50 protein-coding genes and 5 pseudogenes (1 of these 55 running past the window's edge) are annotated in these 57,671 nt (G+C 68.3%); 39 read left to right on the top strand and 16 right to left on the bottom strand.

Annotation, left to right across the window (positions count from 1 at the left end; translation table 11 throughout):
• Positions 1–454, top strand: the 3' portion of a protein-coding gene (locus ABCR94_RS37865; RefSeq protein WP_347125946.1) for an HD domain-containing protein. The gene continues 119 nt to the left of window position 1, outside the view; 454 of the gene's 573 nt are visible here — the last part of the coding sequence; the start codon falls outside the window, past its left edge; its stop codon occupies positions 452–454.
• Positions 455–555: 101 nt separating this feature from the next.
• Here the strand turns inward: ABCR94_RS37865 and ABCR94_RS37860 are convergent, their stop codons facing one another.
• On the bottom strand, positions 556–1,191 hold the full coding sequence (locus tag ABCR94_RS37860; protein ID WP_347125945.1) for a hypothetical protein: 636 nt from the start codon (positions 1,189–1,191) through the stop codon (positions 556–558).
• 156 nt (positions 1,192–1,347) lie between these two features.
• Here ABCR94_RS37860 and ABCR94_RS37855 point away from each other — a divergent pair, with 156 nt between their 5' ends.
• Positions 1,348–1,572, top strand: coding sequence for a hypothetical protein (locus ABCR94_RS37855; protein WP_347125943.1), 225 nt, complete (start codon positions 1,348–1,350; stop codon positions 1,570–1,572).
• 79 nt (positions 1,573–1,651) lie between these two features.
• Here ABCR94_RS37855 and ABCR94_RS37850 read toward each other — a convergent pair whose 3' ends face one another.
• Positions 1,652–2,116: a hypothetical protein gene (locus ABCR94_RS37850; protein WP_347125942.1), complete on the bottom strand. Its 465-nt coding sequence runs from the start codon at positions 2,114–2,116 to the stop codon at positions 1,652–1,654.
• Positions 2,117–2,253: 137 nt separating this feature from the next.
• Entirely contained in the window at positions 2,254–2,487 is a 234-nt protein-coding gene (locus tag ABCR94_RS37845) for a hypothetical protein (protein WP_347125940.1), read from the bottom strand.
• A 284-nt stretch (positions 2,488–2,771) separates the two neighbouring features.
• Between ABCR94_RS37845 and ABCR94_RS37840 the strand changes: the two genes are divergently transcribed.
• From ABCR94_RS37840 to ABCR94_RS37825, 4 genes are read left to right on the top strand one after another with little or no spacing between them, the layout of a single operon-like run.
• On the top strand, positions 2,772–4,202 hold the full coding sequence (locus tag ABCR94_RS37840) for a site-specific integrase (RefSeq protein ID WP_347125939.1): 1,431 nt from the start codon (positions 2,772–2,774) through the stop codon (positions 4,200–4,202).
• Positions 4,199–5,950, top strand: a complete 1,752-nt coding sequence (locus ABCR94_RS37835; protein ID WP_347125937.1) for a hypothetical protein — start codon at positions 4,199–4,201, stop codon at positions 5,948–5,950. The genes ABCR94_RS37840 and ABCR94_RS37835 overlap by 4 nt, the downstream gene beginning before the upstream one ends.
• On the top strand, positions 5,947–8,076 hold the full coding sequence (locus tag ABCR94_RS37830) for an integrase (protein WP_347125935.1): 2,130 nt from the start codon (positions 5,947–5,949) through the stop codon (positions 8,074–8,076). Before ABCR94_RS37835 ends, ABCR94_RS37830 begins: the two co-directional genes overlap by 4 nt.
• The gene (locus ABCR94_RS37825) at positions 8,073–8,492 is read left to right on the top strand and encodes a hypothetical protein (protein ID WP_347125934.1); all 420 of its coding nucleotides are present in this window, start codon (positions 8,073–8,075) and stop codon (positions 8,490–8,492) included. Before ABCR94_RS37830 ends, ABCR94_RS37825 begins: the two co-directional genes overlap by 4 nt.
• On the opposite strand, the gene ABCR94_RS37820 is transcribed toward ABCR94_RS37825, so the two are convergent.
• Together ABCR94_RS37820 and ABCR94_RS37815 are read right to left on the bottom strand one after the other, a co-directional pair.
• Positions 8,398–9,933, bottom strand: a complete 1,536-nt coding sequence (locus ABCR94_RS37820) for a replication-relaxation family protein (RefSeq protein ID WP_347125932.1) — start codon at positions 9,931–9,933, stop codon at positions 8,398–8,400. The genes ABCR94_RS37825 and ABCR94_RS37820 overlap by 95 nt on opposite strands.
• A gap of 51 nt (positions 9,934–9,984) precedes the next feature.
• Positions 9,985–10,680: a hypothetical protein gene (locus ABCR94_RS37815; RefSeq protein ID WP_347125930.1), complete on the bottom strand. Its 696-nt coding sequence runs from the start codon at positions 10,678–10,680 to the stop codon at positions 9,985–9,987.
• 933 nt (positions 10,681–11,613) lie between these two features.
• On the opposite strand from ABCR94_RS37815, the gene ABCR94_RS37810 reads away from it, so the two are divergent.
• Together ABCR94_RS37810 and ABCR94_RS37805 are read left to right on the top strand one after the other, a co-directional pair.
• On the top strand, positions 11,614–12,504 hold the full coding sequence (locus ABCR94_RS37810; RefSeq protein ID WP_347125928.1) for a pentapeptide repeat-containing protein: 891 nt from the start codon (positions 11,614–11,616) through the stop codon (positions 12,502–12,504).
• 368 nt (positions 12,505–12,872) lie between these two features.
• Positions 12,873–13,355: a hypothetical protein gene (locus ABCR94_RS37805; protein WP_347125927.1), complete on the top strand. Its 483-nt coding sequence runs from the start codon at positions 12,873–12,875 to the stop codon at positions 13,353–13,355.
• Positions 13,356–13,846: 491 nt separating this feature from the next.
• Here the strand turns inward: ABCR94_RS37805 and ABCR94_RS37800 are convergent, their stop codons facing one another.
• Entirely contained in the window at positions 13,847–14,362 is a 516-nt protein-coding gene (locus ABCR94_RS37800; RefSeq protein WP_347125925.1) for a GNAT family N-acetyltransferase, read from the bottom strand.
• Positions 14,363–14,776: 414 nt separating this feature from the next.
• A pseudogene (locus ABCR94_RS37795) lies at positions 14,777–15,817 on the bottom strand (relaxase domain-containing protein); the annotation flags it as partial.
• A 711-nt stretch (positions 15,818–16,528) separates the two neighbouring features.
• On the opposite strand from ABCR94_RS37795, the gene ABCR94_RS37790 reads away from it, so the two are divergent.
• The 10 genes from ABCR94_RS37790 to ABCR94_RS37745 all read left to right on the top strand — a co-directional run bounded on the left by ABCR94_RS37790 (position 16,529) and on the right by ABCR94_RS37745 (position 26,948).
• Positions 16,529–17,641: a tyrosine-type recombinase/integrase gene (locus ABCR94_RS37790; protein ID WP_347125923.1), complete on the top strand. Its 1,113-nt coding sequence runs from the start codon at positions 16,529–16,531 to the stop codon at positions 17,639–17,641.
• A gap of 65 nt (positions 17,642–17,706) precedes the next feature.
• Positions 17,707–18,858: a tyrosine-type recombinase/integrase gene (locus ABCR94_RS37785; RefSeq protein WP_347125922.1), complete on the top strand. Its 1,152-nt coding sequence runs from the start codon at positions 17,707–17,709 to the stop codon at positions 18,856–18,858.
• Positions 18,818–19,927 carry a tyrosine-type recombinase/integrase gene (locus ABCR94_RS37780; RefSeq protein WP_347125921.1) on the top strand — a complete coding sequence of 370 codons (1,110 nt, stop codon included), beginning with the start codon at positions 18,818–18,820 and terminating at the stop codon, positions 19,925–19,927. Before ABCR94_RS37785 ends, ABCR94_RS37780 begins: the two co-directional genes overlap by 41 nt.
• Positions 19,924–22,176, top strand: coding sequence for a tyrosine-type recombinase/integrase (locus ABCR94_RS37775; RefSeq protein WP_347125919.1), 2,253 nt, complete (start codon positions 19,924–19,926; stop codon positions 22,174–22,176). Before ABCR94_RS37780 ends, ABCR94_RS37775 begins: the two co-directional genes overlap by 4 nt.
• The gene (locus tag ABCR94_RS37770; RefSeq protein ID WP_347125918.1) at positions 22,166–22,609 is read left to right on the top strand and encodes a DUF6262 family protein; all 444 of its coding nucleotides are present in this window, start codon (positions 22,166–22,168) and stop codon (positions 22,607–22,609) included. The genes ABCR94_RS37775 and ABCR94_RS37770 overlap by 11 nt, the downstream gene beginning before the upstream one ends.
• Positions 22,603–22,839 carry a hypothetical protein gene (locus ABCR94_RS37765; RefSeq protein WP_347125916.1) on the top strand — a complete coding sequence of 79 codons (237 nt, stop codon included), beginning with the start codon at positions 22,603–22,605 and terminating at the stop codon, positions 22,837–22,839. Before ABCR94_RS37770 ends, ABCR94_RS37765 begins: the two co-directional genes overlap by 7 nt.
• Complete coding sequence (locus ABCR94_RS37760; RefSeq protein ID WP_347125914.1) at positions 22,836–23,171, top strand: helix-turn-helix domain-containing protein; 336 nt, start codon at positions 22,836–22,838, stop codon at positions 23,169–23,171. Before ABCR94_RS37765 ends, ABCR94_RS37760 begins: the two co-directional genes overlap by 4 nt.
• The gene (locus ABCR94_RS37755) at positions 23,168–25,507 is read left to right on the top strand and encodes an XRE family transcriptional regulator (RefSeq protein WP_347125913.1); all 2,340 of its coding nucleotides are present in this window, start codon (positions 23,168–23,170) and stop codon (positions 25,505–25,507) included. The genes ABCR94_RS37760 and ABCR94_RS37755 overlap by 4 nt, the downstream gene beginning before the upstream one ends.
• 32 nt (positions 25,508–25,539) lie before the next feature.
• The gene (locus ABCR94_RS37750) at positions 25,540–25,923 is read left to right on the top strand and encodes a hypothetical protein (protein WP_347118891.1); all 384 of its coding nucleotides are present in this window, start codon (positions 25,540–25,542) and stop codon (positions 25,921–25,923) included.
• Complete coding sequence (locus ABCR94_RS37745) at positions 25,920–26,948, top strand: IS3 family transposase (RefSeq protein WP_347119138.1); 1,029 nt, start codon at positions 25,920–25,922, stop codon at positions 26,946–26,948. The genes ABCR94_RS37750 and ABCR94_RS37745 overlap by 4 nt, the downstream gene beginning before the upstream one ends.
• 202 nt (positions 26,949–27,150) lie before the next feature.
• Here the strand turns inward: ABCR94_RS37745 and ABCR94_RS37740 are convergent, their stop codons facing one another.
• Entirely contained in the window at positions 27,151–27,501 is a 351-nt protein-coding gene (locus ABCR94_RS37740; protein WP_347125911.1) for a pentapeptide repeat-containing protein, read from the bottom strand.
• On the opposite strand from ABCR94_RS37740, the gene ABCR94_RS37735 reads away from it, so the two are divergent.
• From ABCR94_RS37735 to ABCR94_RS37725, 3 genes are read left to right on the top strand one after another with little or no spacing between them, the layout of a single operon-like run.
• Positions 27,487–29,085, top strand: coding sequence for a site-specific integrase (locus ABCR94_RS37735; protein WP_347125909.1), 1,599 nt, complete (start codon positions 27,487–27,489; stop codon positions 29,083–29,085). The genes ABCR94_RS37740 and ABCR94_RS37735 overlap by 15 nt on opposite strands.
• Positions 29,082–31,280 carry a site-specific integrase gene (locus ABCR94_RS37730; RefSeq protein ID WP_347125907.1) on the top strand — a complete coding sequence of 733 codons (2,199 nt, stop codon included), beginning with the start codon at positions 29,082–29,084 and terminating at the stop codon, positions 31,278–31,280. The genes ABCR94_RS37735 and ABCR94_RS37730 overlap by 4 nt, the downstream gene beginning before the upstream one ends.
• Positions 31,267–31,746, top strand: a complete 480-nt coding sequence (locus ABCR94_RS37725; protein WP_347125906.1) for a hypothetical protein — start codon at positions 31,267–31,269, stop codon at positions 31,744–31,746. Before ABCR94_RS37730 ends, ABCR94_RS37725 begins: the two co-directional genes overlap by 14 nt.
• 647 nt (positions 31,747–32,393) lie before the next feature.
• Here the strand turns inward: ABCR94_RS37725 and ABCR94_RS37720 are convergent.
• Entirely contained in the window at positions 32,394–32,954 is a 561-nt protein-coding gene (locus ABCR94_RS37720) for a hypothetical protein (protein ID WP_347125904.1), read from the bottom strand.
• A 657-nt stretch (positions 32,955–33,611) separates the two neighbouring features.
• Here ABCR94_RS37720 and ABCR94_RS37715 point away from each other — a divergent pair.
• The 13 genes and pseudogenes from ABCR94_RS37715 (at position 33,612) to ABCR94_RS37655 (ending at position 44,581) form a co-directional block, all read left to right on the top strand.
• Complete coding sequence (locus ABCR94_RS37715; RefSeq protein ID WP_347125903.1) at positions 33,612–34,430, top strand: pentapeptide repeat-containing protein; 819 nt, start codon at positions 33,612–33,614, stop codon at positions 34,428–34,430.
• A 186-nt stretch (positions 34,431–34,616) separates the two neighbouring features.
• Positions 34,617–34,871, top strand: a complete 255-nt coding sequence (locus tag ABCR94_RS37710; RefSeq protein ID WP_347125968.1) for an ATP-dependent DNA ligase — start codon at positions 34,617–34,619, stop codon at positions 34,869–34,871.
• Positions 34,872–35,159: 288 nt separating this feature from the next.
• Complete coding sequence (locus ABCR94_RS37705; RefSeq protein WP_347125901.1) at positions 35,160–35,399, top strand: hypothetical protein; 240 nt, start codon at positions 35,160–35,162, stop codon at positions 35,397–35,399.
• A gap of 38 nt (positions 35,400–35,437) precedes the next feature.
• Positions 35,438–35,617, top strand: coding sequence for a hypothetical protein (locus ABCR94_RS37700; RefSeq protein ID WP_347125900.1), 180 nt, complete (start codon positions 35,438–35,440; stop codon positions 35,615–35,617).
• A gap of 180 nt (positions 35,618–35,797) precedes the next feature.
• Positions 35,798–36,028, top strand: coding sequence for a hypothetical protein (locus ABCR94_RS37695; RefSeq protein WP_347125899.1), 231 nt, complete (start codon positions 35,798–35,800; stop codon positions 36,026–36,028).
• Positions 36,029–36,480: 452 nt separating this feature from the next.
• A pseudogene (locus ABCR94_RS37690) lies at positions 36,481–36,996 on the top strand (ISAzo13 family transposase); the annotation flags it as partial.
• A gap of 63 nt (positions 36,997–37,059) precedes the next feature.
• Positions 37,060–37,365, top strand: coding sequence for a transposase (locus tag ABCR94_RS37685; protein WP_347125897.1), 306 nt, complete (start codon positions 37,060–37,062; stop codon positions 37,363–37,365).
• A gap of 23 nt (positions 37,366–37,388) precedes the next feature.
• Complete coding sequence (locus tag ABCR94_RS37680) at positions 37,389–38,279, top strand: IS3 family transposase (RefSeq protein WP_347125967.1); 891 nt, start codon at positions 37,389–37,391, stop codon at positions 38,277–38,279.
• 1,268 nt (positions 38,280–39,547) lie between these two features.
• Complete coding sequence (gene nhaA, locus ABCR94_RS37675; protein ID WP_347125896.1) at positions 39,548–40,876, top strand: Na+/H+ antiporter NhaA; 1,329 nt, start codon at positions 39,548–39,550, stop codon at positions 40,874–40,876.
• Positions 40,876–41,337, top strand: coding sequence for a PGPGW domain-containing protein (locus tag ABCR94_RS37670; RefSeq protein WP_347125894.1), 462 nt, complete (start codon positions 40,876–40,878; stop codon positions 41,335–41,337). The genes nhaA (ABCR94_RS37675) and ABCR94_RS37670 overlap by 1 nt, the downstream gene beginning before the upstream one ends.
• A 56-nt stretch (positions 41,338–41,393) precedes the next feature.
• Complete coding sequence (locus ABCR94_RS37665; RefSeq protein WP_347125892.1) at positions 41,394–41,693, top strand: hypothetical protein; 300 nt, start codon at positions 41,394–41,396, stop codon at positions 41,691–41,693.
• 372 nt (positions 41,694–42,065) lie between these two features.
• A complete protein-coding gene (locus ABCR94_RS37660) occupies positions 42,066–42,956 on the top strand; it encodes an ABC transporter ATP-binding protein (RefSeq protein ID WP_347125890.1) in 891 nt (296 codons plus the stop codon).
• Between the two features lie 56 nt (positions 42,957–43,012).
• Complete coding sequence (locus ABCR94_RS37655) at positions 43,013–44,581, top strand: ABC transporter permease (RefSeq protein WP_347125889.1); 1,569 nt, start codon at positions 43,013–43,015, stop codon at positions 44,579–44,581.
• A 101-nt stretch (positions 44,582–44,682) separates the two neighbouring features.
• Here ABCR94_RS37655 and ABCR94_RS37650 read toward each other — a convergent pair.
• Positions 44,683–44,912, bottom strand: a pseudogene (locus tag ABCR94_RS37650) (ACR3 family arsenite efflux transporter); the annotation flags it as partial.
• Positions 44,913–44,919: 7 nt separating this feature from the next.
• Between ABCR94_RS37650 and ABCR94_RS37645 the strand changes: the two are divergent.
• The 3 genes from ABCR94_RS37645 to ABCR94_RS37635 all read left to right on the top strand — a co-directional run bounded on the left by ABCR94_RS37645 (position 44,920) and on the right by ABCR94_RS37635 (position 46,991).
• Positions 44,920–45,213, top strand: coding sequence for a peptidylprolyl isomerase (locus ABCR94_RS37645; RefSeq protein WP_347125887.1), 294 nt, complete (start codon positions 44,920–44,922; stop codon positions 45,211–45,213).
• 284 nt (positions 45,214–45,497) lie between these two features.
• Positions 45,498–45,929 carry an NfeD family protein gene (locus ABCR94_RS37640; protein ID WP_347125886.1) on the top strand — a complete coding sequence of 144 codons (432 nt, stop codon included), beginning with the start codon at positions 45,498–45,500 and terminating at the stop codon, positions 45,927–45,929.
• A 3-nt stretch (positions 45,930–45,932) separates the two neighbouring features.
• A complete protein-coding gene (locus ABCR94_RS37635) occupies positions 45,933–46,991 on the top strand; it encodes an SPFH domain-containing protein (RefSeq protein ID WP_347125884.1) in 1,059 nt (352 codons plus the stop codon).
• 470 nt (positions 46,992–47,461) lie between these two features.
• Here ABCR94_RS37635 and nhaA (ABCR94_RS37630) read toward each other — a convergent pair whose 3' ends face one another.
• The 4 genes from nhaA (ABCR94_RS37630) to ABCR94_RS37615 form a co-directional block, all read right to left on the bottom strand.
• Entirely contained in the window at positions 47,462–48,784 is a 1,323-nt protein-coding gene (nhaA, locus tag ABCR94_RS37630) for a Na+/H+ antiporter NhaA (RefSeq protein ID WP_347125882.1), read from the bottom strand.
• Positions 48,785–49,029: 245 nt separating this feature from the next.
• Positions 49,030–50,565 (bottom strand): alanine/glycine:cation symporter family protein, encoded by a 1,536-nt coding sequence (locus ABCR94_RS37625; protein ID WP_347125881.1) that lies wholly within the window; start codon positions 50,563–50,565, stop codon positions 49,030–49,032.
• Between the two features lie 379 nt (positions 50,566–50,944).
• Positions 50,945–52,006: a PucR family transcriptional regulator gene (locus ABCR94_RS37620; protein WP_347125879.1), complete on the bottom strand. Its 1,062-nt coding sequence runs from the start codon at positions 52,004–52,006 to the stop codon at positions 50,945–50,947.
• 281 nt (positions 52,007–52,287) lie between these two features.
• On the bottom strand, positions 52,288–52,440 hold the full coding sequence (locus ABCR94_RS37615; protein ID WP_347125878.1) for a hypothetical protein: 153 nt from the start codon (positions 52,438–52,440) through the stop codon (positions 52,288–52,290).
• A 161-nt stretch (positions 52,441–52,601) separates the two neighbouring features.
• On the opposite strand from ABCR94_RS37615, the pseudogene ABCR94_RS37610 reads away from it, so the two are divergent.
• A pseudogene (locus tag ABCR94_RS37610) lies at positions 52,602–53,592 on the top strand (DNA repair ATPase); the annotation flags it as partial.
• A gap of 116 nt (positions 53,593–53,708) precedes the next feature.
• Complete coding sequence (locus tag ABCR94_RS37605) at positions 53,709–53,996, top strand: STAS domain-containing protein (RefSeq protein WP_521978713.1); 288 nt, start codon at positions 53,709–53,711, stop codon at positions 53,994–53,996.
• 135 nt (positions 53,997–54,131) lie between these two features.
• Here ABCR94_RS37605 and ABCR94_RS37600 read toward each other — a convergent pair.
• Together ABCR94_RS37600 and ABCR94_RS37595 are read right to left on the bottom strand one after the other, a co-directional pair.
• A pseudogene (locus tag ABCR94_RS37600) lies at positions 54,132–54,638 on the bottom strand (transposase); the annotation flags it as partial.
• A 365-nt stretch (positions 54,639–55,003) separates the two neighbouring features.
• Positions 55,004–57,671, bottom strand: a 2,668-nt coding sequence (locus ABCR94_RS37595; RefSeq protein WP_347125875.1) for an RHS repeat-associated core domain-containing protein, incomplete at its 5' end; no start/stop codon positions are given.

Here is a 57,671-nt window from a genome sequence, read left to right as displayed (position 1 = left end):
GCATTCCTTCCGCGTCGGGGTGATCGGCTCGGTCCTCGCCATGATGGAGGGCGTCGACGCCTCCCGGGTCGCCCTGATGTGCCTGTTCCACGACAGCCAGGAGACCCGGATCGGGGACATCCCGCACATCGGCCGCAAGTACCTGCGCGCGGCGCCGAACGGCGAGGTGACCGCCGACCAGGTCGCCAACGCCCACCCGGCCGTCCGCACCGGGGTGCAGGGCGCGGTCGACGAGTACGAGGCCGGTGAATCCCCGGAGGCGATCGTCGCCCGCGACGCCGACAAGCTGGAATGCCTGGTCCAGGCGGTCGAGTACCGGGAGCAGGGCTACAGCCTCACCCAGAACTGGATCGACACCAGCCTCACCTCGCTCAAGACCCCGTCCGCGAAGGCCCTCGCGGACGCCGCGCTGAGCATGGACTCGCTCCAGTGGCAGAAGAACTTCCTGCCCTGACCGATTCCAGGCGAGCGCGCTGGTATTGAGCAGCGTGACTGTACAGAGCCGGGCCCCGGAGACGTCATGGCTGATCCCCCGGGGCCCGTGGCGTGTCCGGTTTACCAGTAGCAGCGGGTGGGACCCGGTTCCTGGGGGCGGGCAGCAGCACGTTTCTCGTCCGCGATCCGCTGCTGGTCTCGCCGCAGAGCGTCCGCTCGGGCGTCGGGAATGACGGCTGGACCGAGGGTGATCGCCTCGGTGCCGGTCACCGGGGCCAGCGAGTACCGCAAGGGCGCTTTGCTGGACCGCGTGGGCAGATGGAGGCGGGCCACACCGGCCGGGAGCTCGGCACGCAGCGCTCCGTGCCAACGGATCCACAGCGCGGGGCACCCGCGGAGTGCTTCGTCTCGGAGCTTGTCCACGGCGGTGCTCTCGTCCGCACGGTCGATCTCCACGGCAATTGGTGGGCCGTCTTTGCAGATCACGCGCAGGTCCAGGTAGGCAGACCAGGACGGTGACCAGTAAGCGATGCAGCCTCCGTTCTTCAGGCGGGGCGGGTCGATGTAGCGCATCTGCGCCTCTGTCCTGCACCTCCACCCCGACGCTCCCACCCACCTCACCACCGCCCGGGTGATGGACTGGGTCGCCTCTTTACCGGTCAGGCCGGTGAAGGAGAAGCCGCTCTCGGACAGGTAGGTGCGTAAGGAGACGGCGAGGCTCTCGGACTCGCCGGCCTCCGTCGGTTCATGGGCCATCCGGTGATTCTCCGCTCGCCCACTGACAACGGGCCGGGAGCGACGGTGATCACTGCCATGGGAGATCACCGGCTGACCAAAGCTTCGCCTTCCGGCTCCCAGGTTGGTGACCTCGCGGTATGGCCATCGGCGGGAGTGATCGTCCAAGGTGAGGCCATGAGCGGATTCCGACCCGGTGACGTCACTGACGAAATGATCCAGGCCATGGACACGGCCCGGCGGCAGGGACTGCAGAAGGACTTGCGCGCCCTCGCCGCCAACATCCGTGCCGACGCGGAGGGCCGGTACGACGGTGCGGAGCCCGGGTGGCGGGCCGGAGTCGAGTGGACGCTGCTGTGGATCGAGAACACCGCCAGTCAGCTGACCGAGGGCCGGCCGTAACACTCGAGGTGGCCTTCCACCGGCTGTGCCCCACGACCGTCCAGAAGCGGCGTGGAACACAGCGTTCTCATGGAGCCGCTCAAGCGCGCCCCGCCGGCTCCCACAGGGAGCGGGCGCGCCCGCTCCCGTCGCAGTGGAAGCACCAGCCGCCTTCGGGCGTACTGCGGGCACCGATGGTGTCTGCGGCGTCCCGGAAGAGCTGGGTGAGGCCGGTGGTGTGCGCCGTGTGGATCGGGAGTTCCTGGCGTCTGCTGAGCGTGAGTTCCAGGGCGACGCCGGGGCCGGTGAAGTGGGCGTGGGGGAGGTCACCGGTCATCGCACGGAGCGTCTCGTTCACCTGGTGCATCGTCTCCGCGCCGGTCAGCTGCACGCGGGCCGCGAGGATGGTGTCGGCGGCCGCGGTGAAGGACAGCAGCCCGGCCGGGCGGGCGAGCGGCCCGACGCGGCCCACCGGTTCGGGGTGGGTGTGCTGGAGCTGGGCAAGGGCGTGCCACAGGTCGCCCGGCAGATCCTGGGGCGCGGTCTCTTCTCTGCTGCGTCTCATGAGACCTGTTTATGGCCTGGCACCGGCGTACAGCCGGGCTCGGGTTGTTCCCTCCCGCACGGCGGCGCCGCGACTTCCCGGGCCGTCCCGCCGGGCGGGGCAGTCATGCCCGGCCCGGCGGGGGCGGCTTGCCCAGGTCAGGTCCGCCGGCGGAACCAGCCGCGGCCCGTGTCCGGCTCAGGGTCGTCCTCCGGCTCCGGCGGCAGGGCGGCCTGGAGGCGGGCGGCTTCGGCAGCGGCTTCCTTACGGGCGACGTCGCCGGCGTGGCAGGTACCGCACACGGACGCGTCCCCGGCCGTCCAGGCGCCGCCGCGCGCGGTGGTCTCCTCCCAGCGCTGGTCGGTGAACTTCGCCCCGCACCGCTTGCACACGGGGCGCTGTGCCTCCCGCTCAGCGGCACGCTGCTGCTCCTCCGCCGCGTCGGCGCGGGCCTCCTGGACGCGGAAGAGGACGTCGCCATTGGGGTTGTCCAGTTCCCTGTTGAATCAGTGTGTCGAAGCTGGCCAAGAGGGGTGTCTACCGAGTGAGTTGGCGTGTGTTCTGGGTGCCGCGAGACGCGGTGCGAGGTGGCGTACGGAAGGCCGTGCTGGAGGGGTGGGCAGACCTGCCAGCCCGCGAAGACGCGGTGGGAGTACGGGCTGGCGATCCGATTTTCATGTCCCCGGACTACCGGGTGGACTTGGTTCTTGGGCTGTACGGGCAGTCGGCAAAGTTCCGCCGGTACACAGCGGAGACGAAGCGGAATTACGCGACGGATAACGCGCTGCTGTTGACCGCGTTGTGGGCCCGTCGGAAGACGTGGCTGGAGGCGACCTCGAAGGACCTTGAGGATTACGAGGACTGGCGCCGCTTCGCTCTGACGAATCCGAACCGCATCGGCGGTTCGAAGTGGGATCGGGAACTGTCCGCAATCATGAGTTTGTACTCGTGGGCGAAGAAGGAGGGGTATCTACCCCGGAACCCGGTCCTGATGAAGCAGGTGGTCGGCAGGAACGGGGAGACCTTGATGGTCCCCGAACAGAGAGCGGACGACGCCCGGCCGAGCAACGCGCACTGGCTGACGCCGAGGACGTGGCGCCGGTGGATCGACGTCGGGCTGCGGGGCCACACCCGTGAAGGGGTGCCGGAACCGGGCTGGGTGGGCCGGCTGGAGGACCGCAACGTCGCCTTCGTGCGGACGCTCGTCTCGTCGGGTCTTCGGCTGGGCGAGGGCGGATCGCTGCTGACGTTCGAGGTCCCGAAGCGACGGCTGGGTGGTGGGCGCTACTACCGCGGCAAGGTCGCCGCCCAGGTGACGCGGTCGAAGAAGCAGCGCACGTACTACGTCTCCGCCGAGGCGATCGGGGACATCGAGTCATACGTCGCCTCGTCGCGGGCCTGGGCCGTGCGCAAGGCCCAGCAGGCGGGCCGCTACGACCGGCTGCTCGAGATGCGGCTGCTGATCGAGGTGACCCGGGGGCCGAAGCCGAAGGTCCGCTGGTGCGACCAGGCCAGCGTGATCGGGGAACGCGAGCTGAACCTGCTGACCTGGCAGGAGAGGATGCTGCTGTTCGAGGAAGGGCCGCACGGTCTTGAGCCGTTGTGGCTCTGGCTGAACGAGCGAGGACTACCGTTCCTGCCGTCTTCGTGGGAGAGCGTCTTCCGCACGGCGAATGAACGCTGCGAGCGAATACTCACCCCGCCCGAGCACCTGCGGAAGGACCCGCATCAGGTCTACGCGCCCTATGCCACTCCGCACGCCGCAAGGCATTCTTTCGCCCTGTTCATGCTGGTTGTCCTGAACCATCTGATGGATCAGCGTTACGGGCTGACGCCGGAGGAACGACGGGACTTCCGGCTTCTCTACGGCGATCCGTGGTTCATGGTCCAGAACTTGTTGGGCCATGCCTCGCGGGACACGACCGTCAAGCACTACCTCGCGCCGGTCGCTGACCTGCAGCTCAGATCGATGCTGGCCACAGCGGAGGACGTCATAGAGGCGCCGATGCCCGAGCTGGACGCCGTCTTCGCCCGCGTCGCGCGAGAGTCGGACGGCATCCAGGACATCGACGACCGCATGCAACCCGCCGCAGGCGGTGACGCATGAGCCCCCGCGGACGCCGCGCGTCGCTGCCTCCGGCCGACCACGGCCGGCCCGAACCGCTGGCTGCGGACGGCCTGGTCGTGCACCACTACAACAAGGAACAGCGCGTCAGGGAGTACGACTTCGCCGCCCTGCCGGTCGCCGAGCCGATGCAGCGCTCACTCGCCGTGTTGTTCGCCGCCCACTGCACGCCTCACCGGTGGCGGTCTCATCTGTCATCCGGGCTGAACTGGCGTCACCTGATGCTCTTCGCCTCCTTCCTGTCCGAGCAGGAACGTCCCCCTCGAGATCTGGACGAACTGACGGCAGCCGTGGTGCACCGGTGGCGCCAGAGCCTGTCGAAGACCGCCGGCGGCTACAACCGGTTCACCTACCCTGCCCGGCTCCTGCGCCAGGATCCCCGACTGCAGTCCGGCCCGGTTGCTGATGCCCTGGCACAGCGCCTGCCCACGCCCCGAAGCGAGGTGCAGTCGTACTCGGAGGCGGACTTCGCCCCGATCAAGACGGCCGCCCGGCGGATGTTCCGATCGGCACTGCTGCGGATCAACGACAACGCCCGCCACCTCGAGCGGTGGCGGCAAGGGGACTTCGCCAAGGACAGCCGGGAGTGGCTGCTCGGAGAAGCTCTCCAGCACATCGCCCGCACTGGGGACCTCCCGCGCCACACCCTCAAGGACGGCAGACCAGGCGATCCCATCGGCCGTTACGCACGGGCTCTGGGCGGCCGAAGCGGCGAACATACGTGGCAGCGGCTGTTCCTGACCCGGATGGAGGCGGCCGCACTGGGGGTGCTGCTGCTGGCCGAGTACGGGTGGAACCTCTCCGTCATCGACCGCGCCAAGGTGGCCCGGGCAACCCCGGACCAGGGCGAGGACGGTCGGCCCACCTACCGGATCCCGGTGGAGAAGCGGCGGCGAGGCGTCGGCCGCTACTTCGAGACCAGGAACGTCACCGACGACGGAGCCGATTCCCGAGGCCGACTGATCACTCAGGCGCTGGAAGCCACCCGGTTCGCCCGTGCTCTCGTCGAGGAACTTGCTCCCGGCACCGACCTTCTCGTCGTCTGGCGCACACACCGGCCCGACCATTACGGCGACCGTTGGGACCGGCCTCCCCCGATCGGAGTGTTCTGTTTCGGAGTAGCCAGCGAGGGCGCGCGGGCATGGGCGCAAAGCCAGGGCTTCGCAGGCTCCCCGTTCCGGCGGGGGCGACGGACGGTCGTCGCGGTCGACCGGCGAGAGCCGGCCCAGCACAGCCAGGACACCCACGACCGCTCCTACGCCCTGGTCGACAAGCGCGTCCATGCCGACGCGGTCGAGGTCATCGCGGGCGGCGCCGAGGACGCCGCGGCCCGAGCCCGCGCGGCGGTGCTGATCGCCCAGCTGAGCGAGGAGCCGGAGCCTGAGCACACGGAGACCGCCACAGCGGACTGCTCGGACTTCGACCACGGGCCCTATCCGGCGCCGGACGGAGGCTGCGGAGCCTCCTTCCTGATGTGTCTGGGCTGCGAGAACGCCCGTGTCCATCCCGGGCATCACCCCCGCCTGGCCCACCTGCACCACGCACTCGGCAACCTCCGCTCCGCGCTCCCGCCGCCAACCTGGCACAGGGACTGGGGCGACCCGCACTCCCGGCTCGAGAACCTCAAATCCAAGCTCGGCGAGGGCACTTGGAAGCAGGCCCTTGCCAGCGTCACCGACAACGACCGCGACCTCATCGACCTGCTGCTGACCGGAAGCCTCGACACGTGACCACCGCCGCCGAACTCGATCCCTACCGACTCCCGCTGCCCACCCCCACCACCCCTGTCATCCCCGGCCACCTCGTCATCGAGCATCACGCCCATCTCAACAGCCAGTACGGGGATCCGGCATGGTCGACGGCCCCACTCACCGACAAGCCCAGCGCGGTCAAGGCCGCGATCCACTGGAGCAACTGCACCCTCGAATTCCAGGACGAGATTCGCCTGATCACCTGGACCATGATCAACGGGCAACTCCGGCCCACCTACCTCAAGGAGCGGGGCAACCGCATGCGGTCCCGCCTCGGCTCCACCCGGACCATCGACACAGTGCGCCACTGGTTTCACTTCACGACATGGCTGACCACACAGGGCATCACCACCCTCATCGGGTGCGACGCCGCGGCGCTGCACAAGTACGGGCTGCACCTGCGCGATAGTCACCCCGGCCGGAAATACGTCGAACGGATCCTGGGCGCGCTGACACGGCTTTGGGCCTTCGATCAGCTCTCCGCCCGCCCGACCGGCATCGCCCGACCACCATGGGACGAGTTGGGGGCCGATGACTATCTGCCCGCGGCGACCTCCACGGGCGGCGAGAACGCCATCGAGCCGCTAGCCGAGCAGACCATGGGGCCCCTGCTCGTCTGGGCGATCCGCATGATCGACGACTTCTCGGCGGACATCCTCGCCGCCTGGGACGAGGTCCAGCGACTGCGGAACAGGGCCCGCACCAACCGCACCACCCCTGCCTCACGGGCAGCACTGGCCGCCTACTTGGAACCGCTTCTCGCCGCTGACGCGCCCTTGCCCAGCTGGATGAACCAGGACCGCAAGGGCCCGGTCCGGCTCGCCCGCCAGTACATATGCGGGCTCACCGGCGCCTCCAAGCTTGTCATCGCGCAGTTCGCCCAGGAGCACGATGTGCTCGCCGCCGTCCAGCGCCGGCCCGGCCCCTGCCCGCTGGACACGACAGTGAGCGGGCGCATCAACGGCAAGCCCTGGAGAGGGAGGATCGACTTCACCGAAACCACCAGCCTGATGAGGCACCTCGGAACAGCAGCTTTCGTCGTCCTGTCGTATTTGACGGGAATGCGCCCCGAGGAAGTTCTCGGACTGCGGGCCGGTTGCTGCCCCGACCCCCTTCCGGACGGCGAGGGAAAGGTCGGACGACACCTGATCCGCGGCCACGAATACAAGACCGTCAAGGACGAGGACGGCAACCACGTGCCCTCCGGATCCGAGCGCGAAGTGCCCTGGGTGGCCATCGCGCCCGTCGTCAACGCCATCCGCGTCCTGGAACGCATGGTGCCCGAGAGCGGTCTGCTGTTCGACCACCAGGCCCACGACCTGCTCACACCTCGTGCCGGCACCGGCTCGCTCAAGACCGACGCCCTCTGCAACCGGATCGAAGACTTCGCCGTCTGGGCGAACGAGGAAGCCGCCACCCACAGCCTCCCTCACGAAACGGTCCCACCCGACCCGCACGGCAACATCGTCACGGAACGGTTCCGCAGGTCGTTGGCCTGGCACATCGCCCGCCGACCCAACGGACTGGTCGCCCTCGCCATTCAATACGGGCATCTGCGGACGACGATGGTCTCGGAAGGGTACGCGTCCCGTAGCCGCGACGGCATCCATGAACTCGTCGACATGGAGACCGTCCTGGCCGTCGCCGACACCGTCTCCGACCTCCACGACGCCCTCGAAGCCGGCGAAGGAGTCTCCGGCCCCGCAGCCCGGCGAGCCATCAGGACCGCCAACCAGGCACCGCGATTCGCCGGAACCGTGATCAACGCGATCACCGCCCGTCGCCTCCTCGCGAACGACAGCGAGATGATCCACGACAATCCACAGGCACTCCTGCTCTGCCATTACCGGCGCGAGCAGGCCCTCTGCCACCGCGACGGTGTCAAGGACACCCCCAGCCTGGATCACTGCGTCCCCGGCTGCGGCAACATCGTCCGCACCGACCAGCACGCCGCCCGGATCCGCGAACGCGCCGACGTCCTCGACAAACGCGCGGTCCACACTCCCCAACCGGTCGGCGACCGACTGCGAGTCAACGCCGACAAGCTCCGTGCCATCGCCGACCACCACGACCGCACCCGCATCACACTTCAGGAAGCCTCATGACCCCGGCCCTCGACGAACGCGACCGCATCCGCGACGCCATGGACCGGATCCTCTCCGGCACCCCGCAGGCATCCAACGGCGCTCTCACCATCGTTGCCCTCGCCCAGGAAGCCGGCGTCCCGAGGAATGCCCTCACCCAGCGACACCTCGACCTGAAGAACGAGTTCTACGAGCGCGTCAAAGAACGCGGAGCCACCCCGGACGCCGAAGCCCGCCTTCGCCAGAAGATCGTGAAGCTCAAAGAGACGATCACCAACAAGAACAAGGAACTCGACCGGCTGCGAGCCGACGTCCCAGCACTCGTCAGAGTCGTCAATCAACTCACCCTGGAGAATCAAGAACTCCGCGAACTTCTCGCGAACCCGCACCCGAACGTGATCCCGATCCAGCGCAGGCAGTTCCGCTCAGACGAGTGACAGCCCGCCTCACAGATCCTCGGGGTGAGGGCACCTTCGGCGCCCTCACCCCGGCCCAGCGGTCTGGCCCTGCAGGCCCTCGAAAGTCTCGACACGCTGACTTGACAGGGATGTCGAGCGCGGCCGTCAGCTTCTGCTCGCCCGTTCGTCCCAGCCGCCGCCACACCGCCGCGTCCGCGCCGTGCTCCGTCAGCTGCTCCAGGGTGGTGACGACGACGGGCACCGCCTGGCCGTAGTCCTTCGCGGTGATCCCCCGGTGGTAGGTCTCGTACCGGCGCGGCGCCCAGTAACGGCGGCCGGTCTCCTCCAGTACGGCGACCGTGTTGTCGACCTTCGCCTCGGTGGTGTCCGCGAACACGAACGCGAGGGGCACCAGGCCCTCCCGGCCGGTCGGCGGGTAGAACCGGCGCCACAGCCGCTGCTCGTGGTCGACGTGTCCGATCGCGTCCGGCCGCGAGCGGACCCGGTCCGCGATCTGCTTGTCCGCGTCCTTCGGGAGCAGCCGGCCCCACTCCCAGTACCGGCGCAGTTTCTGCACCAGGTCGTGGGCGTCTTCGGTGCGGCGGTCGATCTCCAGCAGCATCACCGGCACCTTGGCCTCTGGTGCCCGCACCACCAGGTCCGCCCGCTGCACGAAGCTGTTGCCGAGCCGGTGGCCGATCTCGGTCTGGAAGCCGAGCTGGTGGCCGATCCCGGCGCGGTGGAGTTCGGCGGCTGTCGAGGTGACCGCCGCGGCGTGGTCGTCGTAGCTGGTGCCGAGCAGCTTCCCGGTGACCGCGTCGAACTTCTCCTCGCGCAGCACCGAGATCCGTATGCCCTTCGGCTCCAGCAGCTTCTTCGCCTCGCCATGTCCTCGCTTCGTCAGCACCCACACCTGCCGCTGGTCCTCCCGGACCGTTTCGATCCTCACCAGCTGGTGCTCCTCCAGATCCAGCAGGTTGTCCCGTACGAGCCTGTCGTGCTGGTTGTCGGGGCGGGTCAGCTTCCACAGCTGGTCGGGCGTAGCCCTCTGGAAGATTCCCAGTGCTTGCAGCAGTTCCCGGCGTCGAGGCTCGGTCGAAGTCCTCCTGTGCTTGGGACTCCTTTGGACATGAGGGTTGTCGGACCTGCGGCGACCCCCCTTTCGCCGTGTCTGACCTGCGGAAACGCCCGGCCCTTGGCGTCGGGGCGCGGAGGGGGTGATGGAGGGGTCCACGGAGGGGGGCCTTCTGGCCTGGACAAGGGGCTGCTCGGGGTCGTCTGCGGTGCTCGCCACAGGGTGCTCCTGGAGGTGGGGCGGGCCTATCCCGCCGTCACCTTCTACAGGTGTCGTCCGCGGCGAGTTTGTGACGCCGATCTTGGAAAACCTCTCCGCCGTAACCGCATCGTGATCAACCGTGTCCTGTCGCACCGAACTTTGAGTGAATCTCACCGAAGACTGACGGATTGCAGTTCGTCGCATCGAAGGTTAAGTACGCAGGTCAGGACCAAGGGCAACCTCCGCCGCGGCGGTTCAGCGAAGCAGTGCCGCGCGCAGGGTGATGCCGTGCCGCGTGCGCAGCCGCCGCAGCTCCCACTTCGCCATGACGGTGACGGTCAGCGGGGCTCCCAGCATGAAGGCCATCCGCACTCCGAACGGCACACCGTCGTAGGTACCCCGGAATACGTCGAAGAGGGCGACTTCCCAGACGAGCAGCGTCGCGAGCAGCGGTGGAAGCGTCTCGTGGAGGTCTGCTGTCCGGAAGACGTGCACGAGTGACTGCGCGATGCCGTAGAGAACAAAGGGGGCGAGCCATAGCAGGAAGGCGAACAGGGCGAACAGCAGCACCACCCGCTCTGCCGACGCCGTCCAGTTCGTTTCCTCGTCCACGTAGCCCAGCCCCGTGATCAGCCGTGGCACAGCGAGCGCGACGACCAGCGCGAGCAGCGCCCCGGCGGGCTTGCCCACGCGGCGCAGGAACAGGCGCCGGTTGGGTGGGCGGGCCGCCGCGATGAAGGCGGCGACGGCGACCGGGAACGTCACCCCCAGCACAATGAGGGTGGTACGGATCTGGCCGAAGCGGTCGTCCACCACGGCGTCGACGTCCGCCGCCAGCCCGTAGGACAACAGCATCCACGTGACAGCGACCAGACCGACGACCGTCCGCAAGACCTGCACCCTCTTCACCACCGGGTCGTGCACACGGTCCGGCCGGGACGGTGTGAACACCACACGCCCCACAGCGATCGGATTGAACAGACGCCCGAAAGTCAGCCGGCGCGCCGGAACGGCTGGCGAACCCGGTCCCGGCGGTTGTCCTCCCCCGTATGGATTCCAGGGCGCCCCCGCCCCCGTTTCCGCTCATCCCCGCGTCCTTCCTGTCGTCATGTCCAGAGGTCACGAGGAGAATCGCAGATCTCAGCGCGCCAAAACACCTGATTCCCACGGCAGTTGCGCTGCAGTCGTGTGCCGACAGCCACTGGGCCACCACCGCTGGAACCTCGAACGCATGGTTCGGCTCGCCGCACTGCCGCCGCCTCCACCAACGTTATGAGCGCAAAGGCCGGTGGGGCACCAGGGATCTCAAGCCGATCGCGGGCGCGGCGGTCAGACGTCAGACGAGCGTGCATTCCGCTGCCGCAATGCCCTGACCTGCGCACTTAACCTTCGATGAGACGAACTGCAATCCGTCAGTCTCCGGTGAGATTCACTCAAGGTTCGGCGCGACAGGACAAACCGGCTGTGACTGGACACGTTGGTTGGCGGCTGAGCGTTGGCGCAATGCCTGGTCATGGGTTTTCTGGCCAACGCGGTTGGCGGGCCCTGGCCGCAGTAGTTGGCGGGCCCCAGGCCGAGACAGCCGACTTCACGGGCGAACCCGCTGCTGTGACTTTTCGAGATACTTGACACCGCTATGCGTGGCTGAGCTGGGTGCTTGGCCGAGGCTGATCGCGCTTCTTGACACCGGATTTTCAACTTTGGTGACACCTACGCCGTCCAAGCCCACATACCGCCCACCCGTGGCCCAGTCCCCCGATCGGCCCCTGACCACCTCACCCCCCGGCGCTAGCTTGTACCGCGAAGGGCTGTCATTCCGGCGCATTAGCATCAAGACATGGCCGATACCGCTGCGATCGACGTCGTCGAGGACGCACAGCCGTCATGACTGTCGACGACCAACACGCGCGCCGGATCCACCGGCTGCCGGTGGACCGAAGGGCGGCCGCTGTCCTAACGACCTGGGCGGCTGCCACGGACGAGAGCACCCTCGACGCCACGTATCTGGACCTCTCGGGTGCCGATCTCTCCGGCGCCGATCTCGGCCTTGCCCTGTTTTGTCCGTCCGTGGCGCGAGGCGTCCGGCTGCGGGAAGCGGATCTGTACCGGGCGAATCTCGGGTGGGCGGATATGGAAGGCGCGGATATGACGCGGGCGGTGCTGGTTAAGGCCGAGCTCACCGAGACCATCCTGCGCGACGCCGATCTGACCGGCGTCAACCTGGGCAGCGCGGATCTCTACGACGTCGACGCGCGTGGGGCCTGCCTCCGCGCGGCCCAGCTGGACGGTGCATCGCTGCTCGGCAACACCCGCCTGGAAGGCGCCGACTTGACAGACGTCACCGTTGCGCACACCAGCTTCCAGGCCGCCCTCGACGACGGCACCCGCGTCACAGGGATGAGCGGCACGGTCTTCGGGCCGACCTGCGTCACCGCCCCAGACGGCACCCGGCACGAGCTGGCCGGCCTGGCGCTCGAGTTGTGGCTCACCGAGCGCGGCGCAGCCGTCCAAGTCCTCAACTCCCCCGCCGACACCACGACGTACTACGCTCTCCTCCCCGACGGCTTCCCCTGCAGCCGCCCCGGCGGTGTCGTACGCCGCCGCCGGGCCGGAATCGTCGTACGGGACGAAGCCTTCACCCGCAACCTGCGCTGGGAGCCCACTGAATACCTGCACCTCTACAAACTCGGGCACAACGACACCGACCACGTCGAGATCAGCCAGGCCGAGGCCGACGCCTTCGTCCGACGCCTCCTCTCACAGCCCCGCCCCTGACCCACGCTTCGCGGTGGCAGGCGCGGTCAGATCGGTATGCAGCGCTGTACATAGCCGTCCAGGACGCCGACCGCGCTGAGCGGGGCAGCATCGAACGCGACCGCGGCGCCCTCGCCACTCCTGCTCGCTGAGATGGCAGCTAACTCGGACCAAGTGTCATCTATCCCGAAAAGTCGCAGCTGCTCACATGAGCGTCGGCTACGGGCCCGCCAACTACGTGGCCAGCCGCCAACAAGCGCGTCCAGTCACACCGGCGGGGGGAGAGTTCTCCCCCCTCAGCGGCCGGACTCTGTCCACAGGGCCGCCGCTGGAGGCTCCTCTTGAGGCCGCCGCGATCAGCGGGGCGGCCCGTACGTGAGGAGCTCCCCGTGCCCCAAAGCCCCGCCGATGCACCGTTCATCCCGCTGACCGAGGCGACAGTAGCGAGTGCTTTCAGCTACCTCCGGGCGGTCCAGGCCGGCGACGTCCGGACGGCCGCCAAGCTCGTCACCGCCGAACCGCGGATGTCCGCGTTCCTCGCAGGCATCGCCGAAGGGATCGTCGTCGCGGGCACCTCTCTGCCCGGCCCGGACGACGACGCACCGACTTGGGACTCCTTCACCCTGGAGACCCTCGGGAAAGTCTTCCTGCACGCCCTGCGCGTCTGGCAGCAGGCCGGACCGGACGCCGTGCGGGGCATCGCCCAGACGGTCATCGTCTTCATCACGGCGATCCTCTTCGAACGCGAAGAGCGCGACGACATCGCCGATGCCCTGAACACCTACGAGTCGTGCGCGAGGGGCCAGCTGATCCTGGACGCGCGGGCCGCCGTATCGGCCGCGGCCTACCCGGTGGGCAACACCGCCGCGTAGCGCGCACCAGGTGAGCCCCGCGCTCACCGCCGCGCACGTCACCCCGCCACCCCGCAAGCCGTCGCGTCCTGCGGCCGCGCGATCAGCGAGACGGCCCGTACCTGAGGAGCCACCTATGCCCAAGACCACCACCACCGCACTCACCCCGATGGACCCGGACGACATCACCGCCCGTCCGGCCACCTGCCCAGGCATCGGCGCGACAGAGGCGCGTTCCTCAGCGAGCTCATCGGTCATCCGTTCAAGGACACGTTCAGCGACGGCGAGCTCGTCCCGCTCGGCCCGCACCTCCGCCAGCTGGGTGGTCAGCTGTTCTTCGAGCTCGTCCAGTTCTGCGCGCCGCGCAGTGATCCGTTCCAACAACTCGGGATCCAGCATGCACCGGATCGTAGACGGCGGCCGGACCGCACGAGCGAGAACCGGCAAGCTGACCGCTGGGACAAGAGACAGCAGTCTTCGAGCTGATCAGGATGCACCGATTCTCACTGAACTCAGAGCACGCGCAGGTAGCGGAGCTCAGTGAGCGTGATCTCGTCGTAGACGTCGTCTTGAGTAGCACCATCGGCTTGATAGCCAGCCCGCTCGTAGAAGCGCCGAGCTCGCTGGTTGCCAGAGAGAACCCACAAGGCGGACGCTTCGAATCCCTGGCTCTTCATCTGCGTGTGAGCCTCACCCAGGAGCCTCCGGCCGATGCCTTGGCCGATCAAATCCGGCGAGACGTACAAGGCGTAGATCTCGCCTGCCCGTCCCAGAACAGGCATCTCACCTCGACACGGCCCGAAGCAGATCCACCCCGCCAGGCCACGGTCAGCGTGCGCCACAAGGTCTCGTGACTTCCGAAGGGGTTGAGAGAACAACTGCCGTCGCTGAACGGCATCACCTTCGACGGTCATTGCATCCAAGTACGTCTGGGGAACCATGCCGGCGTATGCCGCCTGCCAACCCCGGACCCGGATCGTCGAGACGGCCTCGATATCCGCGCCGTCCATCTCCCGCACATGCACCATCGCGCCACGGTAAGGCCAGAGGCGCCGCAGAGCGAAGTGCTTTATCTCGTTTCCGAGCCGTCGGGATCGAAAGCACCGCCTGACGGACGATCTTCTCCGCGGCCTCCCGCCCACGACCAGCACGAGTACCCCGATGACCGATCACACCAGCCCTTTGACCAGCGACTTCAGGTTGGCGGAGGCTCCGTGCATCGACATTGGGAGGCGCGCGCCGGGTGCGGTGCGGACATCGTGGCGCGCACGGGAGTGGAGCCCACCCGGTCGACTCCACCCGATGGGCTCCACTCTCCGCATCCGATGTTCTGCATCCGATGCCGGGCATCGTCCACTGGATGCTGAGCATCGTGGGTTCCACTCGGTGGACGATGCCGGGCATCGTCACCACAGCCAGGCACTGGAGTGCCGCACCTGTGGTCATGTGAGTCCTCCAGTGGGTGTCCGGCCGGGCGTCTGCTGCCCGCCGGGCGGCGGGGTGTGTGACGGCGCGGGCGCCGACGGGGCGGGCTGCGGCCGGGGGTCCTGGACGACGGCGCGCTCCCGGATGCCGTCCTGGAGCTTGGCGGCCATCTTCGCGACGGCCTCGATCGTGGCGCGGGTCTGCTCCAGCGCGGCAACATCGGTCCCCTGCTCCAGGGCGTGGCCGGCTTTCCCGCCGGTGCGGGACGTACGCGGGCCAGACCTCGAGGCGCCGGGCGCGGCGCCGGTGTGCGGGCGGGTGCGGGAGTCCAGGCGGTCCGCGCGGCGCATCTCGTAGACCCGGGCACTCAGCGCTCCGGCGGCCAGGCGGGCCCGCGCGTAGAGGGGAGCGGTCCGCTTGCGGATCAGCGGGCGCAGCACGGCCTGGTCGTCGGTGTCGCGCGGGTACAGGGCGTGCAGATCAGCGGTCATCTTCCGGCCTCGGCCGACAGGGCGGGTGTAGTCGACGACGGTCTGCACGATCCGTTCGTCCAGGCCCGGCTGGTGCGGTTGGCCGCGCAGGACGTAGGAGAGGTAGCGGCGCGCTTCGGCGAGCAGGTGGTGGCGTTTGAACGCCCCGCGCATCACGTACACCACGGCGACGACGTCGACGGCGGCCAGGACGACGTCGACCACCGGCCGCACCCGCGCCCACACCGCCGCGGCTGCCGCCCGCGCCCGCTCCGCCAGCCGGTCGACGACGTCGGCGCCGAACGCGGCGACCGCCGACTCCCGCCAGCTCGCGCGCAGCTCGGACAGCGACCGCAGGTCCTTGCGCTTGGGCGGGCGTGTCCGGTCGGCGGCCTTGCAGGCCAGTGCGTACCCGGCCCGCTCCCCCGGGGCATGCCCGTGGTCCTCTTTGTAGTCGGCCACCAGGACGGACAGCGCGTCCTCGATCTGCTGACGGCGCGTCGACTGCCAGCCGATGAGCCGCTGATCGATCCCAGCAATCTCCATAACGGGCCAGCGTCCCGGGGTCACCTCGCGCGGCTCCCACGCTGTAGGTTCCGCTACTTCGTGCGCACTGGTACCTGCGGAAAAACGCCGGGACCCGGGCCTGATGCGCACTCGCTCCATCGGCCGGTCGCACGCATTCCTGCCGGATGGCTGCGAGGTGGCGAGGACACGCCTTGGCAACCGCTGCGGGCCGCCGCCCAGATCGCGATCACCACCCACGGCACCAGAGACGCTACGGCGCTGCTCGTGGCCCGAGGGGCGTCCTCATCAACGCCACCACAGCCCTCACAACGGCCAGTTGGGTGACAGGCGGCGCCCGGGCTGCGCTCCAGGTCACCGCAGGCCGGCTCCCAGTCCCGGCTTGTTCTGACGGCGAAGGCCAGGGCTGCATACCTGCCGTCAAAGCCTCTACGAGGGAGCCCCTCATGGCCGACGAATCAGTGCCAGCAGCCGCGATCAGTAAGGGGCCGGAAGCAGGGCAGGCCCGGGACGGCAGGGGAAACGGTGGCGGTCAGCGGCCGAGGGTGAGGGACAGGCAGGTCAGCGGGCCGGGGGTCTTCACCGGGCCGGGGGCCTTGCTCGGCGTGGCCGTGCGGCGGCCGTGTGCGACATCCCGCGAGTTCCCCTGATGCCCGGTGGGCGCCCGGCCTGCTGGCCAGGCGGTTCTGGTGCCCTTTCAGTCCGAGTGACCCGGTGAAGAAACTTCAGCATTTATGAAGTAGTCTCAGCTTTCACGATGGTTCCACTTTCCTCGTGAAACTGAGGGGGCTCGGGTTGGCGCTGGCTGCTGTACGGGATCTGCGCGAGCTCCGGCCGCCTGCCTCGACCGAGGAGTTGGAAGCCTTCGAGACTGACGTGCTCGCGGGCTTCGTGCTGGCGCGGGCGTCGGCCGGGCTGGCCGACGGCACCATCCGAGGCGACGTTGGCCACCTGGACCAGATGCGGACGTGGTTCGGCCGTCCGCTGTGGGACATGGAGCCGACCGATGCCGACGCGTACTTCGGGCGGGTGCTGCGGGGCTCGCCCAGCGGTACCCGCCTGGCCCGCTCGCAGGCGCTGAGCACGTACTTCATGTTTCTGGAGCTGCGGCACAAGGTCGAGATCCACCAGCTGACCGGCCGCATGGCCGAGTGCCCGATCGACGAGATGAACCGCCCGCGCGGCGCGAAGGACGCCCAGCTGCGGATCCCGCCGTCCGGCGCGGAGGCGGGGCAGCTGTTCGCCGGCTGGGGCGGGGAGCTGGCGACCTGCCGCAAGTTCGCCCCGACGGCCAGGAACTACACAGCCTCGAAGCTGATGTCGCAGGTCGGCTTGCGGGTGAATGAGGCGTGCAGGCTCGACCTGGACGACATCAAGTGGGACCTGGGCCGGTTCGGCAAGCTCCATATCCGCTATGGCAAGGGCAAGCGCGGGTCGGGTCCGCGCGAGCGGATGGTCCCGCTGATCAACGGCGCCGATCGGACTCTTCGGTGGTTCATCGAGGACGTGTGGGGTCAGTTCGACGACGACCACGTGCGCCCCGGCGCCCCGCTGTTCCCCTCCGAGCGCAGAAACGCAGACGGGTCCTCCCGCCGGGTCGGCGACGACGCTCTTCGGGACGGCCTGAAGGCCGCAACGAAGACTCACCTCCCCTTCTGGGAAGGGAAACTGACGCCACACGTGTTGCGGCACTTCTGCGCATCGGAGCTCTATCACGGCGGTCTCGACCTGGTGGCCATTCAGGAAGTACTAGGACATTCCTGGATCGCCACGACCATGCGCTACATAAACCCTCGGGAATTGCATCAGGCGGGCGAGAACTCGCAGGTCGCCAGGTCACGGCGAGAGCTTGAAGGACTCCGAGGCTACTACGACCTAGCTGTCTGACCAGGCATGTTGTCAATCGTATCCCTTCTGATGCATGATTTGCCCTCCAGAAGGGATGGTCTGGAGTGGTGTATCAGCGCAAGGTGGCCCTGGCTGGGGCGGCTCATCTGGAGCTTGTCTCCGGGGTGGTCCAGCTGCGTCCCGAGGACGCGATGTTCGACGCGATGCTGCGTGGTTGGCGGGCTCAGCAGAAGTCGCGCGGGCTGAAGGACGACACGATCGAACCGCGGGAACGACTCATACGCCGGTTCCTGGAGTTCGCGAACGACTACCCGTGGCAGTGGACGCCGGCCCACATGGACGAGTGGTCGGTCTCGTTGACCGGTGAGAAGCATCTGGCACCGTCGACGATCCGCAGCTACCAGGGCACCGTGCGACTGTTCAGCGAGTTCCTCATCGACGGCCGCTACGGCTGGGGTCCTGCCTGCGAGGAAGCCTTCGGTACCTTCCCGGTGGCGGTCTGCCACGAGTGGAACACCATCGCCCACCTCAACGATTACGAGGGCGACCCGGAGGCGAAGCCGTTCACCCGGGAACAGCTGCAGCTCTTCCTCGACTACGCCGACGAGCAGGTCGAACGAGCGGTACGGGCGAAACGCAAGGGCGCCCTGGCGGCCTACCGCGACGCCACCCTCTTCAAGGTGATCTACGGGTGGGGGCTTCGCCGGACCGAGACCTCCAAGCTCGATGTCGTCGACTTCGGGCGCAACCCGCAGGCCCGGCAGTTCGGCCGGTACGGCACGCTCAACGTCCGCTACGGCAAGGCCAAGAAGGGCCAGCCTCCGCGGCGCCGGAACGTCTTGTCGGTGATGGATTGGGCCGTCGAGGCAGTCGCCGACTACGTCGAGAACGTCCGGCCGCGCTTCGGATTCCCCGACAACCCCGCTCTATGGATCACTGAACGCGGTGGACGCCTGCGGCCCGGCTCGATCAACGACCGGTTCGAGGCATACCGCGACGCCCTTGGCCTGCCGAAAGAGCTGGTCCCTCACTCCTTGAGGCATTCGTACGTCACGCATCTGACCGAGGACGGCGTCGACCGCCGCTTCATCCAGCTTCTCTTGAGTCCTCTGCGGTGTGTCCACTACGTGCAGCACGAGCCTGGGGTGGGCGGAGATCTGTGTGGTGGAGGTGGTTATCTACCGCCGTCCATCACGCAGTTTTCCAGGAGGTCTGATGCTGGTGCAGAGGGTGTTGATGCCCGCCTCGTCGCTTGAGTCGTGGACAGTCCTCGGTGACGGGGGCGGGACGGTCGAGCCGATCGAGCGCTACCTCGCCTACCTGACCGATATTGAGCGGTCGCCGAACACGGTCAAGGCTTATGGCCATGATCTGAAGGACTGGTTCGTCTTCCTCGGCCGGCGCGGTCTGGACTGGCGCGAGGTGCGGCTGGAGGACCTGGGCGAGTTCGTCGCCTGGCTCCGGCTGCCGCCTGCGGGCCGTGACGGCCGGGTCGCGTTGCTGCCGTCGGCGGAGCATCACTGCGGGGTAACCACGGTCAACCGAAAGCTGTCGGCGGTCAGCGGTCTGTACGTCTTCCACGCCCGTCACGGCGTGGACCTGGGCGATCTGGTCACCGAGCTGCAGCCGGTCCGCGCCCGGCGCACGGGCTGGAAGCCGTTTCTGTATCACCTGGCGGGCGGCGAACCCGAGCGGCGCCGCACGATCAAGCTGAAAACGCCTCGCATGCACCCGACCATCCTGACCGCCGCCCAGGTCCAGGCAATCCTGGACGCGTGCACCCGGCTGCGGGACCGGTTCTTGTTCGCGCTGCTGTGGGAGACCGGGATCCGGATCGGTGAGGCCCTCGGTCTCCGTCATGAGGATCTCGCTGCGGCGGAAGGCGAGTTGATCGTCACTCCGCGAGTCAATGACAACCGGGCTCGGGCCAAGTCTGCCTCGCCCCGCACCGTTCCCGTCGGCCCCGAGATCATCCGGCTCTATGCGGACTATCTCCACGACGAGTACGGCGACCTGGACAGCGATTACATGTTCGTCAACCTCTGGGGCGGCTCCTACGGACACCCGCTGACCTACGCGGCCGTCTACGACCTGGTTCTGCGAATCCGCCGTGCCACCGGAATCGACTTCGACCCCCACTGGTTCCGGCACACCCGGGCCACTCTGCTCCTACGCCGCAAGGTGCCCATCGAGGTGGTCAGTACCTTGCTCGGTCATTCCTCGATCGCCACCACGCTTGATATTTACGGTCACTTGTCCGTCGAGGACGCCCGTCGCGCCCTGGAGGCCGCCGGTTTCCTGACCGGGCGGGAGGTCCGCTGGTGAGCGAGTCGACTCCCGCTGCTCCCCTTCCCGGCTCAGGGCTGCTGGGCAAACTCATGGCCGCGGTCCGGCCGGAGTTCCGCGTCGATGTGTTCATCCCCGCTCCGGGAGAACTGATCTTCGGGCTGGGAGCCTGCCGGGTTCCCGGATGTCCACGGCAACCCCGCACCCGTCAGCTCTGCCGCGGCCATTACTACCGCTGGCAGCGGCGCGGAGGCCCGGACATCGAGGCGTTCATCGCCGATCCCGGCCCCGGCCCGGTCGGGCGGACCGAACTGACCGAGTGCTCCATCGCCGGCTGCCACTACGGTGCGGCCCGCCAAGGGCTATGCGTGCGCCATCACGGCTTCTGGGAACGGGCGGGCAAGCCCGAAAAGAGGAAGTGGATGGCGAGTCTGCCGACCGTCGCCGACAACGGCCACCGGATCTGCCGCTTGTCGTTCTGCACCCTGTGGACCCAGGGGAAGTCGCCGTTCTGCCACAACCACAAGTCCCGCTGGTATGCCGTCGGCAGCCCCGAGATTGAGGAGTTCGTACGCCGCTGCGAGGCCGCCGGAGACGACCGCTTCGACTTCCGGCCGCTGGACGACAAGCGTCAGCTCAAGCTGGAATTGCAGTACGCGCTGCAGCGCCGCCACGACGAGCGCCAGGTCAACACCCATAGCTCGGCCGTCTCGCCGGTGATCCGGCTGGCCGCCGCCAGCGAGGCAGGATCCTTGCTGGAGTGGCCGATGGAGCAGTGGAGTGAGCACTTCGCCGCGATGCGCGGGGCCAGTCATGACCGGAACGGACAGCTTGCGTTCCTGCGCTACGCGCATGAGCATCTGGAGGATCTCGCCTGCGGCAGCGGCTGGGAGAGCGAGTTCCCCCGCGATGTGTGGGTGCTGCGTCGGCTGGGGATCGAGGGCACCCGGGCCCGGTTGCGGTTCGACCGTATCGCCCAGCCGTGGCTGCGGGAGCCGGCCAAAAGGTTCGTGCGCTGGCGGCTCAGTATCGGCCGCAGCATCAACCAGGCCGTCGTCGACATCCTTGCGCTCAACCGGTTCTCCGGCTTCCTGGCCGACCCACGGGTTGCCGCGGACGGTTTGGTTGCGGTGGACCGGCAGGTACTCGAACGCTACTTGGCCGATCTCGCGGTCGACCCGCGGTCGACCCACTCGCGCGGCCGGGACATCGGTTCGCTGAACGCGTTTTTCCACGCCATGCGCCGCCACGGCTGGGACGAGACCCTTCCGGCGAGCGCGACCTTCTACCCCGACGACTTCCCCCGCCCCGACAAGCGGTTGCCCCGGGCGCTGGCCGAGCAGGTCATGGCCCAGGTCGAACAGCCCGCCAACCTCGACCGCTGGCACAACCCCGAGGGCCGCCTGATGACCTTGGTCCTCATGCGGTGCGGGCTGCGGGTCGGTGACGCCTGCAACCTGGCCTTCGACTGCATCGTCCGGGACGCCGACGGCGCCGCCTACCTTCGTTATCTCAACCGGAAAATGAAACGCGAAGCCCTGGTCCCCATCGACGAGGAGGTCGAGGGCGAGATCACCGCCCAGCAGCAGCGCGTCCTGGACCGGTGGCCCGGCGGCAGCCGGTGGCTGTTCCCGGCCCCGCGGATGAACCCCGACGGGACCCGACCACTGACCACGCACTCCTACCGCGGACAGCTCGATCTCTGGCTGGAGCGCTGCGACGTCCGCGACGAGCACGGCCGGGCAGTGCATTTGACGCCCCATCAATGGCGCCACACTTTTGGAACCAGGCTGATCAACCGGGACGTCCCGCAGGAAGTCGTACGCGTCCTTCTTGACCACTCCTCCGGTGAGATGACCGCCCATTACGCCCGGCTGCACGACACCACGGTCCGCCGGCACTGGGAGAAGGCCCGCAAGGTCAATATCAAGGGCGAGAGCGTCACCGTTGACCCCAACGGTCCGCTGGCCGAGGCCACCTGGGCCAAGCAGCGGCTCGGCCGCGTGACCCAGGCCCTGCCGAACGGCTACTGCGGCCTGCCGGTGCAGAAAACCTGTCCGCATGCCAACGCTTGCCTGACCTGCCCGATGTTCGTCACCACCCCCGAGTTCCTGCCACAACACCGGGAACAGCGCCAGCAGTTGCTGCAGATCGTCTCCGCCGCCGAGGCCCGCGGCCAAGCGCGGGTGGTCGAGATGAACCGCCAGGTTCTGGGCAACTTGGAGCAGATCATCACCACCTTGGAATCCGACCCGGATCAGCCGGAGGCGACCGCCGATGCGAGCTGACAACAGCCAGCACATCATCGACGCCGCCCGGCGCCGAAGCGAGTACACCCGCTCCAAAGCCGTCCAGGCACTCCGTGCTCTGGATGCCGCGGGCGAACCAGTCACCTTCGAGACAGTCGCGAAACGAGCGCGAGTTTCCCGGTCCTGGCTCTATGCCCAGCCGGACCTGCGAACGGAGATCGAGCACCTGCGGTCATCGCACCGCCGAGCCCCCGCGTCCCCCGTTCCCGCACGTCAACGCACCTCCGATGCCTCCTTGCTGCAGAGACTCGAAGCCGCGAACAGTCGTATCCGGCGGCTTGCTGAGGAGAACCGGCAACTGCGCGAGCAACTCGCTCAGGCCCTTGGCGAACAACGCGCCGCGAGCACTCGTACACGCCCGCCACGCATGAGTGCGGGCAATCCCAGCTCAGTAACGATCGGCCCGTGCTGAAAAGCCAACGCATGCCCTCGTCCGACACGTCACGGACAACAACAACGAAGCAAACGCACAGGTCAACGTCCTGTCGAGCAAAGGAACTCAAGATAATCCAGCAGCAAGTCGGACACTCCCACGCCGCGACCACCGCGATCTACATGGGAGTGTCGAACGAGTACTGCAACAAGCTGCTGGAAGCGGCAATGAAGAACCGACTCGGCAACGACTGGGACGTGATGGCGTGATCAAGAAGATGGGCTACCAGTGGCAGCTCCGGCAGCTGATGGCGGAGCGTCAGATGTTCCAGACCTCCGATCTGGTGCCGTTGCTGGCCGAACGCGGCATCACGCTGTCGCGTGAACAGGTCTACCGGCTGGTCACTCAGCCTCCGCAGCGGATGAGCATGGACACCCTGGTCGCGCTCTGCGACATCCTGGGCTGCACACCCAACGACCTGATCAAGCCCGAGGTCGTCAACCTCCAGGTCCGCAAGACCGCCGACGGCGAGCCGTCGGCGCCGACGGCCATCACGCCGCGCCGCGCCGTCATCCGCCGCCCCGGCAACGGCAAGCCATGAGCCGCCAGCAGACACGGGAGATACGTCAGCGCGAGCTCGCCGAGGCCCGTGCCCGGAACATCGCCCGCCTCCAACAGGCAGCCGGCCCAGCGCTTTCCGCCTCGGCAGCTCAGGAGATCCTGGAGCAGGCCCGCGCCTGGGCCCCGACCCCCGCACGGGCATTGGACCGGTACTTCGCCGAGGACCCCGACGCCCTGGCCAACCCCTCGCCGCACTGCTCCGGCACGTTCGTACGCCTGCTGCGGCAGATGGACGTCGCCGGCCACGGCGACGCCGTCACCCAGCTCTGCTGCGCGGTCTGCGGCCGCGCCGACGGCACACTGCCCCGTCCTACCCCGGCTGGCCGGTGCTGTCACTGGTGCGCTGACCGCCACAAGAAGCGGCTATGCGCCCGCTGCAACAAGGAAGGCCGGATCCTCGCCCGCCGCCCCGAAGGGCCGATCTGCCAAAGCTGCTACCGCCGCGATCCGCAGGTCCTCACCGAGTGCGCCGAGTGCAGCCGACGCCGACTGCCCACCGTCCGGCGCGAGGACGGCTCGGCCTTGTGCCAGAACTGTGCTCCGGCGCCCGAACGGGAGTGCGTCCGCTGCGGGGCCGTCCGCCGCACCTGGGCTTTCACAGCCGCCGGGCCGGTATGCGACCGCTGCTACAAGCCTGCTCCGCGTTTCTGCGGAATCTGCGGCGAAATCCGCCCGATCCAGGCCCGCGCCGTCGACGGACAGCCCGACATCTGCGAGGGGTGCTACCGCGGGCCGCTCGGTGAGTGCGTCGTCTGCCGCCGGCAGCGTCACGGCCGTCACGTCCGCGCACTCGACGGAGCCTTTCACTGCTACTCCTGCGGCCCCCGCCCATCCCGTCGATGCGACGACTGCGGCGAGATGAAACCGGTGAAGGCAACCTGGCCGATCGGCACCCTCTGTGGCACCTGCTACCACCGGCGGTCCCGCAACCCGGCGCCGTGCTCCCGCTGCGGGACCGACCACGTTCTGGTCGGCCGCACGCCGGACGGCGGCGAGCTCTGCGGGCCCTGCAGCGGAGCCAACCACCTCGCCTTCGCGTGCCGTCGCTGCGGTTTCCCCGGCGACATCTATGCGGACGGCACCTGCACCCGCTGCATGATCACCGTTCGTCTGACCGACCTTCTCAGCGGTGAAGACGGAGCAATCAGTCCGCAACTCCGGTCTCTGGTCGATGCCTTGGGAAGGGCGGAACGGCCGTGGTCGGTGCTGGAGTGGCTTCGGGAGAGCCCCGCCGCACAGCTGCTGGCGGCCCTTGCCACCGACCACACGGAGATCAGCCACGACGTACTCGATGCACTTCCCCAAGACCGCAACACCCGCTACATCCGCGAGGTCCTAGTGGCCACGGGCGCTTTGCCCCAGCGCCAGGAGAACCTCGCCCGTCTGGAGCTCTGGGTGAAGAAAACGGTGGAGAACCTGCCGTCCCACCAGGCCCGGATCATCCGTCCCTTCGCCGAATGGAACGTGGTGCGTGACGCACGACGCCGCGCGATCCGAGGCCGCTACACCTCCAACGCGGCCGCCGGCGACCGCCATGACGTCCGCGTCGCCATCGAGTTCCTGACCTGGCTTGACGTCCACGAACTAAAGCTCGACACCGCCGGACAGGAAGACCTCGACCTCTGGCTAACCACCCACCCCACCCGACGCCGGGGCCTCGCCTCCTTCATCCGCTGGACCACCGCCCGCCGACTGACCAGCAAACTCACCGTCCCCCCGAGGCCGAAGACGCTACCGTCGCGCTTCCTCGACGAGGACGAGTACAGCGAACAACTGCGACGCTGCCTCAACGACGACACACTCCCGCTCGAAGTACGCATCGCCGGAGCCCTGATCAGGCTCTATGCCCTCCCGGCCACTCGCATCGTCGAGCTGACCACCGACCGGTTCCACCGCGAGGACGACGGCGCTTACCTCACCCTCGACCGCAACCCTGTCCTGCTGCCACCCAGGCTGGCCCAGCTCATCGAGCAACAGGCCACGCGTCCGGGACACGCCTCGACGCTCCGGCAGCGGGGAGACGACGAAGGACGCTTCCTCCTGCCGGGACGGCCACCCAGCCGACCCCGAAGCGCCGCCTCGATCCACTCACTCATGAACCAGTACGGACTCCCCGTACTCAGCGCCCGCAACACCGCGATGATAGAGGCGGTTGCGGACCTCCCGCCCATCGTCGTCGCCGACCTATTCGGCATCCACCCCAACACCGCACACTCCTGGGCCCAATACGCCCAGGACAGCTGGGCGGACTACCTCGCTGCCTGCCAGAACCCTCTCTGCCAGCCTTGGGTAAGACATCCCGCTTTGTCGGGTTAGCCTGAGAGGGCATCGACAGGAGTTCCACCCTTATGACCAGCACGAAGCCGTCCGGATCGGATCCGGCAGCGAAGCCGAAGCGCCGCAGTTTCAGTCCCGAGTACAAGCTGCGGATCGTGGCCGAGTACGACGCCGCGGCCAAGAACGAGAAGGGCTCGGTCCTGCGCCGCGAGCGGCTGTACCACTCGCACATCAAGGAGTGGCGGGCCGCCCGGGATGCCGGGGCCCTGGAGAAGCTGGCCGACAGGCGCACCGGCCCGGCGAGGCCGAAGAGGTCGCCCGCCGAGGTGGAGAACGAGAAACTGCGCCGCCAAGTGGAACGGCTGGAGAAGGAACTGGCCCGCAACAAGGCCGCGTTGGAGGTCATGGGAAAAGCTTCCGCGCTCTTGGAAATGATCTCCGAGAGCGCGGACTGACCCAGAACGCCGCCCCGGTCCTCGACGACGCCTTCGCCGGTGTCGAGCCCGCACTGGGTATCACCACCGCGTGCCGGCTGACCGGACGCTCGCGGGCCACCCACTACCGCAGGCTGCGGCCCGCAGCCGAGCGGAAACCGAGGAAGCCGCAGGTCCAGCCCTCGGCCCTGAGCGCGCCGGAGCGATCTGCGGTACTGGAGCTGATGAACCGCGAGGAGTACGCCGAACTCCCGCCCGCCCAGATCTGGGCCCGTGAGCTGGATGCCGGGCGCTACCGCTGCTCCGTCTCCACGATGTACCGGATCCTGCGCGAAAAGGGCCAGAGCGGCGAGCGCCGCCGACAGGCCACCCACCCTGCCAAGGCGGTGCCCGAACTCCTCGCCACCGCCCCCTCGCAGGTGTTCACCTGGGACATCACCAAGGCCGCCGGACCCGAGAAGGGCATCTGGTACCACGCCTACGTGATCATCGACATCTACTCCCGCTATATCGTCGGCCACACTGTCGAGAAGGCCGAATCGGCCGAGCGGGCCGAGGAGTTGATCCGCGAGACCATCACCCGCAACGGCATCGTGCCCGAGACCGTGCACGCGGACCGCGGGACCTCGATGACCAGCAAGAAGGTCTCCCAGATGCTGATCGACCTCGGAGTGACCCGGTCGCACTCGCGGCCCAAGGTCTCCAACGACAACCCCTACAGCGAGGCCCAGTTCAAGACCACGAAGTACATGTCGGACTACCCCGACCGCTTCGATTCCCTGGCCCATGCCCGCGAGTGGTTCGACACGTTCATCGCGTACTACAACCACGAACACCGCCACTCCGGCATCGGCTGGCACACCCCGGCCTCCGTCCACTTCGGGACCGCCGAGGAGGTCCGCGACCAACGAGCCGTCACTCTCGCCCAGGCATACGCCCGCCACCCCGAACGCTTCGCCCGCCGCCCCCGACCACCCCGAATACCCGAGAAAGCCTGGATCAACGACCCGGCCAAGCGCCGCGAACCCGCACCACAAACCTCATAGCGTCCCGACCGTCTCACTGGACTTGAAATCTTCCGGAACGAGGAGGGGCGGAACACCGCCTCTTCACCAGTAAGACGGGTCTGAGCTCGACCCACGAAGAGCGGCTCTACAGGCACGATGTGCGTGCCTGTAGAGCCGCTCTCTGCGTCTGGCGGGGCTGCTTCAGGGTGACGCAGCAGGGCCTCCCGCCCGGCCGTGCGTTTCACTCTTCGGGCGTTGTGGCCAGCCGGGCTGCCACCGCCGGGTCGGCGGCTAGCTCCGCCGATAGGTTGCGGATCGACACGAAGCGTGCCCGCAACAGCTGTTCCGGCTCCAAAAAGCGCACATTGCGGAGGCTCGCTCCGGTGAGGTCGGCCTTGGTGAGGGACGCCACGAAGAGGTTCGCTCCGTTGAGGCAAGCTCCAGTGAGGTTCGCTCCGCTGAGGTTCGCTCCAGTGAGGTTCGCTCCAGTGAGGTTCGCTCCAGTGAGGTACGCCCCGGTGAGGTTCGCTCCACTGAGGCAAGCCCTGAGCTGGCGCTGGACCTGATGGTCGGCCTGGTGAACCTGATCCACCCGCACGGCACCGCTGGGTCACGGACCGTGATCAGCAACCTGCTGGTGTCGGCCCGGCGGCTTCTGCGGTTCATGCACGACCGGGGCTTTGACGGGTGCGCCGGGGACCTCAGCCGACTGGATTTGATCGAGTTCTGGATGGGGGGCCGCTACAACGCGGAGATGCACACACGGCGGATGCTGGCGGCTTGGGACGAGGACGGGGCCAGGCTTTCGGAGCCGGTCCGTCTGCTGATCCAGGGCAGGATGTTCAACCAGCGTGAGAGGCAGCAGCCTCTGGTTCCCTACAGCGAGTCGGAGTGGGACCGGCTGATCGGCATCTGTCGCAGAAACGTACGCGAAGCCTTGGCGGCCCACGCCGCGGCGGTCGCTGCCGCCAGCCGCGGCCACGACCCTCTGGGCAGCGGGCGGTGGTCCTTTGAGGACATGTGTCGTCTCCTCGCCGAGCGTGGGCCGCTGGCGGCACGCCACCTGAAAGCCCTCGGCGTCCAGGACAAGATCGTGCGAGCCGTCCGCAGGCCCCTGGCCAACGCCCGGGCTGCCCTATTTCCGCAGCCGGACACAGTGATCTCCTACCAACTGCTGTTCGGCGCCTACAGCGGCATCGTCCCGGACGGAATCGACGGGCTCAGCCTGGATGACATCGAGTGGGCCGGGGACTCTCAGATCGTGCTCGGCTATATCAAGGGCCGCACCACACGCGAGAGCCTGAATCTTCCTCGCAAGGCGGTCAGGCTGCTGGAAAGGTGGCTGGAGCACTCCGCTCTGCTGCGTTCGCACGCTCCACGGCGCGAGGACCGGGGGGTGCTCTGGCTGCGGGATCGCCCGAACTTCACCGGCAACGTCGAGACCACACGGATCACGGAAATTTCGGTCAGAGCGTGGATCCGTCGGCACGGTCTGATGGGCGACAGCGGGGCTCCCTTGCTGATGAACCGCCAACGGATCCGGACGACGTTCCACAGCTTCCGCGACCGTCGCACCTGGTCCGGAAGCCCGAGGGCAACGATCGATCCGAACCACACGCCGGCGGTTGAAGCCGACCACTACCTGACGGCAACGACCCCGGCTCAGCAGCGGGCGGTCGAGGCGATCATCGAGGACGCCCAGGGGGATCTCCTCCGCCGGGCCATGCCACCAACAGTGCTGCCCGAGGAGGCGGCCGTCGTACTGGCCCGGGAGTATCCGCAGGTCATTGACCGGCTCGGGCTGGACGGCACCGCTCTGGAAGAGCTCGTTGGCGGCCAGCGGGATGTGTTCGTCGCCGCCTGTTCGGATCAACTGGCGGGACTGCACGGTCCGAAGGGAAAGCCGTGTCCCGCCCGGCCCTGGGTCTGCCTGCTCTGCCCACTGGCCGTATTCACCCCCCGGCATGCGGTGAACCTGCTTCGGCTGAAGGCGTTCTTCGCCCGCCAGTGGCGACAGATGCCGAACGAGCACTTCATGGCCGTCTTCGGGCCCTACGCCCAGCGCATCACCGAGGTCCTGGACCGCTTCGACCCCGCGCTACTGGAAGCCTCATCCCGAGAGGTCGCCGACACCGACGACGAACTTCCCCTGAGGCCCGAGGAGCGAACCGCATGACGTCGGCAACATCGGCGACGCCGGTCCCGGATACCGTCTCGCCGTTCGCCGGGGCCGATGTGTTCAAGGAGGCCGGCTGGACTTCGCTCGCCGGCTTCATTCCGCCCCGTTTCGGCGATGACGTCTGGGATCTGACCGGAATCCGGGGCCGGCCACAGCACCTTTGGGCATCGCAGTTGATTTGGGACTTCACCGAGATCGTCCACCCTGGCTGGCGGCTGGTGGCCAAGGAGCTGATCCTCGCCCAGTGGGCACCCACCCACCCGGCCGTCGCTCAACTGCCGATGGCCTACCGCACACCCCGGGCCCTGGCCACGGCCAGCCGACTACGCCCGGTTCTCTTCGACTGGCTGAACTGGCTCACCCAGCAGGGCATCGCGAGCTTGGGAGAGGTCACGCAAGACCACTGCCAGCGTCATCTTCTCGTCCGCAGCACGATCCGGGACCGGCACGGCCGTCCGCTGCGGGAGGCTAGCGTTTCCCACAAGCGGATGGTCGTCACCGCGATCATGGACCTCGCCTTCTACTCCGACTTGTTCACCAGTGACCGTTACGCCCCCGAGCTGCGGCCCTGGGGGTTCGCGAAGCCATCCCTCGTGGCCGGGCTGCAACGCGGCACGAAAGAGAACAAGACTCCCCCTGTTCCCGACCGGATCTTGCAGCCGCTGCTGGGTGCGTGTCTCTACATCGTCGACGTCCTCGGGCCCCAAGCCATTGATCTCCGGCGCCAGCTCGCGGCCCGACCCCCGCGGGCCAGGGACAGGGAAAGGAAGCGGCCGACCGTCGCGGATCTGTCCCGGGTCCTGACAGACCACCACTCCACCGGTGAGCCCCTGGTCGAGCTGGTGGAAAACCATGTCGCCAGGCGTCTGGGAGAGGGCTGGCATCCCCATGACCCGCTGCTGCGGGTGAGCTTTCAGGCTCTGTCCGACCGGGCCGGCTGCGGCGAGTACCGGTCGCACCAACTGACGGCGGAACTCCGCAGGACCGCCGAGGAGACGGCCGCGGCGGTCGGCCTGGCCAAGCCGTGGGGGCGGAAGGCTCCGGCCGTCACCCGATCGGACTCCCCAGAAACCGTGCCATGGACCGAGCCCCTGCACATCCGCGAGTTCATGGACCTGGTGGTGATGGTCCGGCTGGCGGCGCTGACGGTCATCGCGACCCTGTCCGGGATGCGCTACAGCGAACTCGCCGAACTGGCGGTGGGCTGCCGCCGCACCATCGAAGTCGCCCCGGGCCTGATCCGCCGCAGCCTCAATAGCAAGATCATCAAGGGGCAGCCGCTCGGCGGGGTCGAGGACGAGTGGATCGTCCTCGACGAGGTCCACCGGGCGGTCGCGCTCATCGAAGCACTGCACGATCACCCCGTTCCTGGGGCACCGCTTCTCGGCCGAATGCAGTACTCCAGCAACTACACCAGCTCGCTCCATCCCTGGATCAACAGCCCCGCAGGGCTCCGCCTTGGGCTGGCGCCGGTCCCGGACGGCCCCGTCAACCTGCGCATGCTGAGACGGACTCTGGCCATGGAACTGGGCTATCGCCCGCACGGCATGCTCGCGGCGAAGATCGCTCTCAAGCACGTGTCCGCCGTCACGACCGAGGGATACACAGCGCGGCCGGGCGGATCCCAGGCCAAGCTCCTGGCCGAGGCTCACGAGCACGAACGGGAACGGAACCTGTCTCTGGTCCTGGCCGAGTTCCGAAACTACCAGCAGGGCGTCATGCCGAGCGGCCCCGGCGCCCGCGACTTGATCGACTTTTTCGCTCATGTCGACGGAGAACTGGCTCAGACGCCCGGCTCCCCGCCCCACATCCGTTCCAGCGATCAAGACCTGCGCAACCTGCTGGCCAAGCGAGCGGGCATCCTCCACCTCGGCTCCGCGAACTTCTGCTGGTTCGCCGACCCGTCCAAGGCCCTCTGCCTCAAGCTCGCCGGCACCCCGAACGCTGACAAGCCCCTGGCGGGAATGTGTGACTCCGCCCGTTGCCCGCAGGCCACCCACCACGCCTGCCACCGGCCCGTCTGGGCTGGCACCGCCGTCCAGACCAAGGTCTTCCTCGGCTCGCTCAGCCGACGGCAGAACGGCGAGCGCAGCCGCCTCCAGGCCGAACTCGACCGAGCCGAACGAGTCCTCCACGAGATCGACAACGCGGTCGGCATCGGCCCCCGAGAGGAATCCAATGCGGATCAGTGATGATCAGCGGTGCCAGGCCGAGGACCGCATCAGGACCGCCATGGACCGGCTCCTGCGCGGTGAGGTCCCGCCGGGCGGCAAATGCGATCTCAAGACGCTCGCAGCCGAAGCAGGCGTGAACCGGACCGGCTTCTACCCCAAGGGAGGACGACCAGGCCCCTTCCAGCATCTGGCCGAGGAGTTCGCACAACGGCGTGATCGACTCCAGGCGGCTGGCCAGGCCCCCGACCCACGCGAAGCCCAGATCGCCCAGCTCAAGCAGACGGTCACGGATCTGCGGAAGCGTCTCGCTGAACACGACGCCGAGCTCGACGAGCTCAGGGGCTTCAAGCAGCGAGCGGTGTCCCAGCTCGCCGCCCAGCACCAAGAGATCGATCGCCTCCGTCAACAGCTCGCCAGAACGTCGCACCCGCAGGTTGCGGAACTTCCTCGCCCTCGGAGCGTCTCCGTTCTCGGCCCGTGCTGACTCCCGGAATGAGACACCCCGAGCGGGCCGCCCGGACGCACCGCTGCCGCCCGACCCGGATTGACCGCAACACAGCGCATCGGGACACGGGGAGTGCAGACAAAAAGCAGTGAGAGCAGTACGTTGCCGAGGCAGGATGTTCGACCCTGACCGTTCAGGACACCCCGCACTGCGGGCAGCTGGACGTCATGCCGGCCTGGACCGCCTCGGTCCTAGTCCGCGCCCGCCGCATCCGCCGCCAGTGCCGCGACCGGCACGCCGGCGAACAGAACACCGCTGTCGCCTTCGCCGACGGCATCAACGGGCCACCGCACCCACGGCACAACCGCGGCCCGCAGTCGTCGTCCACGACCACGACCGGCCGCAGCCGGGGCACCCCGTCCCTGCCCATGCCGCCACCGTACGCGCCCGACACCGACTCCCGCCCAGCCACGTCATTCGCCGCCGATACACCGGCGGCACGGCAGGCGTTCGCCACCGTGCCTCTGCTGGACGCACTGCCTGAAGATCGGCTGCGCGCGCTGTGGTCCGACTCGCTGCCGCGCCGCCATCACGCGGGAGAGGTACTGCGCAGTACCGGCGATCCGGCCGAGGCCTCCGAGCCCGGCATGCCCGCGACCGGCTGCCGAGACCGTCGCCGAGTCGGTTCAGATACTGGTGAGGTTGTCGGAGATGGCACCGGGGCGTCCGGGCCTCAGGAGCTTCTCGAAGATGGTCAGGACCAGTTCGTCGGTCTCGTCCAGGACACCGTGGTCCTCGCGGCTGACGTGGCCGTTGTGGAGGCGGAAGCCGTGTTTGACGAATGACGCGATCCGGGTGCCGTCCCGCATCGCCTCGGCGCGCTTTCCCCTGGTGTGAAGGAACGCGTAGTGCCGGCCGTGGACGAGGGCACGACCGGTTTTCTCCCGATGGCGACCGTTGGCTATGCCGTCGCTGACGAGAGCCTGCTCGTCATGCGGACTCAGCGTGATCGGGGTGGGTTCACGGGCAGGGGCAGACAGAGACGGCCCGTTCGTCTCGAAGGCGCGGCTCTTGTCCGCGTTCATCCGCCTGGCGAACCAGCCCGTGAAGTGCTGCACGGGCTCCGTGGCGACGGACGCCCGGACTCGGCCGGCGGGATCCATCACGTCGACGCGGGTGCGCGCCTCATCGGCCTGGATGCGCCAACCGCCGCGGGTGGGCCGACGCCAGAGAGGGATGTCCGTCATGGCCACAGCCTCTCAGACGGCCGGGATCCGCGGACCACCAGGCCGCTCCCGGAACCGCTTCACCATCACGACAAGGCCAAACACCTGATCAGCAACCCCAACTGCACCGCCCCGCACTTGCTGGACGGCCTGGTCGACGAGGAGTGAGGACGACCGGCTGGTCGAGGATGTCCATGAGCTCGGCGACCAGGACCACCACGAGGGGGCGGGTCGATCAGCGTCCACGGCCCGGAGGCGGAGGCGGAGCGCCTGTATGCCGAGCTGGCTCTGGACGCCACATGGGAGACCGAGCCGCCGTTGGCGGCGGTCCGTACGATTTGCTGCCCGATCTGCGGCGCCGATCGGGACCTGGTCGCGACCGTCCGGTGGGCCTCTGATGCTCTCCTGCTCTGCCCGAACGGCCACGAGTGGACCGAGACAGTCCGCACGGCGGCGGGTTCACCCTGATGCAGCGGCTCATCCAACCGGAGAGCCAATGCCCGAGGCCGGCCGGTAGGCGAGGACGAGGTGCCCCATTCGACCAGGGAGGCGGAAACGGTCACTAAGCCAACATAAAAGCTGACTTATTGGGGTGGCTGCAACCGCTGACTTCCAAGCCTTGTCTTCAGCGACATGACAGCCAATCGAAGGCCGCGAGCAGCCCCGAACGGTCGGGAGTTGCGGCGGACACTGGGCCGCACTTTCGCCGCCGCGGTCCTGGTCGCGGGCGGCATCTTCTACGGGCTGGTGGTGCTGCTCGACTTCAAGGACATCGGCACCACCGCCAAGCTCGACGCCAAAACACTCTTCGTCCTGGTGAAAATCTCCTTCGGGGTGGTCGCCGGGACCGGCGCGCTCGTCGCCCTGGTCGTTTCCTACCGCCGCCAGCGCATCGATGAGGCCGGCGCCCACCGCGAAGCCACCCGGCTGCACACCGAGCGCTTCTCCCAAGCCGTCGACGAACTCGGATCCGGCTCACCCGCAGTCCGGCTCGGCGGCGTCCACGCCCTGGCCGGCCTCGCCGACGACGCCCCCACACAAGACCTGCGCCAGGCCTGCATCGACGTTCTGTGCGCCTACCTCCAACTCCCCTTCACCCCCGACCACGGCAACGGCCCGACCCATCAGGAGGAACACCACCGCTGCCTGGCCCTTCGCAAGGTCCGGCACACGATCCTGCGCCTCATCGGCGACCACTACCGACGCCCCCAGGGAACCCACCGCTCCTGGCAGGGCTGCGACCTCAACCTCACCCGCGTCACCATCGACGGCAGCATGGACTTCGGCCGAGCGGTCTTCTCCGGCGGCACGGTGTCCTTCCGCGGCACGGTCTTCTCCGGCGGCACGGTGGACTTCGACCGCGCGACGTTCTCCGGCGGCACGGTGTCCTTCGGAGACGCGGTGGGTCCGGTTCCCAATGGGCTTCTCGCTGCCGTCGGCACTCCTGTTCCTATGACGGTCGTCCTTGCTTCCGCATGGCTGCCCCCAGTTCCATAGTGCCCATGGGGGCAAAACCGTCGTTTCAACCCCCGGACCAAGGTTCGGAAACAGGTAGAGGGGTGAAGGCGCGCCCTGGCGACGGCGTGCCCCCGCCCGGTGCTGCCGAGGCCAGGCACGGTGACGAGATGAGTCCCTCTTCGGCCTTTCGTTTTCCGCTGCCGGTCCCGGTGGAGGTGATGCGGCCTGTGGCGGTCTGCCGTTCCCGGCCTCGGAGAGCCGGCCGGACGGTGGCAAAACTCGATCAAGCTCGACGGCTGGCGCACGGTGGCTCTGCGCTACCCGGACCGTCTGGTGCTCCAGTCGCGGGCCGGGACTGTCGTCACCGAGCGCTTTCCCGAGATCGCGGCCACGCTGCGCCAGGTGCTCGCACCCGGGACGGTGCTGGACGGGGAAATCTATGCTTTCCATCCAGACGGGACGAAGGAGAAGCCGACCTGAAGCGGGCCGGGTCCGCCGCAGGAAAGTGGTCACGACAATCACCGGCCCGGCCGCCGGGCGGGCCCCGGACCTCCTGGACCGCGACGTCGTCGCCAGTGCCCCCAACCGCTGCTGGCATCGTCGGCTGGTCCGCCGCTACCGCCGAGGAGACCAGGCTCGTCCTGGACGCCCTGGACATGGCGCTGTGACAGCGCGGCCGGGACGGATTCCCCACACACACGGCGAGTTGATACACCACCATCGTAGCGCCGGGCAGGTGTCCATCCCCGCGCTACGGGACGGGAACCGATGAGTTCGGGAATCTGGCGCCAAGTCCTGTCCGCCCTCTCCAGCGAGGGCCACGACGATGCCGAACGCGAACGGCTGCTGGCCCTGGGCGCCGCCGAACTGGCCCACGCACGCAGCACCAGCGGCGAGCCCGTCACCACAGCAGATGTCCGGCGCATCGCCTACGAGGAGTTCTCACTCCTGATCGACGACACCCAGGCCCGCGCCGCCCTGCGCGAGCGCCGCAGCACCCGAGGGTGACCGAAGTGGCACTGAGCCGTTAGTCCTGCATGACCACGATGACCCTGCAGCCCGTGCCGGGCATCGAGAGCTCCGACGAATCGGTCCGCTCACCCGACCCCGAGCCGATCTACACGGCCCTGACCACACAGTGGTCCGCTGCCGGACGCCTGGTACCCGGCCAGCACGACCCCGAATGGAGACACCTGGCCGGTCACACTCCATGGCCGGACCGATAGACCGGCGTGATGCGACGGCACCCCTCGCCCTCGCCCCACGCCAAGGCCGGCAGCCTCGGACGCCTGCCCGGCCACACCGAGGCTGCCGGACCGGCCGGTCAATGGTTGGTCCCCACCGGTCCGGCAGCCCCCACCCCAACGAGTGAGTCCGGACCACCGGGCGCGCAGGTAACAGCAGGTATGAACACCGACACAGACCCCGTACCTGCCTCCGTGCGCCGAATCATCGGCGGCATCGCCGAGGCCGTTCGCGCCGGAGACGACTCCCGTATCCGGGTCCTGCTCGAACGGCTCGCCCAAGTCGCTGACACCGACGCTCTTCTGCTGCTGCGGCACCAGCTCAATCAGGACCTGGGCCGGGAGCCGCCACACTCGTCTCGAACGTCGGACAGGACGCTTGCCCGGGACTGAGCGGCATCCACCACGGAAGGTCCCCGCACGGCCCCGGCGAAGCTGCGAGAGGCCCTCCCGCTCGGCTTCCGTCACGAGCCGGGCCATCGGGCCAACGCCGCTGCCGCCGGGGAACGGGCAGGTGCACCCACCCACATCCCGCTCAACGACCTACCGGCTGTCGGTGTACGGACTTGTGTGGCCAGCCCGGTACGCGCGAACGTCCTTGGGCTGCTTTGGTCGCCGTATGGCCGGGGCTGGCCGATAGCCAGCCAGCCCCGGGAGAAGGCGGTCGGCCCCGGGTGGGGCGTAGCCCCATCGCGCAGCGACGCCCGTGGGGCGCACTTGCCGGATCGTCGTTTCCCGGCCCCTGGGGAGTCGGGTGGCCCCGGCTTCACGACCTGCGCACGATCACCTTCAGGGTGGGGACGTATCGCTGTACCTCACTGGCCGCGTAAGTGCGGACGCCGACACTTGGGGCCGGCGAGGGGCCGCTGGGCCGGGTGCGGAGGCCAGGCGGAGGGCGCAAACGGGTCGCGGATCTCGACCCGGGACTGCGTCCGGCCCTGCTGGCACTGGTCGAGCCGGACGAGCGCGGAGACCCGATGTCGCCACTGCGGTGGACGCTGAAGTCGACCCGCGCCCTGGCCCGGGAGCTGACCCGGGCCGGGCACCAGGTCAGTGCCGACACCGTCGCCGACTTGCTGCGGGAGGAGGGCTTCAGTTTGCAGGCGAACGCCAAGACCCTGGAGGGCGGCCAGCACGGCGACCGGGATGCCCAGTTTTGCTATCTCAACGAGCAGGCCCGCGGACACCGGGATGCCGGGCAGCCGGTGATCAGCGTGGACACCAAGAAGAAGGAACTCGTCGGAGATTTCAAGAACAGCGGCTGCCAGTGGCGGACAGAAGGTGATCCGGTGCGTGTGGGCGTCCATGACTTCGCCGATCCGCAACTGGGCAAAGCCGTCCCCTACGGGATCTATGAAGTTCCCCCTGTGAGCTGGACAGCTTGATACTGGGACGGATGGTCCCGGAGGAAGCAGTCACAGGTAGTGAGCAAGAAGAGCAATACGAGTAAGCGGTATACGGCCGAGTTCAAGCGGGACGCGGTTGCCTTGGCGTTGTCCTCGGAGAAGACGGTCACCGAGGTCGCGAGGGATCTGGGCGTGAGCCCGGAGGGGCTGCGCGGGTGGGTGAAGCAGGCGAAGATCGACCGCGGCGAGGGGCCCGCCGGGGCTTTGGCCACTGCGGAGCGTGAGGAACTGGTCCGGTTGCGGCGGAAGGTCCGCGAACAGGAGGCGACGATCGAGGTCCTGGGAAAAGCGACCGCCTTCTTCGCTCAGAACAAGATGAAGTAGACACCGCGGCACGGTGCCACTTCATCGATGCGGAGAAGGCTTCGGAGGGTAATCCCGCAGGTCACAGCGTTTCGTTTCTGTGCCGTGTGCTGGGAGTGCCCCGCTCCGCCTACTACGCGCGCATGGCGTCAGGGCCGGGTCGCGCGGTGCGGGAGCGGAACGAGGAGGTGCTGGTGGGCGAGATACGGGTGCTGCATGCCGGCTCGCGCGGCGCCTACGGGGCCCCGCGGGTCCACGCCGCCCTGCGGCGGGCCGGGCGGGTGGTGAACTCCAAGAAGGTCGAGCGGCTGATGCGCAAGCACCGGATCGTCGGGATCACCCGCCGCCGGAGAGGCGGCCTGACCCGGCAGGCGAAGCGGGCGGTGTTCGCCCTCGACCTGATCGGCCGGGACTTCACCGCGCCCCGGCCCGGTATGCGCATGGTCGGCGACATGACCGAACTCATGACGCTGGAAGGGAAGTTGTATCTGGCGACCTGTATCGATCTCGCGACGCGGGAGGTAATCGGCTGGGCGATGGCTGACCACCATCGTGCCGAGCTGCCGGTCGCTGCCCTGCGGATGGCGGCCGGACGTGGCGGCCTGGAGCACCGGTGCATCATGCACACGGATCGTGGCAGTGAATACACGAGTGACGAATTCCGCACCGAGATACGCGAGTTGCGGATGAGGCAGTCGATGGGACGCGTTGGCTCTTGTTACGATAACGCCGCTGCGGAAAGCTGGTTCGCTCTCCTGAAAGCGGAGATCGGGACGGCTGTCTGGGAGACTCGCGAGGCGGCCCGGGCCGACGTTTTCCGCTACATCGAGGTTGAGTACAACCGCAGCCGGCTCCGCCGACACCCCGACTACGGATACGTCACCCCGCTCGCAACGAGATCCCTGCTCAGGCAGAACCTCGCCCCAGCAGCGTAAACACCCGCTGTCCAGCCCGCGGGGGGAACTTCACCCTGTTCGAGTAAGCGCTTCATATCTGGCCGAAACCCCGACTCCCCCGCAGCAACGCAGAGGCCAATCCCCCACCCGTATCCGACGAACCCTCAAGCGACAGATCGCGACCATCAACTGGGCCACCCAGGCACCTCGCAGAGCGCCTCGTAAGGTGCCTTGTCCTGGAGCGCATCCGTGGGGCCCGGGATGTCACCCGTCGCGCTCGGGTCGTCCGTTCATGAGCGCGACCAGGCGCAGCGGCTTCCTCGCCGGTGGCGCTTCGCCAGATCGGGCTGAGGGGGCCGTGCTTCTGGAGCCTGGAGCGCCGCGGGCGTGGTCCAGTGCGCTGTGGAGTTGGTGGTGGCCGGGCCGTCGCCGATGCAGGCTGAACATGCCTCGACGGCGGGTGTCGGAGGCGGTCATCGTGCGGACATCCGCGATGGGCAGGGAGTAGCCCCGCTGGCCCGTGAGCATCCAGCAGTCGTGCAGGGCGTGGAAGAGGAACTGCACCCCGTGGCTGGCCGGGCCCGGGGCAATCCTCTCGGTCGGCCACCCGCCTTCGGTGGTGTCGGTTGGGGGCCCGGCGGGGGCCGGCCGTACAGCGGCGGGCGGCGCTGCTGGAGGTGCGGCGCGCAATACGCTGAATTCACCCGCCGGATCATCCGCAAGGTCGGCGGCGTCCAGCGGGTGGCGAAGATCCTCGGCAACACGGGTCCTGGCTGCAGCGCCTGGACCGCCTACCGGAACCGTCCCTGCGCGTGCGGGCTGCACCTCAGCGACCTGCTTCGCAGCACTCAGAACATGGTCAGACTCCACACTTTCGCCGACTGCGACAAAGGCCCTAAAACCCTATGGTGGCGCGCAGGTTGGGACGGGTGGCTCGATCTCTTGACCACCGTGACCTGCCCGTGTTCGGGCGAGGACTGCCTGCTTCCGCCTCCGAACTCGGAGGGTTTCCTGCCCTCGCCACACATGGCCGGTGCAGTCCATGCCGGGCGAGCGGCCTGAGCTGATCGCCGCCGGGGCGCTGATCCTGGCGGCCATCGCCGCCTCGTGCTGGGCCTACCGCCAAGGATGATCACGACCTGACATCGATGTGATCACTCGTAGGGGCGTGGGGAAGACAGCCTGCTACCTGGTGGATACGGTGTAAGGAACGCGTCAAGAGCTGGCGCGCGGTGTGCCGGGAAGTCTGGTCGGCGTCCTGGGGGCAGTGTGCCCTCTTTCGTCGACACTCCCGGAGGACCACTGCCATGGCCGGCACCCGCTCCCCCTTTCTCGGTCTGCTGCCGCTTCCCGAACGGCAGGCGATCAGCCGGGCCCTGCGCACCGAGACCGTCGGCGGCCTGGTCCTCCTCGGCGCTGCGGTCCTCGCACTGATCTGGGCGAACAGCCCGTGGAGCGGGGCCTACACGGCTGTACGCGACTTCCACTTCGGGATACCGGCCCTCGGCCTGGACCTGTCCGTGGGGCACTGGACCGCCGACGGGCTGCTGGCCGTGTTCTTCCTCGTGGCCGGAATCGAGCTGAAACGCGAGCTGGTCGTCGGAGAGCTGCGCACCCCGGCCACCGCCGCGCTGCCCGTCGTCGCGGCATTGTGCGGGATGGCCGTACCCGCCGCCCTCTACCTGGCCACCACCGCGGCGGGCGGCGGCAGCAGCGCGGGCTGGGCGGTCCCGATGGCCACCGACATCGCCTTTGCCCTCGCGGTCCTGGCGGTGCTGTCCACGCACCTGCCCGCCGCACTGCGCGCCTTCCTCCTCACCCTCGCCGTGGTCGACGACCTCGGCGCGATCCTGATCATCGCGGTGTTCTTCACCTCCGACCTGAACCTGTGGGCACTCGCCGGAGCTATCGCGGGCCTGGTGCTCTTCTACCTGCTCCAGCGGCTGCGCGTACGCGGCTGGTGGTGGTACGTGCCGCTCGGTGTGGCGATATGGGCGCTAATGTACAACGGCGGTGTCCACGCAACCGTCGCCGGCGTAGCCATGGGCCTGATCCTGCGCACGACCCGCGACGTGGGCGAGGACGTTTCGCCCGCCTCGCGGGTCGCGCACCTGGTGCACCCGTTCTCCGCGGGCATCGCTGTTCCGCTGTTCGCGCTCTTCGCGGCGGGGATGAGTGTTTCCGGCCCGGCTCTAGGCGCGGTGTTCACCGACCCGGAGCCTCTTGGCGTGGTGATCGGCCTGGTGGCCGGCAAGACGCTGGGGATCTTCGCCGGAACGTATCTGGCGGCCCGCTTCACCCGCGCCCAGCTCAACCCCGACCTCGCCTGGGCCGATGTCCTGGGCCTTTCGGTGCTGGCCGGGATCGGGTTCACCGTCGCCCTGCTTATCGGGGAGCTAGCCTTCCCGGGCACCGGGACCGGCGAGCACGTCAAGGCCGCCGTCAAGGCCGCCGTCCTGGTGGCCTCGCTGGTCGCGGCTGTCCTCGCCGCGATCCTGCTGCGCCGGCGCAACGCCGTCTACCGGCGCCTGTACGAGGCGGAGAACCTCGACGCCGACGACGACGGCATCCCCGACATCTACCAGACGGCGAAGACCGAGGGCACCGCAGCGGGCGCGGACGGGAAGCACGCCTGATGGCCGGTGGGGACGCGTCACCGCTGGCACCGGTCATTGTCATTGCCGCCCTGGTCATCCGCACCGCGCTCACCGAGCTCCGGCACCCCGGCAGTGCCCGGCGCCAGTGGGCGTTCGCCACCCGCCCCCGGGCGATGGCGGCCGGTGCGACGGCCGCCGCGGCCACGGTCTTGATCGGCGGATCCCGCTACGGCTGGGCTGCGGCCGCCTGGGCCCTGCTCATCGGGGCACTCACCGCCTTCCTCACCGGCCGCGACACCCCGGCGGCCCCCGCAACCCGCCCGTGCAAGGAGCAGCGGATGTCGGGACGGATCGGAAGAGTGATGGCAGCCGTCGGCGCGCCTCTCACCGTGGCCGGGGTGGCGATGTATTTCCTGCCCGGGCCCGGCACCCCCGTACTCATCACCGGCCTGGCCCTGCTCGTCACTGGCCTCGTCATGGCCCTCGCCGCCCGGCGGTAGAACCCCGCTCGGCATCGCTTGCATGCCCCGACACCCCCGACAGGAGTGCCACGACGATGATCTGGCAGTGGACCGGCCTGACCCTCTTCTCCCTCACCTTCCTGCCCGCCGGGATGGCGATGGCGTCCGGCTGGGCACCGGACCGTATGCGTGCCCGGCTCACGCCGGTACGCGCCCACGGCTGGGCCCTCCTCGCCCTCCACGCCGTAGCGCCCCTGAAGGCGATTCCGCGCCTGGCCGGGGCCTCCCGGCAGGTGGGTCTGGCCTTGACCGCTCTCGCCGGGATCGTCGCGGTGCCCGGATGCCTACTGGCCGGACTGGCCCGACTCGGCACAGCCAAGAGCGGCGCCCGGTGACTTCGAAGGCGCTCTCGTGGGCTTCGGCAGGGTCCGTCATCGGCTGGTGGGCGGTCCTTACCGGCATCCTCTGGCTCGCGGGCACCGCTCTCGCGGGCCCCGCACCGCTTGGTGGGTGCGCGACTTCCGCTGCTGTCCTGGTCGCGGTGGGCGAGGCAGGTGACTGGGTGCGGCGACGCTGGACGGCTCGGCGGGGCAGCCGGCCGCCGCGCTAGCAATCGCGGACCTATCCGCACCGCAGAGACCGGACCCGTTTTGGTCCTGCGTCTTGTCCGGCGTGATTCGGCGCGAGTATCTTCACCATCGGTGTGCCGGGAAGTCTGGTCGGCGATTAGGGGCCTTGTGCCCGCCGTGCCGATTCTGGAGGCCCGCATGGTCTCGCCCGCTTTCCGTACGGAATCCCTGACCAAACGCTATGGCCGCGTCCTGGCTCTGGACGGGCTGGATCTGCATGTTCCGGCCGGCGAGGTGTTCGGCTTCCTCGGCCCCAACGGTGCCGGCAAGTCCACCACCATCCGGCTGCTGCTGGGACTGGCCCGCCCCACCTCCGGACGGGCATCGATCTTCGGCACCGACGCGCGCGACGTGGCTGTGACGCACCGGCGCCTGGCGTACGTGCCGGCCGATGTCGCGTTGTGGCCCCAGCTCACCGGCGCCGAGATGCTTGAGCTGCTGGCGCGCACGGGCCCCGGCACCGACCGTTCCTACCGGGATGAGCTGGTCGATCGGTTCGACCTCGACCTGTCCAAACCGGGCCGGGTGTACTCGACAGGTAACCGGCAGAAGGTGGCGCTGGTGGCGGCGTTCGCCACCCGGGCGCCTCTGCTCGTGCTGGACGAGCCGACCAGCGGCCTGGATCCGCTGATGGAACGCGAGTTCCGCCGCGCGGTCCGCGAGGCCCGGGACAACGGCCAGAGCGTGTTCCTCAGCTCCCACCAGCTCGCCGAGGTCGAGGCCGTCTGCGACAAGGTCGCGATCCTGCGCGCCGGACGGCTCGTCGATGTCGCCACCGTGACGGAGTTGCGACGGCTGCACCGCACGGAGGTGACGGCGCACTTCAACGGCACGCCACCGGACCTGGCCCAGGTGCCCGGGGTAGAGGCGGTCGAGGTGACCGGCGCTGCCTCCGTGCGATTCACCCTCACCGGACCTCCGGGGCCTGCACTCCAGGAACTGGCGGCGGCGGACGTGGTCAGCCTCGCGGTGCGCGAACCCTCGCTGGAGGAAATCTTTCTCGGCTACTACGGCGGGACGCAGCAGTGACGGCCCTCAAGCCTGCGGCCCAGCGCACCGACCCCGCTCCAGGAGCGGGACGGGCGGTGACGGCTCTGGCTCTGCGCCAGACCAGGCGCGGCGCGCTCGTCACGGCCGCTCTGGTGGCTGGGATGTCAGCGGTGGCGGTGGCCGCCCACCACAGCACCGTCAAGGACCCGGCGGATGCCGCAGCCCTTAAAGCACTGGCGGGAAACCCGGCGATCCGCACCCTGTTCGGCGAACCAATCGCGCTGGATGACGCCGGCGGGTTCGCCGTGTGGCGCACGGGGACGGCATTGGCGGTGGTGCTCGCGGTCTGGGCGCTGCTCGCCGCAACGCGGATCACCCGAGGTGAGGAAGACGCCGGCCGGTGGGACGTCCTGCTGGCGGGGCGGGTGCCGGCCACCACCGTGGTGGCACGCCACATCACCATCCTGGTGTCGGCCTGCCTCCTTGCGGGCGCGGCCGCGTTCGCCGGCCTGATCGCGGCCGGTGCGGCTGCGGGCGGCGCCGCAGTGCACAGTGCCGGCCTGGCATTGTGTGGTGTGTTCTTCGCTGCGGTGGGCGCTATGGCCGCCCAGGTGTTCGCGACGCGATCCTCGGCCAGCGGCGCAGCGGTGGCGGTCCTCGGCATCAGCATGCTGCTGAAAATGGCCGGGGACGGTGTCGCCGCTTTGGGGTGGCTGCGCTGGCTGTCGCCGTTCGGTCTGACGGCACTGTCCCGCCCGTATGACGGAAACCGGCTGTGGCCACTGGTGATCCTGTTCGCCGCCTGCCTGGTGCTTGCCACCGGCGCCGCGGCCGCGGCCGGGCGCCGTGACATCCGCGGCGGATACCTGCCCTCCCCCTCCGGCCGGGCCCCGCGTAGGTGGCTGCTCGGCTCGGTCCAGGCGTTCGCGGTACGGCGGCTGTTGCGGCCAGTGGCCGCCTGGTCAGCGGGTGTCAGCGCCTACTACCTGCTCATCGGGGTGCTGGCCCTGTCCATGACGGACTTCCTCGCCGATAACCCGCGCTTCGCCAACCTCGCCGCACAGGCCGGCTTCGCCGGGCTCGGCACCGTGAAGGGATACGCCGCCACGCTGTTCGCGCTGCTGGCCGTCCCGGCAGGAGCCTTCGCCGCGGCCCGACTCGCCACGCTCGCCGCCGACGAATCCGACCGTCGGCTGACCCTCCTGTTCGCCCAGCCCCTCAACAGAGCGAAGCTACTCATCGGCGAGATCGCCGCCGCGCTCGGCGGCGTCATCGTCATCACCACCGTGGCCGGCCTCGCCACATGGAGCGGAACAAAAGCCGTCGGTGCCGACCTCGGCCTCACCGACGCGCTGTCGGGGGCGTGGAATGTGCTGCCGATCGCGCTTCTGTGCCTGGGCGCCGGTGTACTCGCGCTGGGCTGGGCTCCGCGCGCGGTCACCGTCATCGGATCGCTTCCAGCAGCGGGCGGGTTCCTGCTGAAAGTCATCGCCGACAGTGCCGGATGGCCGGCTTGGGTTGGCCACCTGTCTCCGTTCGCGCATCTGGCCGCTGTACCCGGCGTCCCCGTCAACTGGCCCGCGGTCTTCTTGATGACGGCCGCCGCCACGCTCGCCGCAGCCGCTGGCGTCGTCGGCTACCAGCTGCGCGACCTGCGCACCTGACCGTGTGAAGGTCGTGGGTCCGGGCTACTGGAGTTCGCTGAAGCGTTCGGTTGCCCGGATGCGACCAGCAACGATGATCGTGTCGTTGGTGCGGGCCCAGCGGAGCGGGCGATCTCCCGCACGGAGATGTCCAGCCCAGTCTGCTCGAGGCCGAGCCGGCCGGGCAGCACGGTCAGGTAGAACCAGCCGAGCGGGGAGAACGCGATCACCGCGATCACCGCGAACACTGAGTTCAGCACGACGAGGACGGCGGCGGCCTCGCGGTCGCCGCAGGCCAGCTCGTTCCAGATGATGACCATGGCGATGCCGCGGGGAGGCCGACGATGATCAGGCTGGCAATGCTCGGGGACCAGATCACTCACCACCACCGCGTCGATCACCGTCGGGTTCGCCACGGCGGCCTGCTTCTTCTCGTCGGCGCCTACGTCGCCCACTACGGCTGGTACGAGATCCGCGTCCAGGGCGACGCAGCTACCCAAGACGCCGCCATCGGTGCGGCCAGCGCCCTCCAGCGGACGATCGCCGACACGCTCGAAGGAAGCGGCCCGGCCATCCCTAACGACGTCGTCGCCCTTCTTGCGACCGGGCTCGGTCCGCGCAGCAAAAGCATCCGTCGTCAACGCCAGCGGTAGCGACTGAGCACCACGCGGGCGCGCCGATCGCATCCAAAGGTGCCGCTCGTGGCCCACATGCGGCTTCGCCGACAGCCCCGCAGCCTGCGCGATGGCAGGGGCACGAACAAGCACTCCCGTCTGCGGTCGTTCCCGCTTTGCCGCACATAAGGGCGATTCGGTTTTCAGATGATAAATGCGGGTAAATCTTCTAAAAGTTCTGTGGGTACATACCCATGGACCGGGAGCCCGAGAGGAAGAGTCGACCGCTGCCGCGCGCCGGTGCTGGGCAGGAGGAGGACCAAATGGATCCTTGGCTGATCTGGCTGGTCACCGGAGCCGTCCTGGGTGTCGCGGAGATTTTCACCCTCACCGCCGCGCTAGGAATCCTGGGGGTGGCGGCGCTGGCCACCGCCGGGACCGCGGCGCTCGGGCTTTCGCTCCCCCTGCAGTTCGCGGTGTTCACCGTCGTCGCGACCGTCAGTGTGCTGTTCGTGCGTCCTCTGGCCCTGCGTCGTCTGCCCGGCCCTCAGACCGAACGGTTCGGCGTCGACGCGCTGGTGGGCCAGGCCGCCCGCACTGTCTCGGAGGTGACGGGCCTGGATGGCAGGGTCCGTATCGGGGGTGAGGAATGGACAGCCCGCTGTTACGACGAGACACAGGTGATTCCCCCTGGTGCGATCGTCGACGTCATGGAGATCCGTGGCGCCACCGCGTTCGTCTATCCCCGGGAGTGAGCCATGGAAGTCTCGGCGCTACTCATAGCCGGCGTGATCGTCGCTCTGCTCGCGGTCTTCACGGTGCTGCGGGCGGTGCGCATCGTGCCACAGGCCCGCGCCCGCAATGTTGAACGCCTGGGCCGCTACCGCCGCACGCTGAAGCCCGGCCTCAACCTCGTCATTCCGTACATTGACCGGGTCTATCCGCTGATCGACCTGCGGGAACAGGTCGTCTCCTTCCAACCGCAACCGGTCATCACCGAGGACAACCTGGTCGTCGAGATCGACACCGTCCTCTACTTCCAGGTCACCGATCCACGAGCAGCCGCCTACGAAATCGCGGACTTCCTCCACGGAGTCGAGCAGCTCACCGTGACCACCCTGCGCAACGTCGTCGGATCCATGGATCTGGAAAAGACGCTCACCTCCCGCGACACGATCAACAACCAGCTCCGCGGTGTCCTGGACGAGGCCACCGGGAAGTGGGGACTGAGAGTCAACCGAGTGGAGATCAAGGCAATCGACCCGCCGCAGTCCATCAAGGACGCGATGGAAAAGCAGATGCGGGCCGAGCGGGACAAGCGGGCAGCGATCCTCGGGGCCGAGGGGCAACGCCAATCGCAGATCCTCACCGCCGAAGGCGACAAGCAGTCCGCAGTCCTCCGCGCAGAGGGCAACCGCACCGCCGAGATCCTCAAGGCCGAGGGCCAGGCCCGCGCCGTCGACGAGGTGTTCCAGGCCGTGCACCGCAACGACCCCGACCCCAAACTGCTCGCCTACCAGTACATGCAGATGCTGCCCCAGCTCGCACAGGGCCCCGGCAACACTTTCTGGGTCATCCCCAGCGAGGTCACTTCGGCACTCGAAGGCGTGTCCCGGGCCTTCGGTCAGACTCTGCCCCCGTCGCCGGCCACCCGCGAGAAGTCCTCGGACGGCAGGGCAGCAGAGGCCGCCGACGACGCGGCGCAGGCCGCGGAAGCCGCCGCAGAGGCCCTCGCCGACGCGGCCGGCACCGCCTCCAATACCCCATTCGGCCTACTCTCCGACGACAGACGAGAGCCCACTGATCGGCCACAGTGAACCTGATCCGCGGAAAGGCGGCCAGAGAACTGGACATGTCCGTGCTACCAAAACCACCGAGCCTGCGCAGCACGGGCTTCATGCAGACCGAGCCCAAGAAGTCCCGCTTTGAAGCCGCGTGAAGTCCGCTGCCCCGTTCGTTCATGCGGCGGCTCTTCGGCACGCGTTTCGGCCTCCGAGGCTGAATCAGTCTTCCGACGGGCGGTGATCCATCCACTTACGCCACGAGGAGGCCGGTGAGGCCGACCCACGCGCTCGCGGCATTATCCGGCGGCCCGCCATCCCACGACGCCGAGAAGCAGAGCTGGCACCAGCCCCACGCGCATCGCTCGGCCGTCGCTGACGAAGGCTCACTCCCGGCGCGCGCTGTCCGGCTCCCACATCTCCACCAGCGCAGTTCTGATCACCAGGGTGGCGGCCACGAGTGTCAGGGTCATCACGACCGGGCCGCACAGCGCTCCCCTTGCACGTCAGTGCCCGTCGGCCGTTTCCCCGGTCGGCGCGGCGCTGGTCCGTTGGTAGACATCGGGGATGCCGTCGGCGTCGTCGTCCCGGTTTTCCTCCTCGTACAGGCGGCGGTAGATCACGTCACGGCGTTTGAGCAGCAGGGCGGCCAAGACGGCTGCGATCAGTGATCCGATGAGGACGGCGGCCTTGATCTGTGTGGCGGCGGCCGGGTCGGGGAAGGCAAGCTCGCCGATCAGCAGCGCGACGGTGAAGCCGATTCCGGCCGATACCGCGAGCGCGAACACATCGGCCCAGGCGAGGTCCGGATTCAGCCGGGCGCGGGTGAAGCGGACAGCCAGGTAGGTGCCCGCGAAGATCCCCAGAATCTTGCCGACCACCAGACCGATCACCACACCGAGCGGCTCCGGCTGGGTGAAAACCTCGCCCAGGGACGCGGCCGAGACACCCACGCCTGCGGCGAAGAGTGCGAACAACGGCACGGCGATCCCGGCCGAGACCGGATGCAAGAGGTACGACGTGCGCTCAGCAGGTGACGCGGTCTCGTTCTTGTCGCGCTTGGTCCGCAAAATCAGGCCCATCGCCACTCCGGCGACAGTCGCGTGGACGCCGCCGTTGTACATCAGGGCCCAGATCGTGATGCCGAGCGGGGCGTACCACCACCAGCCCTTCACGCGGTATCGCTGCATGACGTAGAAGACGAACAGCCCGGCGAATGCCCCGGCGAGGGCCGCGAAATTCAGACTGCTGGTGAAGAAGATCGCGATGACGACGATCGCGCCCAGGTCGTCGACCACGGCGAGGGTGAGCAGAAAAGCGCGAAGCGCGGAGGGCAGGTGGGTGCTGAGAACCGCGAGGACGGCGAGCGCAAAGGCGATGTCGGCGGCCATCGGTACCGCCCAGCCGTTCAGGCTGTTACCCCCGCCGACCGTGACGGTGGCGACGTACAGCGCGGCAGGCACGACCATCCCGCACAACGCGGCGACGACCGGCAGAGCTGCCGTGGCGGGAGTTCGCAGCTCGCCCACGACCAGTTCGCGTTTCAGCTCGATGCCCGCGACCAGGAAGAAGATGCTGAGCAGGCCGTCGGCCGCCCAGTGCTGCACCGAGAGATCCAGGCCGAGCGCCGGTATGCCGAAGTGGAAGTCGCGCAGCTGTTCGTACGCTCCGCTCCACGGAGTGTTCGCCCACACCAGCGCCACCACGGCCGCAGCGAGCAATACCAGCCCGCCGACCGTCTCGGTTCGCAGCGCCTGGGCCACAGCCGTGCGCTCCGGCAGTGGCAGAAGACCGAGGAAGGGCGAACGCTCGCGCGGCGCGTCAGCCATAAAGGAATCTCCGGGGCATCGACTTGTGGGCCCAGGGCCCCAGGGACGCCGAGCAGACTTCCCTGCACACGGCGCATCCGGTGCCGCCGGTTCCGGCGGCCATCGACGCGTTCTTTGCCCGTACCCGGTTCTCCACAGTCCGACCAGGAGCCGTTTCACCTGGTGAAACGCATGAAAAAGCGGGTCCGTACACACCAAGGCGCGAGGTGTGTACGGACCCGCTCAGGAGCCTGCCACGGGGAAGGTCAGATGGTGGTCTTCGCCGGCTCGTGGTCTTCGTCGGCCTTGGGCGTCTCGCCGGCGTTACGGGCACGGACGAACTCCAGGAAGGTGTTCAGTTCGCGCTTGACGACCGGGGCGAGCAGGTACAGGCCGATGATGTTGATGACCGCGAGCATGAACAGCACCGCGTCGGCCATGTCGATGAGGGTCTGCAGTGTCAGCAGCGACCCGGCGACCGCGAAGAGGGTGTAGAGCACCTTGTACGTGAGCTCGCTGGCCTTGCTGCGGCCGAAGAGGTGCGTCCACGCCTTGAGGCCGTAGTAGCCCCAGGTGAGCACGGTGGAGATGGCGAAGAGCAGCACCGCGACCGTGAGGATGTACGGGAACCAGGGAAGCACCGTGGCGAAGGCGTCCGAGGTGATCGTCACGCCGCCGATCGAGTCTCCGGCGCGGGCCTCGCCCCAGCTTGCGGGGTTGGCGATGACGATGGTCAGCGCGGTCATCGTGCAGATGACGACGGTGTCGATGAACGGCTCCAGCAGGGCCACCAGGCCCTCGCTGGCGGGGTGCTTGGTCTTGACCGCGGAGTGCGCGATGGGGGCCGAGCCGAGACCCGCCTCGTTGGAGAACGCGGCCCGCTTGAAGCCGATGATCAGCGCACCGAGTACACCGCCCGCAACACCCTCGGGGTTGAAGGCGCCCTCGATGATCGTGCCGACGGCCGCGGGGAGTTCAGTGACGTGCACGAGGATGACAACCAGGCAGGCGGCGATGTAGATGGCGGCCATGGCCGGGACGAGCCGGCTGGTGACGGAGGCGATGGAACGGATGCCGCCGAGCAGGACGATACCGACGAGCGCGGCGATCAGGACACCGAAGAACAGCGCGCCTGCCGAGGAGCCCATGGCGCCGTCCTCGCCGCCGGTGACGGAGACGAGCTGGGCGTAGCTCTGATTGACCTGGAAGAGGTTGCCGCCGAAGAGGCCGAAGAAGAGGATCATGATGGAGGCCAGGACCCCGAGGACCTTGCCGAGGGTCTTGCCGCTCTTCCCGAAGCGCTCGGCGAGGCCCTTGGGCAGGTAGTGCATGGGGCCGCCGGAGACGGTGCCGTCGGCGTGCACCTCGCGGTATTTCACGCCGAGCGTGACCTCGACGAACTTGGTGGCCATGCCGAGCAGGCCGCACAGGATCATCCAGAAGGTGGCACCGGGGCCACCGATGGAGACGGCGACGGCCACACCGGCGATGTTGCCGAGACCGACCGTGCCGGAGACGGCGGCGGTCAGCGCCTGGAAGTGGTTGACCTCGCCGGCCGACCCCTTCTCGTCATACTTTCCTCGGACCACGTCGATGGCGAGCCGGAACTTGCGCAGCTGCACGAACCCGAACCAGCCGGTGAAGACCAGACCGGCGACCACGAGCCAGGCCACGATGAGCGGAATTTCCGTACCCCCGACGGGGACGGCGTAGAAGACGACCTCGCCGAGCCACTTGGCTATGGGCTCGAAAAAGCCGCTGACGGCTTCGTCAACGGACTTGGTGAAGGAGTCGAGTGACACGTTGGCTACCTCGGTGGCGCAGGGGACCGGCGCGTGGGAGGTCGCGCCGGATGATGTGCGGTCTTTGGGTGAACACCGATGTCCGATCGGCGCCCCTGGGCGTGCGGCCCGCGGACTCGGCCCGCGGTCACCCGGGTCGTGCTGCCGGCGCGTGTCGGCATTCCGCCCTGCGGCGGTGTGGGGGCCGTATGCGGAGTTGCGCAGTTCTACCACGCGCTTTACGAGATCTTTAGTGACCCACATCACATAACCGTTGGTCGTAATGAAACCGACAGGAAGCGTGACCGGACCGTTATTCGCCTATGAGACTCCGCTCATCGGACACAGCCACCTGGACCAGTGTCCTCGCGCCGGGTGGATCCCCGGACGGTCTGCCGCGTCAGAGTTCCTGACCCGGCCAATTCAGCAGGCGGGCCCCGACGACAGCCGTTTGCAGGGTGTAACGGTGGACAGGGTCACCCGGGTCGGCTCCCGTGAGCTTGTGGATCCGGTCGAGCCGGTAGGTCATCGCCCGTACGCTCAGGGACAGCCGCCGGGCGGCCTCGGCTGCCACGCAGCCCGTGTCGAAGTACGCGGTGAGGGTCTCGATGAGCGGCTGCGCTCCCCCGCGGGCCTGCTGGAGGGGCCCGAGCACGCTGTGGACGAGGTCGGCCATCGCCTGTCGGTCGCGGGTGAGCACCGGGTAGACCAGGAGGTCCGAAGCGCGCAGGACAGAGTCCTCCATGCCCATGCGCGCGGCCAGGTCGAGAGCGTTGAGCGCTTCCTCGTAGGAGTGGACAACTCCGCCGACGCCGGGATGGGCGCGCCCGATGGCCACCCGGCCGCCGTCGGTCGCCGCGTACGCCTGCTTCGCGAAGAAGTCGAGCACATCGGCTTCGTCCCCCGGCGCGACGCAGATCAGTCGGCCGTTCTTCGTGGTGAGCAGGATGCGACGGTCTCCGAAGCGGGCCGCGAGGGACGACTCGATCCGGCGAGTGACCGGGTAACCGTCGTCGTACGGCTCGTCCCCCTGCGCCACAGCGACCGCGTGGGCGTGGGACAGCAACAGGCCGAAGCGTTCGGCCCGTTCGGCGAGGCGGCCGAGATCGCTGCGCCCGTGGAGCAGGTCGTCGATGAACTCCCGCCGGGCGGCCTCCTCCTGGCGTACGGCCAGACGCTGCGCCCGTTCGTAGCCCTCGGCGAAGGCGTCCACGGCCTGCGCCACGGCGGCAAGCAAATGGTCGGCGGCGCGGCCCCGCAGGGTCGGGCGAACGTCTTGAGCGGAGGAGAGATGCGCACGGACCAGGGCGCGCAGTCCAATGCCGGCCTCCGCTGCCCGCTCGCCCCGTGCACGCAGCGCCGCGAGTTCGTTCCGGGTAAGCCTCCGGCCCGTTTCGCAGGCGCCGCTCAGAATCAGGGCGTACCCCTCCAGGTGTTCCTCGGATATGTCCCGCTCCGCCACGGCCCTCCCCGTTCCTGACCCGCCATGACGCCTTCCTGGCGCGCGCCTCAAGGGTGACACGTACGCGCTGACAGGCGTCCACCGACATCAAGGGAGCGTAAAGATTGCCGGTGGACGGCAATACGACAGTCACTCAGCCCTACCAGCATGAGCGGACCGGGGGCAGGCACACCACAACACTGCCCGGTCCCGGAAGCAGACCAACGTTCAAGGGGGATGAACCATGCCCGAGTTCCTGCATGCCGCCACCACCTTCCCCGTGGCAGTGTTCACCGCGGCCCTCATCGTGGTCCTCGGCTTCTGGTGATGCTCGGGGCCGTCGCCTCCGACAGCTTCGACGCCGATGTGGACACGAGCGCGCTCAGTCTCGGCGGCGTGCCCGTCTCGGTGTCGGCGTCGCTGCTGATCACTCTCTCCTGGTTCTTCAGTCTCACCGGGCCCGTACTCCTCGCCCGCACCGCAATGCCAGGCACCCTCCTGCGGCTGCTCGGCGCTGCCCTGCTGTGCGTCTCCCTCGCCGGCTCCTGGTGCCTGACACGGATACTCGTACGCACGCTGGCGAAGCTCTTCCCCGATGAACCCGGGCCGTCCCGGCTTGACTTCGTCCGACCTGGCGGAAGCACCGAACGCCACCGCCCGCAAGGAAGTAGAAAAGATCAACTTTGCACTGGCGGCCGGCAACAACACCCTGCTCTAACTCGACGACATCCAGCACACCTCACCGGAACTGCTCCAGAAGTTCATCCCACTGTGCGACGCGATCAACGGCCACGACCTGCGCAGCAAGCGCTTCGCCGTCTGCATGGCGGGAAACCCCTACACCGAGTCCGGACAGCGCTTCCAGGTCCCCGACATGCTCGCCAACCGCGCCGACGTGTGGAACCTCGGCGACGTCCTGACCGGCAAGGAGGACATCTTCGCTCTCAGCTTCGAGAACGCCCTCACCTCCCACCCGGCACTCGCTCCCCTCGCCGGGCGTGAGCGCGCCGACCTCGACCTGCTGGTACGCCTCGCCGCCGGGGATCCCTACGCCCGCCGGGACCGGCTCACCCACCCGTACCCGCCGGCCGAGCTCGACCGCGGCCTCGCGTCTCACCGCGCGCGAGACGGTCCTGGCCGTCAACAAGGCGTACCTCGCCTCCGCCGCCCAGTCCGAAGCCACCCGCACCGAACCGCCCTTCCAACTTCAGGGTTCGTACCGCAACATGAACAAGATCGTGGCCCGCATCTCCCCCGTCATGAACGACGATGAGCTGGCCGCCGTGATCGACGACCACTACTGGCTCAGGAGGTGGCGGGGGTCCGCGGCTCGTGTGATGGCCGTTTCGACGGCTGCGACCCGGTCGGCGAGCAGGTTGAGCGTGGCCACCGCCCGGCCGAGAGAGACGTCTTCCGAGCTGCCCTTGTCGCGGACGTACGCCGATGTGATGTCGTTCCAGCGAGCGGCCTGTTGCTCGGTGAGCGTGCCGGGCTGCCAGCTTGAGGAGGTTGGTCTCGGCTCCGGTGGTAAGGGGTCTGGGCCTCGCCGGTGCCCACCCGGCCGACACGCGGCCCGCCCGGGAGCGGCCCGGACGGATGACCCATAAGCTGCTGTCAGGTGCGCCGGGAAGCCTGGTCGGCAAGTGGACATCCCCTGCCCTGGAGCCGCCCGATGCCGCATTTGCCACGCCCGCGCCGGTCGCGTCGTCCGGGCACGGTAGTCGTGAGACTGCGCGGCCGGATCGACGCGCGCAGCGCCGAGCACACGGGCCGTACGCTCGCCGACGCCCTGGGCACCTCCCCGAACATTCTCGAGGTCGACCTGTCAGGCGTGGAGCACCTGAGCGCCGACGGCACCGGCGCCTTCTTCACAGGGCTCAGGGCGGCTCGGTCGCGTGGGTCGCGGTTGGCCGTGACCCACGCGCCTCCGCAGGCGGCCATGATGCTCAACCGGGTCGGACTGCTGCGACTCCTGAGCGCCGACGAAGGGCACGGCACCACAGGCTCATGACGTTCCGGGGGAGGAAAACGTGGCAAAGCCGGTGAACGCTTCAATAGGGGAGACGTGGATCTACTGCCTCATCTGCGAGAGCAACCAATTCCGGGTACGGCAGGTGAAACTCAGAGGTCGTTTTTTCCCAATGTTTCATTCTTGAATGTGGTGTTCGTCCTGTGGTGTCGGGTCGCGCCAGGAGATGGTCGTCTCGTCGGTGAGGCGGCGGGCCATCAGGTCGGTCATGGCGAGGTGGATCATGGCTTCGGAGCGGGCTGGCAGAGCCTCGTAGTCGCGGGCCAGGCGGCGGTGGAGCATCAGCCATCCATAAGTCCGCTCGACCGCCCAGCGTTTGGGGATCGGGGTGAACCCTCTGGTCCCGGGCCTGCGCGTGGTGATTTCCATGTCGATGCCGAGTGTGGCGGCGTGCTCGATGAAGTGCTTGCGGTAGCCGCCGTCCAACCAGGTCTTGCGGATCGTGGGGTGATCGGCGGAGACCCGGCCGAGCAGGTGGATGCCGGCGATCGAGTCCTGGACGCTGGCCGCGGTGACCAGGGTGCCGCCGAGCGCGGTCAGAACGGGCTGGTCTTGGCGGTAGTGGACGGAGAGGGCTCCGACGAGCGTTGGGCTCTGGTCGAGCCCGTGATCTCGGCCTGGAAGACCCAACGCCCCTCCGTCTCCCGGCACCCCAGTCCGCCAGCGGAAGCCTTCGATCACAACGCCAACCCCGAAACGGGCATCGACTCACATACCGCCCTCTGACACCCCCGGCAATTACTGGGTACGTCGACCTTGTATTCGCAAAACGATGATTGCTACCAGGGACAGGCAAGCGATCACTAGCGCGGACCACCAGATGCCTGGAACGTCCATAGCGTTGGGAGAAACGATAATTAGAGCTACTACGGAGACGATCAGCAGGAGAACCGCTGACGTGTGGCTTCTTTTCTGACGCATCGAGTCCTTCCGGATTAGGTTTTGTGTGGGGACCGGGACTCTACCCCCACACAAATCCGTCTTTCACATCAACATGCATTGTCGTCGTAAATCCCGCACGCGACCGCTCCAACAAAAGCTGCCTGACTGACGGCCAGACCTATCCCTGCGGCTACCCCCAGAGAAGCACCACCGGTTGGAATCGCCGTGATTAGGGCGACCGCTGCGAATGCTGTCGCCACAGTGTCGAATCCCGTCCACAAGCCTGTGGGGTCGGTGTTGTTGACCGGGTCGGCGGCGGCGTAGAGGTACGGGTTGGCTTCCTGTCCGGAGGGGTCGGGCTGCGTGAAGCGGCCCAGGGTGGGGTCGTAGTAGCGGGCGCCCATCTTGTACAGCCCCGTCGCATCCGCGTACGTGCCGGCGTAACGATATGGCTGGGCGATCTTCTCCGTCGGGGTCGTGCGTGCCTGCCCCGTGGGGCTGTAGGCGTAGGTGTGGGTGCGCTCGCCCGCTTCGTCGACCAGGCCCAGGACATTGCCGGTCGCGTCGGTGAGGTAGTAGTAGCTCTTGCCCCCGGTGCGCATGGAGTTGAGAGTGCCCGCTGGTTCGCGGATGAATCCGGTGTCGGCCCCGTTCGTCGTGGAGCCGGCCAGGCCCAGCGCGGTGTTGTGGAACCAGGTGTCGCCGAGCTTGGTGCGCTCATCATTGGTCATGCCCGCGTGAACCAGGTCGCGGGCCGTGCCCCCGGTGGTGATCGAAGTGAGCTGGCTGAAGTCGCCCCACGCCTCGCTGGTCCGGGCCGTCGTGGTCGCGGCGGCCGTTTCGTTGCCCGCCTTGTCATACGACCAGCCCGTCGTGCTGCCGCCCTTCGCGGTCAGCTGCGAGGCGTCGTTGTACGTGTACGTCGGCGCCGCCGGGCAGGCCGTCGCCGCGGTCGTGTCCTGGTGGGTGAGGTTGCCCGCCTTGTCCAGGCAGTAGCGCCAGGACGCCTTCCGGACACCCGCCGCGTCGGCTTCCTGCGCGTACGTCAGCCGGTTCTGGGTGTCGTAGCTGTACGCCGTCGTCAGCTTGGTCGCGTTGTCGGTGCGCGTGCGGATCTTCGTGCCGTCGGTCTTGGCGTCCGTGCCGTAGCCGTAGGTGTACTTCAGGTCGATGAGCGTTGTCGCCCCGGAGGCTGCCTTGATGGCGGTGGGGCGGCCGGAGTTGTCCAGGGTGACACTCTGCGTGGTGCCACTGGGGTAGGTGGTCTTGGTGCGCTTGTCGTTGTTGTTGTACTCGAAGGTGGTCTTCTTGCCCTCCGGGTCCGCGAGGTGCTCGAGGCGGCCCGCGGCGTCCCAGAGGTAGTCGGTCGTGCCGTTGGGGTCGGTGTACTGCTCAACCTCCCCGCCCGGCGCATACCCCAGCGCCGTCTGCACGCCGTTCTGCAGAGTGCGCGTACTCTCCCGGTTCAGCTTGTCGAAGCTCCACTTGGTGATACCCGACGCGTCGCCGCGGTAGGTGAGGTTGCCGTCGCCGTCGTAGGCGAAAGTGACCGTCCGGTTGGTGGAGGAGACCTCCTTGACCCGGTCACGGCTGTCGTAGATGTAGACGCTTTTGATGCCGCGCCCGTCGATGGCCGTCTCGGGCCGTCCCAGCGCGTCATACGTGTATGCCGTCTCCCCCAGCGGGGCCGGCGGCTTGACCTTCGACAGACTGCCCTTGGCGTCGTAGGTGAACGAGGTGACCTTGTCGTTGCGGTCCTTGGCCGTGCACCGCTGGCCCTCGAAACCACCGCACGTGGGCGATGCCTTGTTGTACGTGTACGACAGGGAGGTCCCCGCCCCACCACTCGCGGTTGTCGCGGTCGATGACAGGGTGTTGCCGCTGGCGTCGTACGCGAACGTGTCCTTGCGCCCGTCCGGGGCGCTGAAGTCCTTCGGCAGGTCGGTGCCCGCGACCGTCTGATACGCCGAGACTGCCGCCGTCGCCCCGGTCGGCAGCTTCGCCGAAGACGGATTGTTGCGCGCGTCCCACCCGTAGGCGACGACGTTGCCGCCGGTGCCGCCCGTCCCGGTGCCCATCGCATCGACCGCCGTCTGCACCAGGTGCGCCTTGTACGTGCTGGCGCGGTTGTGACCGAGCGGGTCGGTGACCTTGGTGATCTCACCGTCCGCGTTGTGCGTGTGAACGGTCTTGTCGCCGTCCGGGTCGGTGGCCGTCGTCGTTCCCGCCGCGGACGGGGACGCCCCCGAGTAGGCGTAGGTCCACGTCGGCCCGTGGTGCCGGCGCAGGGACGTGACCCGGTTCTCCTCGTCGTAGGTGAGCTGCGTCGTGGTGCCCTCCGGCGTGGTGATCCCGGTGAGCCGGCGCGAGGAATCGTAGTCGAAGACCGTCGTCTTACCGGCCGTGTCCGTCGAACGGGCCAGGTCACCGGCCGGATTGAGGTCGTAGACGGCGCTACGGCCGGTGTGGTCCTTCGCCTGCCACTGCGAGGCATCGGTCTTCACCAGGTCGATCCACCGGCCCGAACGCGTCTCCGTCAGCTTGAAGCCCTTGTTCTCGCCGCCCGCATCATGCTGGCTGATGGTGATCGTGCCGTTGTTGCGGTCGGTCACCTTCGTCAGGGTGCCGTGCTCGTTGTACGTGTCCTTCGCACCCGACTTACGGGTCGTCAGCGTGTACGTGCCGTCCGCGTTCTTCTTCAAGTCCTTCGAATAACCCGTCGGCGTGGTGTACGTGCCGTCGGCCTTCTTCGAGAAACGCACCGCGTCCCCGGTC

This window comes from Streptomyces changchenzhani (assembly GCF_039766235.1).
GTDB lineage: Bacteria > Actinomycetota > Actinomycetes > Streptomycetales > Streptomycetaceae > Streptomyces.
The sequence above is the reverse complement of the archived record's forward strand: the minus strand, read 5'-3'. Positions and strand labels throughout refer to the sequence as shown.

Coding starts and splice junctions, on each gene's coding strand:
- ABCR94_RS37860 (WP_347125945.1), bottom strand. CDS start 1,191: ATGGCCCATGAACCGACGGAGGCCGGCGAGTCCGAGAGCCTCGCCGTC.
- ABCR94_RS37855 (WP_347125943.1), top strand. CDS start 1,348: ATGAGCGGATTCCGACCCGGTGACGTCACTGACGAAATGATCCAGGCC.
- ABCR94_RS37850 (WP_347125942.1), bottom strand. CDS start 2,116: ATGAGACGCAGCAGAGAAGAGACCGCGCCCCAGGATCTGCCGGGCGAC.
- ABCR94_RS37840 (WP_347125939.1), top strand. CDS start 2,772: ATGTCCCCGGACTACCGGGTGGACTTGGTTCTTGGGCTGTACGGGCAG.
- ABCR94_RS37835 (WP_347125937.1), top strand. CDS start 4,199: ATGAGCCCCCGCGGACGCCGCGCGTCGCTGCCTCCGGCCGACCACGGC.
- ABCR94_RS37825 (WP_347125934.1), top strand. CDS start 8,073: ATGACCCCGGCCCTCGACGAACGCGACCGCATCCGCGACGCCATGGAC.
- ABCR94_RS37820 (WP_347125932.1), bottom strand. CDS start 9,933: ATGCGACGAACTGCAATCCGTCAGTCTTCGGTGAGATTCACTCAAAGT.
- ABCR94_RS37810 (WP_347125928.1), top strand. CDS start 11,614: ATGACTGTCGACGACCAACACGCGCGCCGGATCCACCGGCTGCCGGTG.
- ABCR94_RS37800 (WP_347125925.1), bottom strand. CDS start 14,362: ATGGTGCATGTGCGGGAGATGGACGGCGCGGATATCGAGGCCGTCTCG.
- ABCR94_RS37780 (WP_347125921.1), top strand. CDS start 18,818: ATGCTGGTGCAGAGGGTGTTGATGCCCGCCTCGTCGCTTGAGTCGTGG.
- ABCR94_RS37770 (WP_347125918.1), top strand. CDS start 22,166: ATGCGAGCTGACAACAGCCAGCACATCATCGACGCCGCCCGGCGCCGA.
- ABCR94_RS37755 (WP_347125913.1), top strand. CDS start 23,168: ATGAGCCGCCAGCAGACACGGGAGATACGTCAGCGCGAGCTCGCCGAG.
- ABCR94_RS37750 (WP_347118891.1), top strand. CDS start 25,540: ATGACCAGCACGAAGCCGTCCGGATCGGATCCGGCAGCGAAGCCGAAG.
- ABCR94_RS37730 (WP_347125907.1), top strand. CDS start 29,082: ATGACGTCGGCAACATCGGCGACGCCGGTCCCGGATACCGTCTCGCCG.
- ABCR94_RS37725 (WP_347125906.1), top strand. CDS start 31,267: ATGCGGATCAGTGATGATCAGCGGTGCCAGGCCGAGGACCGCATCAGG.
- ABCR94_RS37720 (WP_347125904.1), bottom strand. CDS start 32,954: ATGACGGACATCCCTCTCTGGCGTCGGCCCACCCGCGGCGGTTGGCGC.
- ABCR94_RS37705 (WP_347125901.1), top strand. CDS start 35,160: ATGAGTTCGGGAATCTGGCGCCAAGTCCTGTCCGCCCTCTCCAGCGAG.
- ABCR94_RS37700 (WP_347125900.1), top strand. CDS start 35,438: ATGACCCTGCAGCCCGTGCCGGGCATCGAGAGCTCCGACGAATCGGTC.
- ABCR94_RS37695 (WP_347125899.1), top strand. CDS start 35,798: ATGAACACCGACACAGACCCCGTACCTGCCTCCGTGCGCCGAATCATC.
- nhaA (WP_347125896.1), top strand. CDS start 39,548: ATGGCCGGCACCCGCTCCCCCTTTCTCGGTCTGCTGCCGCTTCCCGAA.
- ABCR94_RS37670 (WP_347125894.1), top strand. CDS start 40,876: ATGGCCGGTGGGGACGCGTCACCGCTGGCACCGGTCATTGTCATTGCC.
- ABCR94_RS37665 (WP_347125892.1), top strand. CDS start 41,394: ATGATCTGGCAGTGGACCGGCCTGACCCTCTTCTCCCTCACCTTCCTG.
- ABCR94_RS37660 (WP_347125890.1), top strand. CDS start 42,066: ATGGTCTCGCCCGCTTTCCGTACGGAATCCCTGACCAAACGCTATGGC.
- ABCR94_RS37645 (WP_347125887.1), top strand. CDS start 44,920: ATGCTCGGGGACCAGATCACTCACCACCACCGCGTCGATCACCGTCGG.
- ABCR94_RS37640 (WP_347125886.1), top strand. CDS start 45,498: ATGGATCCTTGGCTGATCTGGCTGGTCACCGGAGCCGTCCTGGGTGTC.
- ABCR94_RS37635 (WP_347125884.1), top strand. CDS start 45,933: ATGGAAGTCTCGGCGCTACTCATAGCCGGCGTGATCGTCGCTCTGCTC.
- nhaA (WP_347125882.1), bottom strand. CDS start 48,784: ATGGCTGACGCGCCGCGCGAGCGTTCGCCCTTCCTCGGTCTTCTGCCA.